39 protein-coding genes and 1 pseudogene (2 of these 40 running past the window's edge) are annotated in these 57671 nt (G+C 75.3%); 15 read left to right on the top strand and 25 right to left on the bottom strand.

Annotated elements, in window-relative coordinates; all coding sequences use genetic code 11:
• The 7 genes from ACZ34W_RS18500 to ACZ34W_RS18470 all read right to left on the bottom strand — a co-directional run.
• Positions 1-314, bottom strand: the beginning of a protein-coding gene (locus ACZ34W_RS18500) for an FUSC family protein (protein WP_329491342.1). Its footprint begins 943 nt before the window's first position; only the first 314 of its 1257 coding nucleotides appear in the window; its start codon is at positions 312-314; its stop codon lies off the left edge, out of view.
• A 98-nt stretch (positions 315-412) separates the two neighbouring features.
• The gene (locus ACZ34W_RS18495) at positions 413-1156 is read right to left on the bottom strand and encodes a polyprenol monophosphomannose synthase (RefSeq protein WP_329491343.1); all 744 of its coding nucleotides are present in this window, start codon (positions 1154-1156) and stop codon (positions 413-415) included.
• A gap of 253 nt (positions 1157-1409) precedes the next feature.
• On the bottom strand, positions 1410-1679 hold the full coding sequence (locus ACZ34W_RS18490; RefSeq protein WP_329491344.1) for a GlsB/YeaQ/YmgE family stress response membrane protein: 270 nt from the start codon (positions 1677-1679) through the stop codon (positions 1410-1412).
• Positions 1680-1777: 98 nt separating this feature from the next.
• Positions 1778-2956, bottom strand: coding sequence for an ABC transporter ATP-binding protein (locus tag ACZ34W_RS18485; protein ID WP_465605395.1), 1179 nt, complete (start codon positions 2954-2956; stop codon positions 1778-1780).
• A gap of 49 nt (positions 2957-3005) precedes the next feature.
• Positions 3006-3839: a carbohydrate ABC transporter permease gene (locus ACZ34W_RS18480; RefSeq protein WP_329491346.1), complete on the bottom strand. Its 834-nt coding sequence runs from the start codon at positions 3837-3839 to the stop codon at positions 3006-3008.
• A complete protein-coding gene (locus tag ACZ34W_RS18475; protein ID WP_329491347.1) occupies positions 3836-4759 on the bottom strand; it encodes a carbohydrate ABC transporter permease in 924 nt (307 codons plus the stop codon). The genes ACZ34W_RS18480 and ACZ34W_RS18475 overlap by 4 nt, the downstream gene beginning before the upstream one ends.
• Positions 4756-6024: an ABC transporter substrate-binding protein gene (locus tag ACZ34W_RS18470; RefSeq protein WP_359807174.1), complete on the bottom strand. Its 1269-nt coding sequence runs from the start codon at positions 6022-6024 to the stop codon at positions 4756-4758. The genes ACZ34W_RS18475 and ACZ34W_RS18470 overlap by 4 nt, the downstream gene beginning before the upstream one ends.
• A 240-nt stretch (positions 6025-6264) precedes the next feature.
• On the opposite strand from ACZ34W_RS18470, the gene ACZ34W_RS18465 reads away from it, so the two are divergent.
• Together ACZ34W_RS18465 and ACZ34W_RS18460 are read left to right on the top strand one after the other, a co-directional pair.
• The gene (locus ACZ34W_RS18465) at positions 6265-9402 is read left to right on the top strand and encodes a class I adenylate-forming enzyme family protein (protein WP_465605514.1); all 3138 of its coding nucleotides are present in this window, start codon (positions 6265-6267) and stop codon (positions 9400-9402) included.
• A gap of 276 nt (positions 9403-9678) precedes the next feature.
• The gene (locus ACZ34W_RS18460; protein ID WP_329491349.1) at positions 9679-10371 is read left to right on the top strand and encodes a DUF3152 domain-containing protein; all 693 of its coding nucleotides are present in this window, start codon (positions 9679-9681) and stop codon (positions 10369-10371) included.
• 67 nt (positions 10372-10438) lie between these two features.
• Here ACZ34W_RS18460 and ACZ34W_RS18455 read toward each other — a convergent pair whose 3' ends face one another.
• The 3 genes from ACZ34W_RS18455 to ACZ34W_RS18445 form a co-directional block, all read right to left on the bottom strand.
• Positions 10439-13654 carry an amino acid adenylation domain-containing protein gene (locus tag ACZ34W_RS18455; protein WP_465605392.1) on the bottom strand — a complete coding sequence of 1072 codons (3216 nt, stop codon included), beginning with the start codon at positions 13652-13654 and terminating at the stop codon, positions 10439-10441.
• Positions 13651-19317, bottom strand: coding sequence for an amino acid adenylation domain-containing protein (locus ACZ34W_RS18450; RefSeq protein WP_465605390.1), 5667 nt, complete (start codon positions 19315-19317; stop codon positions 13651-13653). Before ACZ34W_RS18450 ends, ACZ34W_RS18455 begins: the two co-directional genes overlap by 4 nt.
• Before the next feature lie 102 nt (positions 19318-19419).
• On the bottom strand, positions 19420-22641 hold the full coding sequence (locus tag ACZ34W_RS18445; protein WP_465605388.1) for a non-ribosomal peptide synthetase: 3222 nt from the start codon (positions 22639-22641) through the stop codon (positions 19420-19422).
• A gap of 667 nt (positions 22642-23308) precedes the next feature.
• On the opposite strand from ACZ34W_RS18445, the gene ACZ34W_RS18440 reads away from it, so the two are divergent.
• The 5 genes and pseudogenes from ACZ34W_RS18440 to ACZ34W_RS18420 all read left to right on the top strand — a co-directional run bounded on the left by ACZ34W_RS18440 (position 23309) and on the right by ACZ34W_RS18420 (position 30405).
• On the top strand, positions 23309-26431 hold the full coding sequence (locus tag ACZ34W_RS18440) for a phosphocholine-specific phospholipase C (RefSeq protein WP_465605387.1): 3123 nt from the start codon (positions 23309-23311) through the stop codon (positions 26429-26431).
• A gap of 242 nt (positions 26432-26673) precedes the next feature.
• Positions 26674-26940: pseudogene (locus tag ACZ34W_RS18435) on the top strand (DUF899 family protein); the annotation flags it as partial.
• Positions 26941-27191: 251 nt separating this feature from the next.
• Entirely contained in the window at positions 27192-27587 is a 396-nt protein-coding gene (locus ACZ34W_RS18430) for a hypothetical protein (protein WP_465605385.1), read from the top strand.
• Positions 27588-27662: 75 nt separating this feature from the next.
• On the top strand, positions 27663-29810 hold the full coding sequence (locus tag ACZ34W_RS18425; protein WP_465605383.1) for an MMPL family transporter: 2148 nt from the start codon (positions 27663-27665) through the stop codon (positions 29808-29810).
• A 46-nt stretch (positions 29811-29856) separates the two neighbouring features.
• Positions 29857-30405: a MarR family winged helix-turn-helix transcriptional regulator gene (locus tag ACZ34W_RS18420; RefSeq protein ID WP_465605381.1), complete on the top strand. Its 549-nt coding sequence runs from the start codon at positions 29857-29859 to the stop codon at positions 30403-30405.
• 103 nt (positions 30406-30508) lie between these two features.
• Here the strand turns inward: ACZ34W_RS18420 and ACZ34W_RS18415 are convergent, their stop codons facing one another.
• Complete coding sequence (locus ACZ34W_RS18415; protein WP_465605379.1) at positions 30509-31270, bottom strand: TetR/AcrR family transcriptional regulator; 762 nt, start codon at positions 31268-31270, stop codon at positions 30509-30511.
• A gap of 125 nt (positions 31271-31395) precedes the next feature.
• Between ACZ34W_RS18415 and ACZ34W_RS18410 the strand changes: the two genes are divergently transcribed.
• Complete coding sequence (locus ACZ34W_RS18410) at positions 31396-32583, top strand: FAD-dependent monooxygenase (protein WP_465605377.1); 1188 nt, start codon at positions 31396-31398, stop codon at positions 32581-32583.
• On the opposite strand, the gene ACZ34W_RS18405 is transcribed toward ACZ34W_RS18410, so the two are convergent.
• From ACZ34W_RS18405 to ACZ34W_RS18395, 3 genes are all read right to left on the bottom strand, one after another.
• Positions 32556-33323 (bottom strand): response regulator transcription factor, encoded by a 768-nt coding sequence (locus ACZ34W_RS18405; RefSeq protein ID WP_329491360.1) that lies wholly within the window; start codon positions 33321-33323, stop codon positions 32556-32558. The genes ACZ34W_RS18410 and ACZ34W_RS18405 overlap by 28 nt on opposite strands.
• 609 nt (positions 33324-33932) lie before the next feature.
• A complete protein-coding gene (locus ACZ34W_RS18400; protein ID WP_465605375.1) occupies positions 33933-35186 on the bottom strand; it encodes an MFS transporter in 1254 nt (417 codons plus the stop codon).
• A complete protein-coding gene (locus ACZ34W_RS18395) occupies positions 35183-35791 on the bottom strand; it encodes an SDR family oxidoreductase (protein ID WP_465605373.1) in 609 nt (202 codons plus the stop codon). The genes ACZ34W_RS18400 and ACZ34W_RS18395 overlap by 4 nt, the downstream gene beginning before the upstream one ends.
• Positions 35792-35970: 179 nt before the next feature.
• On the opposite strand from ACZ34W_RS18395, the gene ACZ34W_RS18390 reads away from it, so the two are divergent.
• Positions 35971-39414, top strand: a complete 3444-nt coding sequence (locus ACZ34W_RS18390; RefSeq protein ID WP_465605371.1) for an AfsR/SARP family transcriptional regulator — start codon at positions 35971-35973, stop codon at positions 39412-39414.
• A 68-nt stretch (positions 39415-39482) separates the two neighbouring features.
• Here the strand turns inward: ACZ34W_RS18390 and ACZ34W_RS18385 are convergent, their stop codons facing one another.
• Together ACZ34W_RS18385 and ACZ34W_RS18380 are read right to left on the bottom strand one after the other, a co-directional pair.
• A complete protein-coding gene (locus ACZ34W_RS18385) occupies positions 39483-40703 on the bottom strand; it encodes an LLM class flavin-dependent oxidoreductase (protein WP_465605369.1) in 1221 nt (406 codons plus the stop codon).
• Positions 40700-42058, bottom strand: coding sequence for an NtaA/DmoA family FMN-dependent monooxygenase (locus tag ACZ34W_RS18380; RefSeq protein ID WP_465605367.1), 1359 nt, complete (start codon positions 42056-42058; stop codon positions 40700-40702). Before ACZ34W_RS18380 ends, ACZ34W_RS18385 begins: the two co-directional genes overlap by 4 nt.
• A 262-nt stretch (positions 42059-42320) precedes the next feature.
• Here ACZ34W_RS18380 and ACZ34W_RS18375 point away from each other — a divergent pair, with 262 nt between their 5' ends.
• Positions 42321-43112: a maleate cis-trans isomerase family protein gene (locus ACZ34W_RS18375; protein WP_465605365.1), complete on the top strand. Its 792-nt coding sequence runs from the start codon at positions 42321-42323 to the stop codon at positions 43110-43112.
• Positions 43113-43193: 81 nt separating this feature from the next.
• On the opposite strand, the gene ACZ34W_RS18370 is transcribed toward ACZ34W_RS18375, so the two are convergent.
• Positions 43194-45095, bottom strand: coding sequence for a hypothetical protein (locus tag ACZ34W_RS18370; protein WP_329491368.1), 1902 nt, complete (start codon positions 45093-45095; stop codon positions 43194-43196).
• A 54-nt stretch (positions 45096-45149) separates the two neighbouring features.
• Positions 45150-46679: an SDR family oxidoreductase gene (locus tag ACZ34W_RS18365; RefSeq protein ID WP_329491369.1), complete on the bottom strand. Its 1530-nt coding sequence runs from the start codon at positions 46677-46679 to the stop codon at positions 45150-45152.
• 282 nt (positions 46680-46961) lie between these two features.
• On the opposite strand from ACZ34W_RS18365, the gene ACZ34W_RS18360 reads away from it, so the two are divergent.
• Both ACZ34W_RS18360 and ACZ34W_RS18355 read left to right on the top strand, forming a co-directional pair.
• Positions 46962-47684, top strand: coding sequence for a CBS domain-containing protein (locus ACZ34W_RS18360; protein WP_329491370.1), 723 nt, complete (start codon positions 46962-46964; stop codon positions 47682-47684).
• 157 nt (positions 47685-47841) lie between these two features.
• On the top strand, positions 47842-48492 hold the full coding sequence (locus tag ACZ34W_RS18355; protein ID WP_329491371.1) for a beta-glucanase: 651 nt from the start codon (positions 47842-47844) through the stop codon (positions 48490-48492).
• 55 nt (positions 48493-48547) lie between these two features.
• Here ACZ34W_RS18355 and ACZ34W_RS18350 read toward each other — a convergent pair whose 3' ends face one another.
• The gene (locus ACZ34W_RS18350; RefSeq protein WP_465605362.1) at positions 48548-48919 is read right to left on the bottom strand and encodes a hypothetical protein; all 372 of its coding nucleotides are present in this window, start codon (positions 48917-48919) and stop codon (positions 48548-48550) included.
• A 151-nt stretch (positions 48920-49070) separates the two neighbouring features.
• Here ACZ34W_RS18350 and ACZ34W_RS18345 point away from each other — a divergent pair, with 151 nt between their 5' ends.
• Positions 49071-49436 carry an SHOCT domain-containing protein gene (locus tag ACZ34W_RS18345; RefSeq protein WP_465605360.1) on the top strand — a complete coding sequence of 122 codons (366 nt, stop codon included), beginning with the start codon at positions 49071-49073 and terminating at the stop codon, positions 49434-49436.
• A gap of 59 nt (positions 49437-49495) precedes the next feature.
• Here the strand turns inward: ACZ34W_RS18345 and ACZ34W_RS18340 are convergent, their stop codons facing one another.
• On the bottom strand, positions 49496-49906 hold the full coding sequence (locus tag ACZ34W_RS18340; RefSeq protein WP_352290759.1) for an organic hydroperoxide resistance protein: 411 nt from the start codon (positions 49904-49906) through the stop codon (positions 49496-49498).
• A gap of 259 nt (positions 49907-50165) precedes the next feature.
• Here ACZ34W_RS18340 and ACZ34W_RS18335 point away from each other — a divergent pair, with 259 nt between their 5' ends.
• Together ACZ34W_RS18335 and ACZ34W_RS18330 are read left to right on the top strand one after the other, a co-directional pair.
• Entirely contained in the window at positions 50166-50648 is a 483-nt protein-coding gene (locus ACZ34W_RS18335; protein WP_465605512.1) for a MarR family winged helix-turn-helix transcriptional regulator, read from the top strand.
• Positions 50649-50709: 61 nt separating this feature from the next.
• Positions 50710-52941, top strand: a complete 2232-nt coding sequence (locus ACZ34W_RS18330; protein ID WP_465605358.1) for a TnsA endonuclease N-terminal domain-containing protein — start codon at positions 50710-50712, stop codon at positions 52939-52941.
• A gap of 240 nt (positions 52942-53181) precedes the next feature.
• Here ACZ34W_RS18330 and ACZ34W_RS18325 read toward each other — a convergent pair whose 3' ends face one another.
• The 5 genes from ACZ34W_RS18325 to ACZ34W_RS18305 form a co-directional block, all read right to left on the bottom strand.
• Positions 53182-53565, bottom strand: coding sequence for a VOC family protein (locus ACZ34W_RS18325; RefSeq protein WP_329491376.1), 384 nt, complete (start codon positions 53563-53565; stop codon positions 53182-53184).
• A gap of 127 nt (positions 53566-53692) precedes the next feature.
• Positions 53693-54652 carry an STM4011 family radical SAM protein gene (locus tag ACZ34W_RS18320; RefSeq protein ID WP_465605356.1) on the bottom strand — a complete coding sequence of 320 codons (960 nt, stop codon included), beginning with the start codon at positions 54650-54652 and terminating at the stop codon, positions 53693-53695.
• On the bottom strand, positions 54649-55983 hold the full coding sequence (locus tag ACZ34W_RS18315) for an STM4012 family radical SAM protein (RefSeq protein ID WP_465605354.1): 1335 nt from the start codon (positions 55981-55983) through the stop codon (positions 54649-54651). Before ACZ34W_RS18315 ends, ACZ34W_RS18320 begins: the two co-directional genes overlap by 4 nt.
• Complete coding sequence (locus tag ACZ34W_RS18310) at positions 55980-56897, bottom strand: STM4013/SEN3800 family hydrolase (protein ID WP_465605510.1); 918 nt, start codon at positions 56895-56897, stop codon at positions 55980-55982. The genes ACZ34W_RS18315 and ACZ34W_RS18310 overlap by 4 nt, the downstream gene beginning before the upstream one ends.
• 74 nt (positions 56898-56971) lie before the next feature.
• Positions 56972-57671, bottom strand: the 3' portion of a protein-coding gene (locus ACZ34W_RS18305) for an STM4014 family protein (RefSeq protein ID WP_465605352.1). The gene runs 548 nt beyond the window's last position; the window shows 700 of its 1248 coding nt (coding positions 549-1248); the start codon falls outside the window, past its right edge; the stop codon is at positions 56972-56974.

Genomic DNA, 57671 nt, shown 5'->3' with positions numbered 1-57671 from the left:
AGCGAGGCCAGGATGATCATGCCCAGGCTCCACCAGGAGAGCCCGACCACCGAGCTGAAACCGATCGCGATCAGCACCCCGACGACCACCGAGTTGACCCGGCGGATGCTGGTGGTCAGCGTCGAGTAGACGGTGACCTGGACGACCAGCAGCGCCGTCAGGGGGGCGGTCAGCGGCGCCGGCTCGCTGCTCAGCCGGGTGGCCACCACGTACGAGAGCGTGGCGGCCACCGTGGCCCGGACCGTCTGGACGACGAAGGGCTGTCGGGCACTGCGGCGCAGCGTGGTGGCGAAGGTCTCCGGGAGTAGGGCCATGCCGCCCTTCTTTCCCCGTCCTGGCAGCTCACACTGCTGATCCACCGCACCGGCACTCGAAAGAGCCGCTCGTCCGGCCGACGGCGCCGGCCCCGGTGCTAGGGCCGGCGGCGCTGTTCGCGCAGCAGCTTCCAGGGTGCGAGCGCCGATTCGACCTGTACGCCGAGGCTCATCTTGGAGGTGCCCTGGACGCGTTCCTCGAACCGGATCGGCACCTCGCGGATCCGCATGCCCCGCTGGACGGCGCGGTAGTTCAGCTCCACCTGGAACGAGTACCCGTTGCTGTGCACCGAGGGCAGGTCGATCGCCCGCAGGGCCTGCGCGCGCCAGGCCTTGAACCCGGCGGTGGCGTCCTTGACGCCGAGGCCGAGGATGGTGTTGACGTAGAGGTTCGCCCAGGCCGACAGTGCCTTGCGGTGCCAGGGCCACTCCTCGGCGGTCGAGCCGCCGGGCACGTAGCGCGAGCCGAGCACCACGGCGGTGCTCTCGTCGGCCAGCAGTGTCTCCACCATGACCGGGAGGACCGAGGCGGGGTGCGACAGGTCGGCGTCCATCTGCACCACCACGTCGGCGCCCTCCTCCAGGGCCCGGGTCATGCCCGCGACGTAGGCCCGGCCGAGGCCGTCCTTCTCGGTGCGGTGCAGCACTGAGACCGTGCCGGGCGCCCGGGCCGCGAGCCCGTCCGCGACCTCGCCGGTGCCGTCCGGGGAGTTGTCGTCGACCACCAGCAGGTGCAGACCGGGCAGCTTCAGGTCAGCGAGCAGTCCCGCGAGGACCGGCAGGTTCTCCCGCTCGTTGTACGTGGGTACGACGACAACGACCTTGGGGGAGGCCTCGACCATGTTCTGTCCCTCGCGCGATCCCCGGCCGGTGCCGCGCCGCCGGCGCCCGCAGCCGACCGGACAGGTGTCCACTTCGGTCGGGCGAGTCTAGCCGCGGTCGTACATGCCCGGTCGCACCGCCCACCGGTGCTCCGGGCCGCGGCCGTCCGGCCGCCGGCCGGCACCCCGGTCCGGGACGTGTCGTCCTCGGCCGGGGTGCCGGGTGTGCCCTTCGGCTGCGGTGCCGGGTGCCTGCCGGCGGGCACCCGGGTGCCTACCGGCTGGGGTGCGATCTGCTCCAGGCGGGGGCGACCAGGGCGATCAGGCCGACGGCGAAGGCGAGCTGGAGGATGTGGCGGATCCAGTCGATGCCCGAGGTGTGCCGCACGCCGACCCAGCCGGCCACCGCGTTGCCCAGCCAGGCGCCCGCGGCGCCGAGCAGCATCGTCAGCCACCAGGGGATCGCCTGCGGGCCACGCAGGATCAGCTTGGCCAGGACACCCAGCACGAAACCGATGAGCAGAATCCACAGGAGCTGGAACATCGCATTCCACCTTTCGATGCGCGTTTCCCCATGATCGCCCGGATCACCCGCTTCGGCACGTCGGCGCGGGGCGCCCGGCGGCGGGCCCGGCCGGGCGCTCAGCGGTCGGCGTGGCTGAGGGCGGCCCCGGAGACCGGGTCGAAGACGTGCAGCCGGTCGGTGTCGATCCACAGCTCCAGCGGGCTGCCCTCGGCGGCCCGGGTGTCGGTGCCGATCCGGGCCACCACCTCGCGCCCGCGCGCGGTGGCGCCGGTGTCCCGCCGCTGCGCGGCCAGCTCCTCCAGCGCACCCGGGACGGCCGCCTCGCCCTCGACCGTGAAGTGCGCGAAGACGTCGGAGCCGACCGACTCCAGCACCTCGACCGCGACGGTGGCCGTCCGACCGCCGTGCGGGTGCTCCAGGAGGGCCGCGTCCTCGAAGTGCTCGGGCCGCAGCCCGACGACCACCTCTCGCGGCGCGTCCGCCGCGGTCAGCCGCTGCCGGAGCCGGTCGCTCACCGGCAGGTCGGCCAGCGCGGTGCGCAGCACGCCCTGCTCCAGGGTGGCGTCCAGGAAGTTCATCCCCGGTGAGCCGATGAACCCGGCGACGAACAGGTTGACCGGCTCGTCGTAGAGCTTCTGCGGCGCGCCGACCTGCTGGACGACGCCGCCGCGCAGCACCACCACGCGGTCGCCGAGCGTCATCGCCTCGACCTGGTCGTGCGTCACGTAGACGGTGGTGGTGCCCAGCCGGCGCTGGAGGCGGGAGATCTGGGTGCGCATCTGCACCCGGAGCTTGGCGTCCAGGTTGGAGAGCGGCTCGTCCATCAGGAAGGCCTTGGGGTCGCGGACGATCGCCCGGCCCATCGCGACCCGCTGGCGCTGGCCGCCGGAGAGGTTGGCGGGCCGGCGGTCCAGGTGCTCGGTCAGGTCGAGGATCCGGGCGGCCTCCTCGACCTTGGCGGCGATCACCGCCTTGTCGGTCTTCGCCAGCCGCAGGGCGAAGCCCATGTTCTCGCGGACGCTCATGTGCGGGTAGAGCGCGTAGCTCTGGAACACCATGGCGATGTCCCGGTCCTTGGGGGCGCGGTCGTTGACCACCTGGCCGTCGATCCGCAGGGTGCCCTCGGTGATGTCCTCCAGGCCCGCGATCATGTTGAGGGTGGTGGACTTCCCGCAGCCCGAGGGGCCGACCAGGATCACGAACTCGCCGTCCGCGACGGTCAGGTCGATGCCGTGGACGGCGACCGCGCCGTCCGGGTAGCGCTTGGTGATGCCGTCGAGGACGATCTCGGCCATGCCCTGCCTGCCTTCCTGGGACGTCTTCCTGCGGGGTGCTTCTCGGGGGTCAGCCCTTGACGGCGCCGGCGGTGAGGCCGGCCACGATGCGGCGCTGGAACAGCAGCACGAAGACCACGATCGGGATCGTGATCACCACGGCCGCCGCGGCGATCGAGCCGGTCGGCTGCTGGAACTGCGAGCTGCCGGTGAAGAACGCGATCGCCGCCGGGACGGTCCGCGCGGCGTTGGTGGAGGTCAGCGAGATGGCGAAGAGGAAGTCGTTCCAGCAGAAGATGAAGACCAGGATCCCGGTGGTGAACACCCCCGGCGCCGCCAGCGGCGCGATCACCAGCCGGAACGCCTGCGCGGGCGTCGCGCCGTCCACCTTCGCCGCCTTCTCCAGGTCCCACGGGATCTCCCGGAAGAACGCCGACAGGGTGTAGATCGCCAGCGGCAGCGAGAACGTCATGTACGGGATGATCAGGCCCGGCCAGGTGTCGAAGAGGCCCAGGACCCGCTCGATGTTGAACAGCGGCGAGACCAGCGAGATCGGCGGGAACATCGCGATCAGCAGCGACATCCCGATCAGCAGCCGCTTGCCCGGGAAGCGCAGGCGGGCCACCGCGTAGGCGGCCATGGTGCCGAGGACGACCGCGATGGTGGTGGCGATGACGGCGATGCCGATCGAGTTGACCAGCGCGCGGGTGAAGTCCGAGGTCTGGAAGATGCCGCGGTAGTTCTCCAGCGTCCACTTGCGCGGGACGAAGTCGCCGTCGTTCAGCGTGCTCGGGTCCTTGAAGGAGAGCGCGGCGATCCACCAGACCGGGAACAGCGCGTAGAGCACCACCAGCAGGTTGACGACGCCCCAGCCGGCCGCCGCGCGTGTGCGTCGGGAGGTCATCGGCCCTCCGTCCCGCCACCGGGCGCCGAGGCGCCGAACACCTTGATGAAGACCAGCGCGATCGCCGCCACGCAGAGGAAGATCAGCACCGAGATCGCCGAGCCGATGCCCAGGTTGAGCGCGGTGAAGAGGTTGTCGTAGCCGAGGATCGACACCGAGCCGGTGTCGTTGGACCCGCCGGTCAGGACGTAGATGTTGTCGAAGACCCGGAACGCGTCGAGGGTGCGGAAGAGCAGGGCGACCAGGATGGCCGGCTTCATCAGCGGCAGGATCACCAGCCGCAGCCGCTGGCCGAAGGTCGCGCCGTCCACCATCGCGGCCCGGACGGTCTCCCCGGGGACGAGCGCCAGACCGGCCAGCAGCAGGAGCGCCATGAAGGGCGTGGTCTTCCACACCTCGGCCAGGATGATCAGTCCGATCGCCTGCCAGTGGTCGGTGAGCGGGGCGCTGCCCTCGGGCAGCAGCGCGGCCAGGTAGCCGGTGTCCGGCGTCCAGGCGTACTGCCAGGAGTAGGCGGCGACCACGGTGACGATCCCGTACGGCACCAGGACGGCGGTGCGCACCGTGCCCCGGCCGAACACCGCCCGGTGCATCACCAGCGCCAGGGCGAGCCCCAGCACCAGCTCGATGGCCACCGAGACGGCGGTGATCAGCACCGTCACCCAGAGCGCCTGCCACCAGAACGGGGAGGAGAGCACGGCGGCGTAGTTGCCGAACCAGACGAACTCCGCCTGCTGGGGGAAGCGCAGGTCGTAGCGCTGGAGGGAGAGGTAGACGGCGTAGCCGACCGGGTAGGCCGTCACGGCGGTCATCACCAGCACGGCCGGGGCGCAGAGCAGCCAGCCGAGCCGGCGCTCCTGGCGCGAGCCCTCGGACAGGCCCTTCGGGGCTGTCGCGGGGAGGGTGGGCGGCCTGGTCACGGGATCAGCCCCTTCGAGCCGAGCGCGTCCCTGAGCTGGCCGTTCAGCGCGGAGACGGTGCTCTCCGGCTGCACGGCGGACGGTGGGGAGAGCGCGTGCGAGATCGCGATCGAGACGTTCTGGTAGGCGGGCGTCTGCGGCCGGACGGAGGCGGAGTCCAGCGCCGCCAGCACGTCGGCGGCGAACGGGTAGCTGTCGGTCAGCTCGGCGGCGGTGTAGAGGCTGCGCAGCGACGGCGGCAGGCCGCCCTTGAGCGCGTTGGTCAGCTGGTTGTCGCGGTTGCGCAGGCAGAGGGTGGCCTCCTGGGCCAGCTCGGGGTGCCGGCTGTAGGCACCGACCGCGAGGTCGATCCCGCCGATGGTCACGCTCGCCGGGCGGTCCGGGAGGACGGCCGGGTAGGGCGCCCAGCGGAAGTGCGGGAACAGCTCGGGCTGGTCGGCCTTCATCGCCGGGTAGACGAACGGGTAGTTGAGTTCGAAGGCGGCGGAACCGGACTCCATCGCCAGCCGGTTCTGGTCCTCCATCTGGTTGGAGAGCGAGGGGTCGGCGGCGGGGGAGTGGGCGAGGTCCCGGATGACGCCGGCGGCGGTGACGGCCGGCGGCCCGAGCGAGGGGGCGGTCGCGTCGGGGGTGAGCACCGAACCGCCGGCGCTGGTCACCAGGGTGTTGAACCAGACCGTCAGGCCCTCGTACTGGGCGCCCTGGACCTCGACGAAGTGCGGTTTGCCGGCCTTGGCCAGCGCGTCGGCCATGCCGAGCATCTCGGCCCAGGTGCGCGGCGGGGTGGGGACCAGGTCGTCGCGGTACCAGAGCAGTTGGGTGTTTGAGTTGTACGGGACGGCGTACAGCCGGTCCTTCCAGGTCGCGGTCTTCAGCGCGGCGGCCAGGGTGTCCGCGCCGGCCTGCTCCTTGAGCGCGCCGGTCCACTCGCGGATCCAGCCGGCCTCGGCGAACTCGGGCGCCCAGGTGACGTCGAGGCCCATGATGTCCACCCCGGCGTCGTGCGCGGCGAGCCGGCGCACCAGCTGCTGGCGCTGGCCGTCGGCGGTGCGCGGCAGCTTGTTGTAGCGGATCGAGTAGCGCCCGCCGGAGTCGCGGCCGCAGGAGTCGGCGGCCTGCTGGAGGGCGCCGGAGTCGTCGGGGAAGTTGTACCAGTCGAGGGTGACCGGTCCGCCGCCCCCGTCGGCGCCGCTGCCGCAGGCGGCGAGGGCCAGGGTCAGCAAGTGGACCAGGACGAGTGCGGCCCGGTGACGTGGTCTCGGCACGGCTCTCCCTCCGGTGGCGGCCTGCGGGTGGTCACGCTAGGGCGCGCGGCGGGGGGCGGGGCGGGAGCTGACGGCGCGACACACCCGATACCCGCCGGGTGGGCTAGAGCTGGTCCGACCGCCGCCGCCGCCGCGTGCGGGGAAACGGTCGGACCGGGCCCGGCGCCGTTCCGCTTCGATCGGGGCCGGCCGGCCGGTGGCTCTGGCGGGCCGGCCCGCACAGCCGCTACGGTCTGGACCATTCACCCGTTCGGCCGATCGGCCGCAGTCCCCGTCCAGGCCCTTCCGGGAGTCGTCATCAACACCCGATCCACCGTCAGCACCCCGCTCACCCTGCCCGATCTGCTGGACGACCGGGCGGCCCGGCACCCCGGACGGACCGCCCTGCTCGTCCCCGGAGGCGCGCCGCTGGACTACCGCCGGTGGCGCGAGCGCGCCGTCCGCGCCGCCCACGGACTCGCCCGTGCCGGGGTCCGGCCCGGGGACCGGGTGCTGCTGCTGTTCCCCAACCACGGCTGGGACGCGTACGCGGTGGCCTTCCTCGCGGTCCACTACGCGGGCGCGGCCGGGGTGGTGGTCCGCGAGGACCTCGGCCCGGAGGACACCGCGCGGCTCGCGACGGCGAGCGCGGTGCACCTGGCGGTGGCCGGCCCGGCGGAGGACCCCCGGGCGGCCGCGGCCGGCGTGCCCTGCCTGCCGCTCGCCGCGCTGGAGGCGGTGACCGGCGCCCCCGACGAGCCGCCGCACCGGGCCCGCCCCGAGGACCTGGCCCAGGTGATCGGCACCTCCGGCACCACCGGGGCGCCCAAGGGCGTGCACGCCGCGCACGCCAGCCTCACCGCGGGGCAGCGGCTGGATCCCAGGCCCCGGCCGTACGCCCACTCGGCGCACGCCGTGCACGCCTTCCCGATCGGCACCAACGCGGCCCAGGTCGTCCTGGTCAACGCCCTGGTCGCGGCGCCCGCGACGATCTGCCTGCCGCGCTTCGACGCCGAGGAGTTCGGCCGGACCGTCGAGGAACACCGGGTCGGCACCGTCTTCCTGGTCCCCTCGATGGCCGTGGAACTGCTGAACTCCGGCGTGGCCCACCGCCGGGACCTCGGCAGCGTGCTGCTGGTCAGCTCCTCGGCGGCCGCGTTGCCCGCGCCGGTCGCGACGGCGCTCACCGCCGCGCTCCCCACCGCCACCGTCGTCAACACCTACACTTCCGCCGAGTCCTCGCCGGCCCAGATATCGGCCGTCGTGGACGCCCGCCGGCCGGGCTCGGTCGGCCGCCCGGCCAACCCGGCCGACCTGCGGCTGCTCGGCGCGGACGGGCACCCGGTGGAGTCCGGCGCCGTCGGCGAGGTCTGGCTGCGCCAGCCCGGCCCGCCGCGCGGCTACGTGGCCGGACCGGGCGAGTCGGCCGCCGTCTTCCGGGACGGCTGGGTGCGGATGGGCGACCTCGGCCGGCTCGACGCGGACGGCTACCTCTACCTGGTGGACCGGGAGAGCGACCTCATCAAGTCCGGTGCGCTGAAGGTCTCCACGCTGCGCATCGAGGACGTGCTGCACGCCCACCCGCGGGTCGCGGACGCGGCCGCGCTGGGCGTCCCGCACCCGGTGATGGGCGCCGTACCGGTCGCCGCCGTGGTGCCCGCCGCGGACGGCCTCGACCTCGACGAGCTGCGGCTGTTCCTGAGCGCCCGGCTCGGTCGCGCCGAACTGCCCGTCCGGATCCTGGTCACCGACCGCCTGCCGCGCAACCCCAGCGGCAAGGTGGTGAAGCACGAACTGCGGGCCCGGTTCACCGAATCGGCCGACCCCGCCCCCGGCACCCCGCCCGCCACCGACCGCGAGGTCGCCCTGGCCGGGCTCTGGCGGCGGGTGCTGGGCCGCCCGGTGCGGGCCGTCGAGGACGAGTTCTTCGCCCTCGGCGGGGACTCCTTCCGGGCCGTCCAGCTGGCCACCGCGATCTCCGCCGAGTTCGGCGTCACGGCGAGCACCGCCCTGGTCTTCGAACGGCCCTCGCTGCGCGCCCAGGCGGCCTGGCTCAAGGAGGCGCCGACCACGGTCCGGGAGCCGGGCCCACCGGCCGAGGAGGAGGTCTCGGACTTCCTCCGGGAGCTGCGCGCCCAGCCGCACGACCTCCCGCTCACCTCCCAGCAGGAGAACTTCCTGCGCTGGACGGCCGAGGCCGAGGGCCGCAACGTCGGATCGGTGGCCGTGATGTTCCGGGTCACCGAGCCGCTGCGCACCGACCTGCTGGCCGAGGCGCTGCACGAGGTGGCGCGCCGTCACCCGGCGCTGCGGACCCGGTTCGTCCCGGTACCGGGTGCCGGGCAGCCGGGGATCCGGCGCGCGGTGGTCGACGCGGACCCGGGCGTGGAGGTCGTCCCGGTCGAGGCCCCGGACGAGAGCGACGACGAGGTCTCCGCCCGGCTGGTCGCCGTCCGGGACCGGCTGACCGACATCGCCGAGGGGCCGATGACCCGCCTCGCCGTGGTCACCCGGGGCCCGGACGACCACGCCGTGCTGCTCGCGGTGCACCACATGGTCGCCGACGGCTGGTCGATCGGGGTGCTGTTGCGCGAGCTGGGCGTGCTCTACTCGGCGCTGCGGCGCGGCCGGTCGGCGCCCGCCCCCCGGCCGGGACCCGAGTACCGGGAGCTCGTCGCCCGGTCCAACGCCCACTGGCCGGCCTCCCGCGCCCACTTCGCCCGCACCCTGGCCGGCGCGCCGCCGGCGGTGGAGCCGTTCCCGGGGCGGCGGTCCACCGAGGTCGTGCTGAGCGCGGCCCACCGGCTGGCCGTCGCGCCGGAGCGGGCCGCGGCCCTGCGGGCCCGCGCGGCCGAGGCGGGCGCGACGCCCTTCCAGGCGCTCGCGGCGGTCTGGCTGGGCCTGCTGGCGGAGCGCAGCGGCCAGGGCGACGTGGTGCTGATGACCCCGGTGCCGGGCCGGACCGAACCGGCGGCCGAGCGGGCCGTGGGCTGCTTCGTCCAGTCGCTGCTGCTGCGGATCGACGCGACGGGCGCACCCGGGTTCGCCGAACTGCTGGCCCGGGTCCGGACCGCCTCGACGGCCGCCCTGGACCACCAGCTCTACCCGTTCGCGGAGTTCAGCCCCCGGGTGCCGTTCGCCGCCTGGCTCCGCTACGAGAGCTGGAGCGCGCCGGCCCAGCTGCCCGGGCTGGCCTGCACCGCCTGGGAGGTGCCGCGCAGCGCGACCGTGCCGTACCCGATGCCGGGCGGGGACCGGCACGTGCCGGAGCTGGCGGCGGTCGAGCAGCCGGACGGCGGGCTGGTCTGCTGGCTGCGCTACAACGAGCACGCCTTCGCTCCGGAGACCGTCGCGGAGCTGGCGCAGGCCCTGGAGGCCCGCTTGCCGGAGGCCGGGTGAGGAGGAGGCGGAAGGGGTGCGTGCACGGGGTCGGCAGCGGGCGGAAGCGGCCGTTTTGAACCGGTCGTCCGTCGGCGTCCGTTCTTTCCTGCACAATCGTGCATACGTTCGTCCCTTCGTACAGGAGTCTCGCCCCACCATGTCGCCGCAGACCTCGGACCGCCTCCGACCCGCCGCCACCGTCCTTCCGACGCCCCGGGTGCCACGGCCGGCGCTCCGGTGCGGCCGCCCCACGGCGGGGAGCGGCCGATGAGGGGCCTCGGGGGGCTCCGGCGCGTGTCCGCCGGAGCGAAGCTCTGGGCGGGCGGGCTCGCCGTGGTGCTGATCGGCGCCCTGACCGCCGGCCTGCTGTGGTGGAAGCCCTGGGCCCCGCCCGCCGCCAAGGCGCTGGACCCGATGGCGTTCACCACGGCCACCGGGGGCTCCCCGCTCTTCGGCAGCGGCGAGCACGTCTACCGTTACAAGGTCCGGGCCGAGAAGGGGCTCAAGGAGAGCCCCGAGCAGTTCGCCGCCGCGGTCGACGCCGTCCTCGGTGACGTCCGGCGCGGCTGGGCCGCCGACGGCACGCGCTCCTTCCAGCGGATGCCCGCCGACCCGGTGGACTTCACCGTCTACCTGGCGAGCCCGAAGACCACCGACCGGATATGCGGCCAGTACGGGCTGGACACCGGCGGGTCGGTGAACTGCGGGGTGGGCCACCAGGTGGTCATCAACGCCAAGCGCTGGAACGAGCTGACCGAGTTCTACACCGGCCAGCCGGAGCAGTACCACGCGCTCGCGGTCAACCACGAGGTCGGCCACATCCTCGGCCTCGGCCACGTCGACTGCCCCGGCCCGGGTCAGCCGGCGCCGGTGATGATGCAGCAGATCAAGGGCCTGCACGGGTGCGTCCCGAACGGCTGGCCCTACTCCGAGACCGGCACCCTGCTCACCGGTCCCCTCCTCCCGCCCGCCACCCCGGCCCCGTAGCCACCCGTGACGCCTGTCGCCCCACCGAACCTCCGGCGGGGCGACAGGCGTTACGCGTTCCGGACGTTCAGTCGGTGAGCCGGGCGGCGGCCTCCTCCTCGCTGAGGGCCTCGATCTCGGCGATCAGCAGGTCCTCGATCCGGGCGGCGAGGGCGGCGGCGGTGGAGAGTTCGAAGGCGTCGCGGATCGGGACGTCCAGGCCGACGGCGGCGCGGATCCGGGCGACCACGCGGGTGACCAGGAGGGAGTCGCCGCCGAGGGCGAAGAAGTCGTCGAGGACGCCGACCCGGGGGAGGCCCAGGACCTCCCCCCAGAGGTCGGTGACGAGCTGTTCGGCGTCGGTGCGCGGGGCCAGGTACTCGGCGGTGGCGGTCGGGTCGGGGGTGGGGAGGGCAGCGGTGTCGAGCTTGCCGTTGAGGGTCAGCGGCAGCCGGTCGAGGAGGACGACGGTGTCCGGGACGAGGTAGGCGGGCAGCGACCGGGCCAGGTGCTCGCGCAGGGCGGCCGCTGCGGGTTCGGCGCCGGGGGCCGGGACGGCGTAGCCGACCAGGCGGCCGGCGAGGACGACGGCGGCCGCTCGGGCCACCTCCGGGTGGCCGCTGAGGGCGGCCTCGATCTCGGCCGGTTCGATCCGGTACCCGCGCAGCTTGATCTGCTCGTCGGTGCGGCCCAGGTACTCCAACTGCCCGTCGGCGCGCCAGCGGGCCCGGTCGCCGGTGCGGTACATCCGCGCGCCGGGGCTCGTGCCGGTGAAGGGGTCGGGGCGGAAGGCGGCGTCGGTGAGGTCGGGGCGGCCCAGGTAGCCGCGGGCCAGGCCGGCGCCGCCGATGTGCAGCTCGCCCGCGGAGCCGCGCGGGAGCAGGGCGCCGTTCTCGTCGAGGACGTAGAGCCGGACGCCGGGGAGCGGGCGGCCGAGGGGCGGGCGCCGGGTGGTGTCCGGGGCGGTGAGGTCGGCGGCGGTGACGATCACGGTGGCCTCGGTCGGGCCGTAGGTGTTGACGAGCCGGACGGCGTCGCCGTGCCGCTCCCGCCAGCGGGCGACGGAGTCCGCGCGGGCCTCGGAGCCGCCGAGCACCACCAGCCGCAGGGCGGCCGGCCAGGGCGTCCGCCCGTCGAGGGAGACCAGTTCCTCCCAGTACGCCGTGGGCAGGTCGAGCACCGTGACCGACCGGCCGTGCGGGCCGCGGAGCAGCTCGGGCAGGGTGCGCCCGCCGCCCGGGAGCAGGACCACGCAGGCGCCGGCGGCGAGGGCGGGCCAGAGCTCCTCGGCGTGGGTGTCGAAGCCGATCGAGGCGAACTGGACGATCCGGTCACCGGGCGCCAGCCGGTAGCCGTCCGGGCCGGCCATCCAGTCGACCCGGGCGGCGAGGGCCGGGTGGTCGACGGCCACCGCCTTGGGGGTACCGGTGGAGCCGGAGGTGTAGAGGACGTACGCCAGCCCGGCCCGGTCCGCACCCGGGGAGGGCGCGGCGGCCGGGACGATCCGCGGGCCCGCGCCGCTCTCGGCGCCCTCGCCCTCGCCGTCGCCCTCGCTGTCCTCGTCGGTGAGCAGCAGGACGGCGCCCGACTCGCGGAGCATCAGCCGCCGCCGCTCCTCGGGGTGGGCCGGGTCGATCGGCAGGTAGCCGGCCCCGGCCTTCCAGACCGCCAGCAGCGCGACCACCAGGTCGAGCGAGGGCGCCAGCCGGACCGCCACCAGCTGACCGGCGACGGGTCCGAGCCGGGCGGCCAGGTCGTCGGCCCGCCGGTCGAGTTCGGCGTAGGAGAGGGTGCGGCCGTCGCACTCCAGGGCCGGGGCGTCCGGCGCGGCGGCGACGCGTTCCGCGAAGCGGGGGAGCCACGGGCGCACCGGCCCGGTGTGGCCGGGCGCCGGTCCGGTGCCGAGCGCGAGGAGTTCGGCCTCCTCCGCCGGCCCGATCAGCCAGTCGCCGTGCAGCGGCAGCGCCGCGTCCTCGACGGCGGCGGCGAGCAGGGCCCGGCAGCGGGCGCCGAGCGCGGCGACCGTCGTGTCGTCGAGGACCTCCCGGTCGAAGGCGAAGGAGAGCGTCAGACCGCCGTCCGGCGTCCGCCAGCTGTCGAGCAGCAGATCGGTCTTGGCGCGTTCGAAGCCGGAGTCCATCGAGGCGGTGCGCACCCCGGCCGGCAGGTCGGCGCCGCCGTCGCCGCCGGCCAGGTCGTACTGGCTCTGGTGGACGAACACCGCCTGGTAGAGCGGCGCGGCGCCGGCCTCGGCGGGCAGGTCCAGGTGGGTGGCGAGCCGCTCCACCGGTACCTCCTGGTGGCTCAGCGCGCCCAGGGTGGCCGTCCGCACCCGGTGCAGGACCGTCCGGAAGTCCGGCTCGCCGGTGAGGTCGGCGCGGATGATCCCGGTCCGGGCGAAGTAGCCGACCAGTGCCTCCTGGGCGGCCTCGGTCCGACCTGCCAGGGGGGTGCCCACCAGGAAGTCCCGGGTGCCGGTCCAGCGGGCCAGCACGCACTGGTAGGCGGCCAGCAGCACCATGAACGGGGTGCAGCGCTCGCGCCGGGCCAGTGCGTCCAGGGCCGCCGTGAGTCCGGGGCCGAGCTCGACCGGGGCGAAGCCGGCCGGATGCCGCGGGTGGTCCGGCCGCGGGTGGTCCAGCGGCAGCCGCAGCCGACCGGTGCCGGCCAGCTTCTCGGCCCAGTAGCGGAACGCGGCCTCGGCGCCGCCGGCCGCCGCGCGCTCCCGCTCGGCGCGGGCGATGTCGCCGTACCGGAGGGGGAGCGGTGCCAGGCCGGCCGGCGCCTCGCCGGTCTCCTCCCGGTAGAGGGCGAGCAGTTCGCGCCAGAGGATCCGGAACGACCAGCCGTCCGAGACGATGTGGTGCACCACCACGGCCAGCGCGTGCTCGTCCGGCCCGGCGGAGACCAGGACGGCCCGCAGCGGCGGCCGCTCGGCCAGGTCGAAGGGCGCGTTGACGGCCGGCCGGCAGGCCTCGGTGAAGTCGCGCTCGCTCGCGCCGGGGGCCAGCTCGACCAGGGCGAGCGGGACCGGCGCGGGCGGCTCGACCAACTGGACGGGCGCCTCGCCGTCCAGGGCGAACCGGGTGCGCAGGGTCTCGTGGCGGGCCGTCAGCCGGTCCAGCGCGGCGCGCAGCGCGCCCTGGTCGAGCGGACCGCTCCAGCGCCGGCAGAGGTACATGGTGAAGCCCGTGTCGGCGGGATTGAGTTGCTGGAGGAACCAGAGGCGCCGCTGCTCCTCGGTGAGCGGGTGGGCGGCCTCGGTCGGGCGGGCGGCGCCGGTCGTCTGGTCGGTGCTGGTCATCGGACGGCGGCCTCGGTTCCGGTACGGCGCGCGGGCGGGGTGTCGGCGGGCGCGGTGGTGAGGATGGCGGTGGGAGTGGGAGTCGGGGTGGGCTGGGCGGTCGTGGTGGCGCGGCCCGTCAGGGCGGCCAGGCCCACCAGGTCGTCGGGCTCGGCGTCGGGGACGTCGCGGTCGAAGTGGCGCAGCGCGGGAACGGCCAGGCAGGCCAGCACCAGCAGCACCATGGCCAGGCCGAACAGCAGGTAGAGCAGGCCGATGCCGCGCCCCTCGCCGGTGCCGATCAGCCGTCCGACGGTGCCGGCGAGCGCGCCGTCCTCGTCGACCCACGGCTGGACCAGGCGCGGCCCGAGCGGCGCCACCACGGCGAAGCCGACCGGCAGGGTGGACCAGGCGACCATGGTGTTCACCGCGATCACCCGGCCGTGGAACCGCAGCGGGACCTTGGTCTGCACGATCGTCGCGTAGACGCCGTTGACCAGGGCCAGTGCGTAGGCCATGCCGAAGGCGCCGAGCGCCACCGGCAGCACCGAGGGCCGCAGACCGGTCACCAGGCAGGCGCCGGCCAGCCCGAGGGTGGCGAACAGGACGCCGCGCAGCCGCAACCGCCGGGGCCCGCCCCAGACCAGCAGGGTCAGACCGCCCAGCACGGCGCCCAGGCCGGCGGCGACGGCGACCCACCCGGCCGCCGCGAGCGGGGCGAAGGAGAGCACCAGCGGGGTGGTGAGCAGGAACAGCGGGGAGAGGAAGATGTTGAGGACGGCGAAGAACAGCAGCATCGCGCGGAAGTGCCGGCTGCCCAGCGCGCGCCGGAACCCGGCCCGGATCTCGGCGGCGACGCTCTCCCGCCGCCGGGCCGCCATCACGTCCGGGAAGCGCACGGCCAGCGTGACGGCGGTGGCCACCACGTAACTCGCCACGTCGAGGGCGAGGATGCCGCCGAGGCCGAGCGCGGCGAGCAGTCCGACGGCGAACAGCGGCACCAGGAACTGGGCCAGCCCGAAGGCCATCTGGACGATGCCGTTGGCCCGGCCGAGGAACCGCTTCGGCACGAGCTGCGGGACGGCCGAGTTCCAGGCCAGCCGCTGGAAGGTGAGCGCCGTCGAGAGCACCGCGATCAGGACGTACGCGTGCCAGACCCGCAGGCCGTCGGCGAGGAACAGCAGCAGCATCACCGCCTGGGTCAGGCCGGCCGCGACGTCGCCGTACAGCATGATCCGGCGCCGGTCGCCGCGGTCCACGACGGCGCCGGCGATCGGCGCTGCCAGGATGCCGGGCACCAGCCCGCAGGCCGCCAGCAGGCCGAACTGGGCGAGGGAACCGGTGGTCAGGTAGATCCAGACCGGCAGGGCGAACTCGGTGAGCGCCGAGCCGATCATGGAGATCTGCTGCCCGGCGGCGACGCCGAGGAACCGCCGCATGGTCGGCCGTGCCGCTGCCGGGCTCTTCGCACCGGCCGGGGTGCGCGCGCCGGGCGCGGCGGGGCGGGCGTGAGCGCTGTGCTCGGCGCCGTCCCGGGAGAGGCCGGCCAGCCACCAGGTGGCGCCGTCGGCCCGTTCGTGCCGCCGCTCCCGCCCCGCCGCGACCGAGCGGTGCACGGTGGTCAGGATCTCGGCGAGTTCGGCGGCCCGGTACTTGAGATAGAAGTGGCCGGCCTCGTCGAGCACCACCACACCGGTGGTGTCGCTGAGCCGGTGCCACTCCCGGTACCGCTCCTCGTAGAACTCGGTGGCCGGGTCCCGGTCGCCGCAGACCGCGATCACCGGTGCGGAGATCCGGCCGTCCTCGCTCTCGAAGAGCCGGGTGAAGTACCGCTCGGCCTCCTTCGTACCGGTCCGGCGGTTGCGCACCATCAGGCGCAGCTGCTCGGCGCCGACCTCGTCGGTGTCCAGACCGGCCGCCGCCAGGGCGTTGACCATGCCCTGGTCGCTGCGGAGCCGGTCGGCGATCCGCGCCCACCGCTCGCCGACGGCGGCGCCGCGCCCGCGCGGCCGGGCGAACGGGAAGATCCCGCCGAGGTGCACGGCCTCGATCTCCCGCCCGGCCGCCTCGACCAGGCGGGCGACCTCCACGGCGAGCCGGACCCCGACCCCGCAGTGGCCGTAGAGGACGATCCGCCCCTCGACGGTGTCGACGATCTCCTGGGCGCAGCGGGCGGCCACCTCGTCGATGTCCATCGCCTCCTCGCCCAGCTCGTGGCCGGGGACGGCCAGCGAGTGCAGCGCCCAGTCGGCGGGCAGCGCGTCGGCGAGCGGCTTGTAGATGAGCGCGCTGCCGCCGCCGTACGGGGTGCAGACGATGCTGGCGGTGGTCCGGCGGCCGGCCGGGGTGAGCCGGTGCAGCAGGCGGCGGGGGCCGCGGTCGGCGTCCTGGTCGCTGAGCAGGGCGGCGAGGCGCCGGACGGTGGGGTACTTGAAGAGGTCCATCACCCCGACCGGAGTGGGGAGTTCGGGGTAGGCCCGGCGCAGCCGGGCGACCACCTGGGTGGCGAGCAGCGAGTGCCCGCCGAGTTCGAAGAAGTCGTCCAGGGCGCCGACCCGGGGGACCCCCAGCAGTTCGGCCCAGAGCCCGGCGAGGAACCGCTCGGCCTCGTCCTGCGGTTCGACGAACTCGCCGGCGGCGGCGGGCTCCTCGGGCTCGGGCAGCGAGCGGCGGTCGACCTTGCCGTGGGCCAGCAGGGGGAGCCGGTCGAGGACGACGAAGCGGGCCGGCACCATGTAGTCGGGCAGCACCTCGGCGAGGGCCTCGCGCAGCTCGGCGGGCGCCGGCGCCGGGCCCCCGCCCGGGTGTTCGAGGTAGCCGACCAGCGCCTGCCGCAGTCCCTCGCCGCGCGCCAGCACCACGGCCTGGGTGATGCCGGGCAGGGCGGTGAGGGCGGCCTCGATCTCGCCCGGCTCCACCCGGTAGCCGCGCACCTTGATCTGGTCGTCGCCGCGTCCCAGGTAGTCGAGGGCGCCGTCGGGCCGCCAGCGCGCGAGGTCGCCGGTGCGGTAGAGCCGGTCATCGGGCGCGCCGAACGGGTCCTCGACGAAGCGCTCGGCGGTCAGGTCGGGGCGGCCCAGGTAGCCGCGGGCGAGCCGGTCGCCGCCCAGGTACAGCTCGCCGGTGACGCCCGGCGGCACGGGCTGCAGCGCCTCGTCGAGCACGTGGCAGCGGGCCCCGGCGAGCGGGGTGCCGATGGGGGTGCTCCCCGGACCGGCCGCGCCGGCGGTGACCTCGTGGACGGTGACGCCCACGGTCGCCTCGGTGGGGCCGTAGTGGTTGAACACCGCGCAGCGGTCCAGGGCGGCCAGTTCGGCGGCCCACGGCCAGGCCGAGGCCTCGCCGCCGAGCACCAGCGCCCGGCGGGGCAGCAGCCGCTCCAGCGGGGCGTCGGAGCCGAGCGCGGCCAGGTGCGAGGGGGTCATCTTGAGGTAGTCGAGCTCCAGGGCCTCGATCTGCTCGGCGAGTTCGGCGCCGGCGATCCGGCGGGGGAGCAGGTGGACCCGGCCGCCGCTGCTCAGCGCCAGGTAGAGCATCGTGATGCTGAAGTCGAAGGACAGCGACTGCAGCAGCCCGTAGCTCGCGCCGGGCTCGATCCGCAGCCGCTCGCGCACCCCGGCCAGGTAGTTGAGGATCTGCCGGTGCTGGACGGCGACGCCCTTGGGGGCGCCGGTCGAGCCCGAGGTGTAGATCACGTAGGCCAGGTGGTCCGGGCCGGCGGCCTCGTCCAGCGGTTCCGGATCGGGCGCGAGGGGCTCCGGGCCGGGCGGGTCCGCGTCGAGCAGCAGCTCGGCGCCGGTGTAGCCGGGGAAGCGCCCCCGCAGCGCGGTGTCGGTGACCAGCACCCGGACCTCGGCGTCGGCCACCAGGTGGGCGAGCCGGGCGGACGGCTGCTCCGGGTCCAGCGGCAGGTAGGCACCGCCGGACTTGAGCACGCCGACCAGGGCCGCCGCCAGTTCGGGGGACTGCTCCAGGCAGACCGCGACCCGGTCGTCGGGCCGCACACCGAGCGCCCGCAGCCGCCGGGCGAGGCCGGCGGCCCGCTGCTCCAGCTCGCGGTAGTCGAGCGTGCGGTCCCCGAGGACCACGGCCGGGCGCTCCGGGTGGTCCCGGGCGGTGGCGGCGAGCAGCGCCGTCAGGGTGTCCGGCGCACCGGCGGTGGGGGGCAGCGGCGGGCCGGCGGCCCAGGTCTCCAGCACGTCCCGCCGTTCGCCGGGGGTGAGCAGCGGCAGCCGGGAGACCGGGCGGGCCGGGTCGGCCACCGCGGCGGCGAGGAGCAGTTCGAACCGCTCGACCAGGCGCCGGACGGTCGCGGCGTCGAAGAGGTCGGTGCGGTAGGTGAGCAGCCCGTACAGGCCGCCGTCGGACTTCTCCCGCAGGTAGAGCGCCAGGTCGGTGCGGGTGGTGGTGGCCTCGTGGCCGAAGCCCTCCCGGGCCGGAGCGCCACCGGGGCGGGCGCTGGTGCCGGTGCTGGTGCGGGTGCTGCTCGCGGTGCGGTCGCCGTAGTTCTGGAAGGCGAAGCTCACCTGGAAGACGGCCGACCGGCTGACGTCGCGCTCGATCTCCAGGTCGGCCACCATCTGCTCGAAGGGCACCTCCTGGTGGGTGTACGCGTCGAGGGTGGTCTCGCGGACCCGGGCGAGCAGCTCGGTGAAGGTCGGGTCGCCCTCCAGCCGGGCCCGGATCGGCAGGATGTTGACGAACAGCCCGACGACGTCCTCCAGTTCGCGGTGGAGGCGGCCCGCGACGGCCGAGCCGACGGCGAAGTCCCGCAAGCCGGTGTGCCGGCCCAGCAGGGTCTGCAGCGCGGCCATCAGCACCATGTACGCGGACGCGTTGGCGGAGCGGGCCAGGGCGTTGACGCCGCTGCCGAGGTCCGCACCCCAGTGGAACTCCAGGGCGGCGCCGTCGAAGGTCAGCACCGGGGGCCGCGGTCGGTCGGTGGGCAGGTCGAGGACGGGGACGTCGCGCAGCTCGGTCCGCCAGTAGGCGCGGGAGGCGGCCAGCGCGCCGCCGGTCAGCCGCTCGCGCTGCCAGTGCGCGTAGTCGCCGAACCGGACGGCGGGGGCCGCCAGGCCGTCCGGGGTGCCGTCGGCGTGCCGGGCGTAGAGCGCGTCCAGCTCGCGGTGGAGGATGTCCAGCGACCAGCCGTCGCTGACGATGTGGTGCATCACCAGCGCGAGCACGTGCTCGTCGGGTGCGATGCGGACCAGCAGGGCGCGCAGCAGCGGTCCGGCGGCCAGGTCGAAGGGCTCGGCCGCCAGGGCGCCGAGTTCGGCGGTGGCACGCCCGGCCGGGTCCGGGTCGGCGGTGGCGTCGACGAACCGGGCCGCGCACGGGGCGGGTTCGGCGACGCGGACCTCGGCGGTGCCCTCGGGGGTGCCGGGGAAGGTCATCCGCAGCGCCTCGTGCCGCGCGACCAGGTCGGTCAGGGCGGCGTCCAGCGCGTCGCGGTCGAGCGGCCCGCGCAGCCGGCGGGCCGGGGCCAGCGTGTAGGCCGTGGAGCCGGGGGCGAACTGGTCCATGAACCAGAGCCGTTCCTGGCCGCTGGAGAGCGGCGGGGCGGTGCCGGGCGGTCTGGCCGGCACGGTTCTGGCGGGGGCGGAGGCGGTCCGCAGCCGCTGGGCGAGCAGGGCGCGCTTGGTCGCGGACAGCCCGGCCGTGGGGTCCTGGATGTCGGTCATCGGTGATCCATTTCGGCGCACGTCGGAGGTGGCGGTGCCCTCGGGGCGGGAGCGGCCGCGGGGTGAGCGGGCGGGCGCGGTGCAGCGCGCCCGCCCGGGAGGTCAGCGCAGGTCGCGGACGGCCGCGGCGATGCCGAGCGGCGTCGGGGTGGCGAAGAAGACGTCGAAGTCGAGCTCGACGCCGAGCAGGTCGCGGATCCTGGCGGTGATCTGGATGATCGTCAGGGAGTGCCCGCCGAGTTCGAACAGGTCGTCCTCGGGGCCCAGGTCGGGCAGTCCGAGCACCTCGGCCCAGATCCCGAGCACGGCGTCGAGCACCTCGTCGTGCTCCTGCTGCCCGGCTGCTCCGGTCGCCCCGGTCGAGCCCCGGCTCGCGGCGTCGGTCGGGCGTGGGGGGACGGGCAGCGCACGGCGGTCCAGTTTGCCGTTCGGCGTCAGGGGCAGCCGGTCGAGCACCGCGAAGCGCTGCGGTACGGCGGCGGCCGGCAGCGTCAGCTGGAGGAACGCGCGCAGCTCGGCGGCGTCCGGCACGGCTGCCCCGGGCGCCGGGACGAGGTAACCGGCGACGAACGGCGACCCGTCGCCGGCCGCTTCGTCCCGCCGGACGGCGGCGGCCGCCTCGGCGATCGCGGGGTGGGCCAGCAGCGCCGACTCGATCTCGCCGAGCTCGATCCGGTGGCCGCGGATCTTGACCTGGTCGTCGAGCCTGCCGAGGAACTCCAGTTCGCCGTCGGCGGTCCAGGCCACGAGGTCGCCGGTGCGGTAGAGCCGCTCGCCGGGCGCGCCGAACGGGTCCTCGACGAAGCGTTCGGCGGTCAGCCCCGGCCGGTCCAGGTAGCCCTCGGCGACCCCGTCACCGCCGAGGTACAGCTCGCCCGGCACACCGATCGGGAGCGGCCGGCGCCGCCCGTCCAGCACGTACGCGCGGGTGTTGGCGATCGGTCGGCCGATCCGGACGGCCTCCGGTGCGGCCGGGACCTCGGCGCAGGTGGACCAGACGGTGGTCTCGGTCGGTCCGTAGACGTTGAGGAGCCGGTCGGTGCCCGCCCGCAGCTCGCGGGCCAGCGGCAGCGGCAGGGCCTCCCCGCCGACCAGGGCGGTCAGGCCGGGCGGCAGCGGTCCGGCGCCCAGCAGGACCCGCCAGCCCGAGGGGGTGGCCTGGGCGTGGGTGACGCCCTCGCGCTCGACCAGCGACCGCAGGCCCGGGCCGTCGACGGCGAGGCCGTCCGGCGCGAGCACCAGCCGCCCGCCGGTGACCAGCGGCAGCAGCAGTTCGAGCGCGGAGATGTCGAAGGAGAGCGAGGTGAGGCCGAGCCAGACGTCCCGGGGGCCCGAGCCGAGCCGGTCGGCGAAGCCGGAGAGCAGGTTGACCAGCGCGCGGTGGCCGATCTCGACGCCCTTGGGGCGGCCGGTCGAGCCGGAGGTGTAGAGCACGTAGGCGAGCCGGCCGGGCGCGGTCCGGGTGGCGGCCGGGTCGTCTGCCGGCGCGTCGTCCGCCGGCGCGTCGTCCGCCGTGTCGCCCGCCGCGTGGGTGAGCCGCAGCAGCGTCGGGGCCGCGGCGGCCACCTCGGGGGCTGGCTCGCGGTCGGCCAGCAGCAGCGTGGCGCCGGAGTCCGCCAGGACGAGGGCGAGCCGTTCGGCCGGGTAGCCGGGGTCGAGCGGCAGGTAGGCGGCGCCGACGGTGTGCACGGCGAGCAGCGCGGCCGGCAGGTCGGCGGTGCGGCCGAGGTGCAGAGCGACCAGGTCGTCCCGGTCGACGCCGGCCGTGGTCAGCGCGTTCGCCAGCCGGTCGGTGCGCCGCAGCAGCTCCCGGTACGTCAGGCGCTCGGCGCCGGCCACCACCGCGAGGGCCTCGGGCGTGGCGCCGGCGCGCTCGCGGACCAGGTCGAGCACCGTCCGGTCGGCGGGGTAGGCGTGCTCGGTGGCGTTCCAGGTGCTCGTGACGAGCCGCTGCTCGGTCTCGTCGAGCAGCGGCAGGTCCGCCAGGTCCGCTCCCGGGTCGGCCGTGGCGGCGGCGAGCAGGGCGGCGAGGTGTCCGGCGATGCGCCGGGCGGCGGCGGGGGACAGGACGGCCGGGTCGTACTGGAGGGAGAAGCCGACGGCCCCGGCGTCCTCGACCGCCTGGAGGTGCAGCGTGTTGCGGGAGGCGTGCGGGAACACGGTCCAGTCGACCCGGGTGGTGCTACCCGGGAACACCGGGTCGGCGGTGGTGCGGCGGCGGTAGCCGAACGAGACGGGCGCCAGACCGGTCCGCGGCGTGAGCCCGGGCACGGCCGCGCCGAACGGGACGGCGCGGTGGGCCGAGACCAGGCGGACCTCGGCCCGGACGGCCCGGGCGTACTCCGCGAACGTCACCTCCTCCCCGGCGCCGGCCGGGGCGTGCACCGGCAGCTCGTTGACGAAGAGGCCGATGTCGTCGCGCCGTTCCGGACGGCGGGTGGCGAAGGGGACGGCGACCGGGACGGCCTCGCCGCCGTAGCGCCGCAGCAGGCCGTGCAGGCCGGCGAGCAGGAACTCGAAGACGGTGACCCCGCAGTCGCGCGCGGCGTCGACCAGGGCGGTCCGGCCGGCGCCGTCGAGCCGCCAGGTGACGGCCTCGCCCCGGCCGGCGTCGGTGGTGGCCCGGGGGCCGTGGGGCAGCACCGGGTCGGTGGCGGCGGCCCACCGGGGGCCGTGGAAGGCGGCCGCCCGGCGGACGGCCTCGGGCTCGGGTTCGATCCCGAGGGCGTCGCGCCGGTTGTCGGGGGCGGCGGGGTCGAGGGACGTGGGGTCGGAGGTCGCGGGGTCGGAGGTCGCGGGGTCGGCGGCGGGGGAGTCGGCGGCGGCCGGTCCGCCGGCTCGCGCGGCGGCGTAGGCGGTGGCGAGGTCGGCGGCCAGGACGTCCTTGGAGTGCCCGTCGAACACCGCGTGGTGGGCCACCACCAGCAGGTCGGCCGCCCCACCGGCCCGCCGGAGCAGGGTGAACCGGGCGAGCGGTCCGGCGGCGAGGTCGAACGGGAGGGCCAGTTCCTCGGCCAGTCGCTTGGCCAGGCCTTCGCCGCTGTCGGCCGTCGCGTCGACGACGGTGAGCGCGGGCGGCCGCCCCGCCGGGACCTCGCGGACCAGGCCGTCCTCCTCGACCAGCGCCGCCGCGAGCGCGGGGTGGCGGGTGACGGTGGCGGCGACGGCCCGTGCCAGGGCGTCGGCGTCGATCCGGTCGAAACGGAACCGCAGGGCGAGGTGGAAGGCCTCGGGGACGGCGGTCCGCCTGGTCGTCAGCCAGATCCCGTGCTGGGCGGGGGAGGCGGGGCGCCCGGCCCGGGCCGGAGGGTTCGCCGCTCTCACGGGCTCCTCCTCCGGTGCGGCGGACGGGCCCGGTGTGATGGAGGAGACTGGTGCCGCGGGCGAGCCCGGAGTGGCGGCGGAGTCGACGGGGGAGGCGGACATGGCGGGCTCGATTCGGGAGTCGGAGGCGGGGCTGCGGTGACCCGTCCGACCGGGTTCCGCCGCGACGGTGCGGCCCGGTGGAGGGCGCGGCCGTCGGATGCGGTCCGGGCCGCCCCGCGGACCGGTCGACAGGCCGCTGGAGCAAGGCCGACCCGACTCCCAGGTTCCCCCCTGATGCGTCAAGCGGTCCGATCTTCTCCCCCGTGGAAAGATCATTGGCCTGGACCTGTCGTGAGATTTCCACAGACCACATGCCTCGTCAAGGGTTGTTCACGACCCGGGCGGGGCGGTCCGACGGTTCGTCAACTATCCTCCGCCACAAGCCGTCCCGGTGGCGGTCCTGAGGGCCGCCCCGACGGCGGGTTCGGACCGGGGGCGACGGCGGTCGGGGGCGGCGGCGGGAGGGATGGCAGGTGCAGTCAAGTTGTCTGTACAGCTCGGGGTTCTCTGTCCGTCATCGAAACGCCATCGAACCGGTCCACTTCCGTTGATCTCGGACGCCTATACATAACGGGTCTGGGCCGAAACGGAGGCCCAGCATCCGTGATCAAGGAGCCGTCCCCCGATGATTCCGATGCCCGAACTGTCGCGCCGCACCCTGCTCGGCGGCGCGGCGGCGGCCGCCGTGCTGTCCGCCCTCCCGCTCAGCGTGCGTGAGGCGCTCGCCGCGCCGGCCCGCCCCGGCAAGCTGGCGGACATCCAGCACGTCGTGGTGTTCATGCAGGAGAACCGCGCGTTCGACCACTACTTCGGTACGCTCCCCGGCGTGCGCGGCTTCGGCGACCGGACGGCGGTGCGCGGGGTCAACGGGCGCTCGGTGTTCCACCAGCCCGACCCGGGGCGCAAGGAGGGCCACCTGCTGCCGTTCCCGATGAACGCGGCCCACACCAACGCCTACCAGCAGGGCGCCCCGGCGTTCGGCTTCGTCGACTCGATGAACGCCTGGAACGACGGCCGCGCCGACGGTTCGGTCACCCGCCGCTCCGGCGGCTGGCTCGGCCAGGGCTACTACGAGCCCGCCGACATGCCCTTCTACAACGCGCTCGCCTCGGTCTTCACGACCTGTGACGCCTACTACGCGTCGGTGCAGTGCAACACCAACACCAACCGCGAGCACCTGATGACCGGGACCAGCGGCGGCACGGTGCGGGGCACCCCGGTGACCGACAACACCGAGATCCCCGGCGGCTACGAGTGGACCACCTACGCCGAGCGGCTGCAGAAGGCCGGCATCAGCTGGAAGACCTACCAGGCGCTGGACAACTTCGACGACAACGCGCTCGCCTGGTTCACCCCCTTCGTCAAGGCCAAGCCGGGCGAGCCGCTCTACGAGCGCGGCCTGCGCGCGGTCGGTGACCCGGCGAAGAAGGACGACCCCTTCGCGATGGGCGACGCCCTCGTCGAGGCGTTCACCGCCGACGTCCAGGCCGACCGGCTGCCGCAGGTCTCCTGGCTGGTCGCGCCCGCCGCGCTCTCCGAGCACGCCAACTACGCCCCGCCGAACGGCGAGCACCTGACGGCCCGGCTGCTCGCCGCGCTCGCCGCTAAGCCGGAGGTGTGGGAGAAGACCGTCTTCATCCTCAACTACGACGAGCACGGCGGCTTCTTCGACCACCAGCTGCCGCCCGTCCCGCCGCTGGCCGCCGGGCGCGGCAAGTCGACCGTCCCGGTCGACGGCGAGGTCGTGGTCCGGGTCTCCAAGGGCGGCTCGACTTACCACCGGGTGGTCGGTCAGGACGGCAAGTACCGGGTGAAGGCCGCCGACGGCTCGCTCTCCTGGTCCGACACCCTGCCCGCGGGCGAGACCCTGGTCTCCGGCCCGTACCCGATGGGCCTGGGCGTGCGCGTCCCGATGATCGTCGTCTCGCCGTGGACGCGCGGCGGCGTGGTCGACTCCACGGTCTACGACCACACCTCGGTGCTGCGCCTGCTGGAGCAGCGCTTCGGCATCGAGGAGCCCAACATCAGCCCATGGCGCAGAGCCGTGACCGGCGACCTCACCAACGTCTTCGACTTCTCCGGGCGCAACCCGGTCTGGCCGCAGCTGCCCGACACCAGCGGCAACCGGCAGAAGGTCGTCGACACCGGCAAGCTGCCCGCGCCCACGGTGCCCGATCCGCAGGCCTTCCCGCAGCAGCAGCGCGGCACCCGCACCGCCCGGATCAGCCCGTACGACCTGCTGGTCAAGCCGAAGCTCAAGGGCGACGAGCTGACCGTCGACTTCATCAACCAGGGCCGCCAGGCCGCCGTCTTCGCCGTCTACCCGGCGCCCGGCACCGCGCCGCGCCACTACACCGTGGGCGCCAAGAGCCGCCTCTCCGACGTCTGGACGGTCGGCCCCGAGGGCTACGACCTGCGGGTGCACGGCCCGAACGGCGCGCTCTGGCACCTGCGCGGGGACGCCGCCTCGGCGTACGAGATCTCGCTCTCCGAAGAGCAGAACGGCAAGGTGCTGGAGGTCGACGTGATCAACCGCACCCGCACCGCCCAGACCTTCCTGGTCGGCGACCTCGCCTACGGCGACGGGCTGCGCGAGGTGCGGGTCGCGGCGGGCGACGACCGGACCGTCAACGTCAAGGTCGGCCCGGAGGGCTGGTACGACGTCGCGGTGGGCGTCCGCGGCGAGCTCGGCTTCCGCCGCCGGATCGCCGGGCGCTTCCCGTGGGACGGCGACCACCTGGTGACCGACCCGGCGATGGGCCTCGCCGACCCGCTGGCCCTGGACGTCACGCTCAAGGCCGCGTCCACCACGATCGACGAGGCGATCCTGCTGCCCGGCCGTCCGGCCCGGGTCGCCGCCCGGTTCACCGCGACCGCCGCGCTGACCGCGATCGAGGTCCAGCCGGTCGTGCCGGCCGGCTGGGCGGTCACCGCCGTCACCCCGCCGCCCGCCTCGCTCGCCGCCGGTGCCGCCGCGACCGCCGAGTGGGACGTCACCCCGCCCGCCGTGCTGCCGGACGGCGCCACCCACCGGATCCTGGTCACCGCCCGCGCGGCGGCCGGCAGCCGCTTCGCGATCGCCGACGGCGAGATCGCGGCGCGCACCGCCCCCGTGATGGCCGGTCACCTGCTCGGCGAGGACTTCGAGTCGCTGGCCGGCTCCCTCCAGCCGCTGGCCGGCGTGCTCGGCTGGACGCCGCAGGCGCCGCAGGGCTGGTCGGTGGTGAACGCGCCGGCCATGCCGCAGGGCACCACCCGACTCCAGGGCTGGACGTTCCACACCAAGCGCGCCTGGTCCTCCCCGGCCGGGCAGGACCGCGGCAACTTCAGCCGCGGCCTGGGCATCCTCGCGGTCGCCGACCCGGACGACTGGGACGACACCGGTTCGCCGTCCCGCAAGGGGGTCTTCGACTCCACCCTGGTCTCGCCCGCCGTCCAGCTGCCGGCCGGCGCGAGCACCCTCCACCTCGCCTTCGACTCGCACTACCGGCAGGAGGCCCCGCAGAAGGCGGCCGTCACCGCCGTCTTCGACAACGGCACCGAGACCCGGCTGGTCTACTACAGCAGCGACCCGACCGGTAACGACAACGCCGGCATGGACGTCCAGAACGCCTTCGTCACCAAGCAGTTCTCCGTTCCGGCGGGTGCCCGCTCGGTGACCCTGAAGTTCCGGATGTACGACGCCGGCAACAACTGGTTCTGGGCCGTCGACCACGTCCGCCTCGACACCAAGCCGATCACGGGCTGACCCGGTAGATCCTGCCCGCGGCCCGCGTACCCCGAGGGGGTGCGCGGGCCGTTCGGTCGGGCCGGGGGCTTGTCGTCGGGCATGGGGTCGGGTCGGCGCGTCGGTGTGGCGGGTCGGGTCGCCGAGTCGGGGTGGCGGATTTCGGCCGGGCGCGCGCGTCCGGCCGGGTGTTGTCGGACCTCTCTGGTGTCGTAGGAGGGCGAACGCCGCCGCCCGGTCACCACGACACCACGGAGGACACCATGACGACCACGTCGGACGATTCGCCCCCCTCGCTGCCCGGACGCCCGCCCGTGGTCGACCTGGCGACCTGGCAGGCCGCCCGGGACGAGCTGCTGGTCCGGGAGAAGGCCCACGCCCGTGAGGCCGACGCCATCGCCGCGGCCCGGCGACGGCTGCCGATGGTGGAGCTCGACGGGACGGTCGAGGTCGTCGGCCCCGACGGCCCCGTCCCGTTCCTGGACCTGTTCCAGGGCCGCGACGAACTCGTGGCCTACCAGCACATGTGGACCCGCCCGGGGGCGACCCCGGAGGAAACCCTCGGCCGACACGGCCACCACTGAGGGCGGTGGGACTTCCGGCCCGGAGGCGCCGCGAACCGCCCAGCCTTCCTCCCGGACCAACGGGCCGTCCACGAACCTCGCTCACCGACCTCGCCCACCGACCTCGCTCACCGACCTCGCTCACCGACCTCGCTCACCGACCTCGCTCACCGACCTCGCTCACCGACCTCGCTCACCGACTCAGGGAGATCCGCGCCATGAACTCTCGTCTGCTCCGGCTGACCGGCGCCGCCACCGCCGTCTACGGCCTCGCCGTGACCCGCCGGCCCGCCCTGCTGGCCGCCCCCTCCGGACTGACCGCCGCCGACGGCTCGCTGCCGCGCTCCACCGCGGCCTGTCTGCGCCCGCTCGCCTTCCGGGACGCCGCCTGCGGCCTGGCGATGGCCTTCGCACCCGACGACTCCGCGCTGCGCGCGGCCACCCTGGTGCGCATCGCCTCCGACCTGGGCGATGCCGCCCTGCTGGCCACCGCGTTGCCGGAGCGCCGGCACCGGGTGATGGCGGTGGCCGTCTCCGTCGGCTGGGGTGCGCTCTCGGTGGCCGGGCTGCTCGGGGGGAGTCGGAAGCAGCCGTCGGGCCGCCATGCCTCTTGATGGTCAAGTCTCTCAATCATCGAGAGATATGATGCGGAGGTCCGTCACCTGCCCCCGCCCGAAGGGCGCTCCGCGATGCGCACCGGTTCAGCCGCTCCCCGCCCCGCCTCCCGGCGTCGAACCAGACTGCTGGTTCCGCTCGTCCTGCTGGCCGTCTGGCTCGGCCTGGGCGGCGCCTTCGGCTCCTACGCCGGGAAGCTCTCCGAGGTGGCCACCAACGACCGGGCCGCCTTCCTGCCCCGCAGCGCCGAGTCCACCGAGGTGGCCCGGCTCGGGGAGGACTTCCGGACGGCGGCCACGCTCCCGGTGATCGTCGTCTGGGAGAGTCGCACCGGAGCGGTCGGCGAGGCCCAGCGCGCCGCCGCCGGCCGGGCGCTGCAGGAGGCCTCGGCCGTCCCCGGTGCCACCGGCCGGGTGTCGCCCGCCGTGCCGTCCGAGGACGGCCGGGCGCTCCAGGGCGTCGTCCAGCTCCGCTCCGACCTCGGCCGGCAGACCGGGGACAGCGTCCGCGCCGTCCGCGAACTCGCCGACCAGGTCCCGGACACCACCGTCGGCCTGGCCGGTCCGGCGGCGGTCGCGGCCGACCTCGGCGGTGCCTTCGCCGGCATCGACGGACTGCTGCTCGGCGTGGCCCTCGGCGTGGTGCTGCTGATCCTCCTCGCCGTCTACCGCAGCCTGCTGCTGCCGCTGCTGGTGATCCTCGGCGCGGTGTTCGCCCTCGGAGTCTCCTGCGCGCTGGTCTACCTGCTCGCCGACCACGGCCTGGTCCGGGTGGACGGCCAGGTGCAGGGTCTGCTGTCGATCCTGGTGATCGGCGCGGCCACCGACTACGGACTGCTGCTCTCCGCCCGCTTCCGCGAGGAACTGCACCTCCACGGTGACCGGTTCGCGGCGATGCGCACCGCCTGGCGGCAGTCCGTCGAGCCGATCGCGGCCTCCGGGACGACGGTCGCCCTCGGCCTGCTCGTCCTGCTGCTCTCCGACCTCACCAACAACCGGGCGCTCGGCCCGGTCGGCGCTATCGGCATCGGCTGCGCGGTGCTCTCCGCGCTGACCTTCCTGCCGGCCGCGCTCGTCCTGCTCGGCCGCGCCGCCTACTGGCCGGCCCGGCCGGCCGCCGACGGGCGCGCCCCGGTGAACGCCGTCTGGCAGCGGGTGGCCGCCCTGGTCGGGAGCCGGCCGCGGGTCACCTGGGCCGCCGGCCTGGCCGTGCTCGCCGCGCTGGCCGCCTTCGCGCCGACCCTGGACTCGGGCGGCGTGCCGCAGAGCGAACTCTTCATCAAGGCCCAGCCCTCGGCGGCCGGGCAGGCGCTGCTCTCGAAGCACTTCCCCGGCGGCGCCGGCAACCCGGCCGTGGTGATCGCCGCCGCCGGGCGGGCCGAGGCGGTCGCCGCCGCGGCAGCCGTCCCAGGGGTGGCCGGCGTCCGTCCGTACACCGGCGGTGCGCCCGGCGGTGCCCCGGCGGAGGTGGACGGGCGGGTCCGGCTGGACGTCACGCTCGCCGACCCGGCCGACAGCGACGCGGCCATCGCCACCGTCCGGAGCCTGCGGCAGGCCGTGCACGCGGTGCCGGGCGGGGACGCGCTGGTCGGCGGCTACACCGCGCAGCAGTACGACACCCGGATCACGGCGGAGCGCGACCGGGCGCTGATCATGCCGGTCGTGCTGCTCTGCATCCTCGCCGTGCTCGTGGTGCTGCTGCGCTCGCTGCTCGCTCCGCTGCTGCTCGCCGGTACCGTCGCGCTGTCCTACCTGGCCACGCTCGGCGTCAGCGCGGTGGTCTTCGACCACGTCTTCGGCTTCTCCGCCATCGACCCCTCCGTGCCGCTGTACGGGTACGTGTTCCTGGTCGCGCTGGGGGTGGACTACAACATCTTCCTGATGACCAGGGTCCGTGAGGAGACGATGCGGGTCGGCACCCGGGAGGGGGTGCTGCGCGGGCTGACGGCCACCGGCGGGGTGATCACCTCGGCCGGGGTGGTGCTGGCCGCGACCTTCGCCGCGCTGGGTGTGATCCCGCTGGCCTTCATGGCCCAGATCGCGTTCATCGTCGCCTTCGGCGTGCTGCTGGACACCCTGCTGGTGCGCTCGCTGCTGGTGCCCGCGCTGGTCCGGGACCTGGGCGAGCGGGTCTGGTGGCCGGCCCGGCCGGGTCGTACGGCGGTCGGTACGGCGGCGCCCGAGCCGGTCGGCGAGGCCGCCCGAGGGTGCCCGGCCGGTTAGGCTGAACGGGTAACAGCGGGTGGAACACCGTAGGCGACCGGAGCGGATGACCTTGTCGGAGCAGGACCCGAGCACGCCCCCGCCCGCCCCGGCACCGTCCGAAAGCCCGGCGCCTGCGGACCCGTCCGCGACCGTACCCTCCGACACCCCGGCGCTCGGGCGGCTCCTCCAGGCCCTCGCCTCCGAGATGAACCTGCTCGGGCACGGCTTCGCCGCCGCCAGCGGTCTGCACGCCACCGACGTCCAGGCGCTGCTCGCCGTGATGCGGGCCGAGCCCGGCCGGGGCGGGACCACCCCCGGCCGGCTCGGCGAGGAGCTGGCCCTCACCTCGGGGGCGGTCACCGCCGTACTGGACCGGCTGGAGCGGGCCGGACACATCCGCCGGACCAGGGACGCCGCCGACCGTCGGCAGGTCCTGGTGCACTACCTGCCCGGTGCCGGGCGGATGGCCGCCGAGTGGTTCGCGCCGGTGGCCCGGCGCACCGAGGCGGTGCGCGGCGAGTTCACCCCGGTGGAGCTGGCGGCGGTGGCCCGTTTCCTCGGCCGGATGACCACCGAGCTGGAGGACCTGCGCCACTCGCGCCGACCCGCGTAACCCGCGCCGACCCGCGTAACTCGCGCTGACCCGCGCTGACCCGCGCCACCGTTGACGTGGGCTGACGGTCGGACGCCCGTCAGCCCGTCAGCCCGTCAGCCCGTCAGCCCGTCAGCCCGTTCCGCCGGGCGATCAGGGCCGCCAGGCCGTCCAGGATGCGCTCCAGGCCGAACTCCAGCGCCCGGTCACGCCCGTCCCGCACGGCCATCGCCGCCGCGAGCGCCGGGAAGCGGTCGGCGTGCTCATGGACCAGCCCGCCGACGACGGCCAGCAGCCGGGACTCCGGCTCCCCGCCCGGTCCGGCCGCGCGCGCCTGTGCGGTGATGCTGCGGACGTGGCCGGCCAGCAGGACGGCGGTGTCCATCCGCTCCGGCCCGGTCAGTCCGGTGCCGTCGAGGGCGGCCACCACCCGCTCCAGCCAGCCGAGTTCCTTCGGGCCGAGCACCCGGGGGCCGACGGTGGCGTCGATCAGCCAGGGGTGCGCGCCGAAGGTGGTGGCCAACTGGCCCGTCCAGGAGTGGAGTTCGGTGCGCCAGGCGGGCGAGGCGCCCGTCAGGTCCCGGTTCGCCGCCGGGGCCCCCGGTCCGGCCCCGGCCGGTTCGTCGATCGCCGTCTCGACCATCAGGGCCACCAGTTCGGCCTTGCCCGGCACATAGCGGTAGAGCGCCATCTTGGTGTAGTCGAGCAGGCCGGCCACCCGCTGCATGGAGACGGCGCCCAGTCCCTCCGCGTCCGCGATCCCGATCCCGGCCCGGGCGATCCGGTCCAGGCTGAGCGCCGGTTTGGGCCCGCGGGTCGGCTTCGGGGGCGGCCCCCAGAGCAGCCGTGCCGTCGCCTCGGCCCCGTCGCCGGATGTGCTGCTCAAGCTCCCGCTCCCGTCCCGTTCCGGGTCGGCCCTTGCCGAACCGACCTAACTGTGTCTACCGTACACAGCAGCAATCAGTGTCCAGTGGACACAGTTTCTCGGCTCTCCCGGACGGAGTGGTTCACATGGGTACCAAAGTCCTCATCTCGGGCGCGAGCATCGCCGGCCCGGCACTGGCGTACTGGCTCGGGCAGTACGGCTTCGAGCCCACCGTCGTCGAGCTGGCTCCCGCCCTGCGCGGCGGCGGCCAGGCCGTCGACTTCCGCGGCGACGCGCACCTGACGGTGCTGCAACGGATGGGCCTGCTCGACGAGTTGCGCCGGATCGACACCGGTGGCAGCCCGCTGGACTTCGTCGACCGGCACGGTCGGCGCCGGCTCCACCTGCCGGCGGACTTCGCCGGTGGCGAGGTCGAGGTGCCGCGCGGCGAACTGGCCCGGCTGCTCCACCGGCACAGCCTGCCGTCCACCGAGTACGTCTTCGGCGACACGGTGACCGCGCTGGAGGAGACGCCCGACGGCGTCCGGGTGGAGTTCCGCCACGGGTCGCCGCGCGAGTTCGGCCTGGTGGTCGGCGCGGACGGTCTGCACTCCACCGTCCGCCGGCTGGCCTTCGGCCCCGAGCAGCGCTTCGTCCGCCACCTCGGCTACTACGCCGCCACCTGGCAACTGCCCAACTACCTCGGTCTGCCGCCCGGTTCGGTCGGCCTCAACGTGCCCGGGCGGCTCGCCGCGGTCGGCGCGGACCACCGGGACCGGACCCGGGCCGGCGCCTTCTTCCTGTTCGCCTCACCCGAGCTGCCCTACGACCGGCACGACCAGGAGCAGCAGAAGGCGCTGCTCGCGGACGCCTTCGCGGGTCTCGGCTGGGAGGTGCCCCGACTGCTGGAGAGTCTGCGCGAGACCCCGGAGCTGTACTTCGACTCGATCAGCCGGGCGGACGTCCCCGCCTGGTCCGCCGGCCGGATCGCCCTGGTCGGGGACGCCGCCTGCGGCGCGACCATCGGCGGCATGGGCACCGGTACCGCGATGGTCGCCGCGTACGTCCTGGCCGGCGAACTCGCCCGCGCCCGGGGCGACCACCGCACCGCCTTCGCCCGGTACGAGGACGCGGTGCGCGGCTACGCCGAGGGCTGCCAGCGGGGCGGCGACCGGACCGGGCCCTTCCTGGCGCCGGGCACGGCGGCCGGACTCCGGCTGCGCGACGGACTGTTGGGCCGGCGCTGGGTCCTGAACCGGATGCTGGAGCTGGGCCGGAAGGTCAGCAGCACGATCGCCCTGCCCGACTACCAGACCGAGTTCGCCACCCGCTGATCCTCGGCGGCCCCCTCGTGCGGGGCGGCCGGGGCGCCGGACGGGTCGCCGGGCGCCGGTCCCTTCGACCGTGCGGCGTGTCCCATCCGGTAGCCGATCCCGCGGACGGTGATGATCCACCGGCTGGAGCCGAGCTTCGCGCGCAGGGTGCTCACATGGGTGTCGATGGTGCGGCTGGCCTGCCCCCAGTCACTGCCCCACACCTTCGCCATCAACTCCTTGCGCGACACCACGGTCTCGGAGTTGGCGGCGAGGATGTAGAGCAGCTCGAACTCCTTCGACGTCACCTCGATCAGCCGGTCGCGCAGGCGCACTTCGCGGGTCCGCGGATCGATGTGCAGCGGGAGCAGCGAGATGGCCTCGGGCGCCGCCGGCCCGGAGCGGCGGGAGGACCGGCGGAGCACCGCGTCGATGCGGGCCCCCATCTCCCGGAAGCCCCAGGTCTGGGCGACGCAGTCGTCGGCTCCCGCCTTCAGGGCGAGCACCCGCTCCAACTCGTCGTCGCGACGGGTGAAGGCGATCAGTGGGACGTCGCTCTCGGTCCGCAGGCTCCGGCACACCTCGATGCCGTCGACGTCCGGCAGTTCCAGCGAGAGCAGCACCAGATCGGCCTCGCGGTACGTGCGGAGGGCCTGTGCGCCGGTGCCCACGCTGCGGGCGACGAAGCCCTGCCGGCGCAGGTCGCGCACCATCGATTCGGCGGAGCTGATCTCCCGTTCCACCACGAGTACGGTCCTCATCTTCCCTGCTCCTCCTCCGGACGCCACGCCCCTCCGTGCCCACCCTCGTCCGCTCCCCGGGTCGCGGCCCGGGGCGTCGTTCGCACAACAAAAGTACCGCTTGGCACGGCAACCAGGCGGAACCCGGCCGACCGGCCGGATATCCGCTCCGACCTGCGGAGACACGCTGTGGAAATGCTCCCGGCACAGATCCGGCGAGGCTGCCCGCCCAGCTGGCGGCCGGCGGCCGCGGGCGTACCCGAGGTCCTTCGGCCGCTGGTCAGCGGGCTGTGGACGGGCGGGCGGCGGCTCCGGCCCGGGCGGGCACGGACGGCAGCCCCGGCGCTCGTGTCAACAGCTCATGAAATCTGCCGCGACACCCGGAACTTGGGCCGAACGGCGCGGCACGGCGGGGGAGCGGGAGGCGGGTACGGCGGGTACGGCGGGTACGCGGAGACGCGGAGAGGCGAGCGAGGAGGCCGGGGGAACGCCGGAAGCCACCGAAGGCCCGGGGGTCAGGTTGCCTTCGGTGGCCGTTCCGGGGAGGGCGGGATCACTGGACCCCGCCCGGTCGTGCTCCAGGAGCTCAAGGAGCTCAAGGAGCTCCAGGAGGCCTGCGAGCCCGGGAGCCTAGGAGCCCTGGGGCGTGGGCCGCTTGGCGGGGAAGCCGTGGCTGCGGGCCACCAGGACCACCACGAGCACCGGCAGCAGGAGCAGCAGCACCGTCCAGGGGAAGGAGTCACTGCCGCTCACGTCGAGCAGGACACCGCCGATGATGCCGCCGGCGGCCATCGCGACGTTCCACAGCGTCACGAGCATGGTCTGGGCCGCGTCGGCCTGGTCACCGCCCGCGTCGGCCACCGCCGTCTGCAGCAGGGTCGGAATGCCGCCCCAGCCCAGACCCCACAGGGCGGCCGCGATGTACACCAGGGCCGTGGTGTCGGCGAGCACCGCGAGCAGCAGCGCGGCCACCGCGACGAGCAGGGTGCTGGCGACGGTGAGCGCGCGCAGCTTGGCGTGGATCTGCGAGCCGACGATCCAGATGCTCGCGAGCGAGGCGCCGCCGAAGACCAGCAGCACCAGGTCGGTGCTGTCGCCCAGGCCGTGGTCGTCGAGGAAGGTGGCGATGTAGGCGTACAGCACGGTGTGCGCCAGGACGAAGACCAGCGTCACGAAGAGCACGGGGGTCACCCCGGGCACCTTCAGCGCCCGCAGCATCTTCGGCCGCTCGCCGGCCCGCTGGCCGGGGTAGTCGGGCACGGTGGCGGAGATCCACACCAGCAGCAGGACGGTGAGACCGGTCATCACGAAGAACGGCACGCGCCAGTCGGTCTGGGTGCCGAGGAAGGTGCCGGCCGGGACGCCGAGCGAGAGCGCGACCGGGATGCCGGCCATCGCGATGGCGATCGCCTTGCCCTGGAGTGCCACGGGGGCCATCCGCCGTGCGTAGCCGGCGAGCAGCGCCCAGGCTAGACCGGCGGCGACACCCGCGACGAACCGCGCGACCATCGTCAGCCCGTAGATCGACGACACCGCCGTGACGGTGTTGGCCACGGCGAAGCCCGCCATGGCCGTCAGGAGCAGCCGCTTGCGCCGCCAGCCGGCGGTGGCCGAGGCGAGCGGGATCGCGGTCAGGGCGGTGCCGATCGCGTAGATCGTGACGGTCTGGCCGGTCGCGGACTCGCTCACCGCGAGGTCCGAGCTCATCGAGGGGAGCAGGCCGGCGGGGAGGGTCTCGGTGAGGCTGGTGATGAAGACGGCGGTGGCGAGGGCGATCAGGGCGAGCAGCGGAAGCTTCTGCGGTTCCTCGCCCCCCGCCGCCGCGGGGGGCGAGGAGCGGGTCTCCGCGCCGGGGGCGTCGGTGATGTCGGGTGAGGTGCTCATGGGGCGTGCTCCGGATGTTCCAGGGGACGGGGCGGACGGGTGGTGCGAAGAGGAGGTCGCGGGGCGGGCCAGGAGTGGCCCAGCCCGCCGTCGACGGGGAGCCGGGCGCCGGTGGTGAAGGTCGCGTCGGTGGCCAGGAAGAGCGCGGCGCGGGCGACCTCCTCGGCGGAGCCGAGCCGGCCGAGCGGTGGCAGCGCCGGGCCGCCCGCGGGCGCCGCCTCGATGCAGCCCGGGGCCACCGCGTTGACCCGGATGCCGCGCGAGACCAGTTCGGCGGCGAGCGCCCGCACGGCGTCGGAGGGTGGCGCCGGGGCGGTGAGCACCACCGCGCCGCCGTCCCGGAGGTACGGCAGCAGCGGGCGGACCCCCGCCACGGCGTCGGCGAACAGGAGGTCGGTGTCGTCGAGACCGGTACCGCCGTCCTCGGCGCGCTCGACGACGGTGGCGGTGGAGCCCAGCTCGGCCCTGGCCCGGGCGCGTTCCCCGGCGGTGCGGGCGGCCAGCAGGACCAGCGCCCCGCCCTCCACCAGGCGTTTGGCGATGGCCAGGCCGATGTCGGTGTCCTGGCCGAGGAGGACGGCCCGGCGGCCCGCGTACCTGGTCATGTCGGTCACTCCTTCCCGCCGCTCGGCGACTCGGTGGTTCCGACCCTGCCCGAGGGCCCTTCCGGGCCGCTGCGGATCCGCTGAGGGTGCGCTGAGGGTGCGCCGACGGCCGGCTGACGGCCCGTCGAAGATCCCCCCGGGCCGGTCCGGCGCCACCGGGGCGCGGTACGGTGACCGACATGCGGTTTGGGGTACTGGGACCACTCGTGGTGTGGGGCGACGACGGCGAGGAGATCACCGTCCCCGAGGTCAAGGTCCGGGGACTCCTCGCCGACCTGCTGGCGCACGGCGGCGGTCCGGTCTCCGCCGACCGCCTCATCCAGGACCTGTGGGGCGATGAACCGCCCGGGAAGCCCGAGGGCGCGCTCCAGGGCAAGGTCTCCCAGCTGCGCCGGGTGCTCGGCCGGGAGCGGGTGCTGCGCCAGGGCGCGGGCTACCGCCTCCGGCTGGACCGCGGCGCCGGCGAGCTGGACGCCGACCGCTTCGCCGCCCTGGTGGCCGACGCCGGTGGCGTCCGCGACCCGCGCGCCCGGGCGGAACTGCTGACCGAGGCCCTCGACCTGTGGCGGGGGCCGGCGTACGCGGACTTCGCCGACGAGGAGTTCGTCCGGTCGGCGGCGTGCCGCCTCGCCGAGCAGCGGCTCGCCGTCCTGGAGGACCAGGCCGAGGCGCGGCTCCTCGCCGGTGACCACGCGCTGCTCGCCGGCGAGCTCGCCGCCCTCGTCGCCGGGCACCCGCTGCGCGAGCGGCTGCGCGCCGTCCAGATGCGCGCCCTCTACCTCGCGGGCCGTCAGAGCGAGGCGCTCGCGAGCTACGAGGACCTCCGCGCCCGACTCGCCGAGGAGCTGGGCGTCGACCCGGCCCCCGCGCTGACCACCCTCCACCGGGCCGTCCTGCGCCAGGACCCCGGCCTGGACCCCGGCCCGGACCCCGGCCTGGACCCCGGCCCGGACCCCGGCCTGGACCCCGGCCCGGACCCCGGCCCGGACCCCGGCCCGGGCACCGCGCGGGCCGGTTCGGCACCGGCCGCCGCCGCCTCGCTCGCCGCGCCCGTGGACCCCGCCACCCCGACGCCCGCCCCGCCCGTGGCCCCCGCCTCCGCCCCGCCCGCCGGCGAACACGCCAACCTGCCGGTCCCGCTGACCCGCCTGATCGGACGGGACGCGGCCGTCACCCAGGTGTCCCGGCTCCTGGACGACACCCGCCTGGTGACCCTGGCCGGCGCCGGCGGCGTCGGCAAGACCCGGCTGGCCGTCGCGGCCGCCGCCGCGGTGGCCGCGCGGGAGCCGGCCGGGAACCGCCCCGACGGGATCTGGCTGGTGGAGTTCGCGGGGGTCCGCGGCGGCACCGCCGCCGACCTGGCCCAGGTCGTCGCCACCACGCTCGGCGTCCGGGACGACGCCCCCGCGCCGCCGGGCACGGGCGGCGGGGCGGGGCCCGCCTCGCCCGTCCACCGGCTCGCCACGGCGCTGCGGGACCGCCGCACCCTGCTGGTCCTGGACAACTGCGAGCACGTCGTCGACGCGGCGGCGGAACTCGCCGAGCTGCTCCTGCGCACCGCACCGGACCTGCGGGTGCTGGCCACCAGCCAGGAGCCGCTGGGCCTGACGGGCGAGGCGGTGTTCCTGGTCGAGCCGCTGCCGACCGACGACGCCGTGCGGCTGTTCAGCGAGCGCGCCGCCGCCCACGACCCCGGCTTCCCCCGCGACCCGGGCGGCGGCGACCTCGCCGACCGCGAGGCCGTCGCCGAGATCTGCCGGCGGCTGGACGGCATCCCGCTCGCCCTGGAACTCGCCGCCACCCGCGTGCGCACCCTGGGGGTCCGGGAGCTGGCGACCCGGCTGGGCGACCGGTTCCGGCTCCTGAGCTCCCGCCGCCGCGGCGCCCCGGCCCGCCAGCAGACCCTGCGCGCGGTGATCGACTGGAGCTGGGAGCTGCTCAGCGCACCCGAACGGATCGTGCTGCGCCGCCTGGCGGTGCACAGCGACGGCTGCGACCTGGACGCCGCGGAGGCCACCTGCGCGGGCGACGGCGTGACCCGCTACGAGGTCCTCGACCTGGTGACACGGCTCGTCGACCGCTCCCTGGTGGTCGTCGTCGACCAGCCCACCGGGCGGCGCTACCGCCTCCTGGAGTCCGTCGCCGCGTACGCCACCGAACGCCTGGACGAGATGGCGGACCTCGCCGCCGTGCGCGGCCGCCACCTGCGCCACTACCTCGCGCTCGCCGAGCGCGCCGAGCCCCGGCTGCGCGGCGCGGACCAGCGGCCCTGGCTCGCCCGGTTGGACGCCGAGGCGGGCAATCTGCGCGCGGCCCTCGACGAGGCGCTGCGCCGGACCGCGGAAGGGGACGGCGACGAGGCGGTCCGGCTGGCCACCGCCCTGGCCTGGTGGTGGCTGCTGCGCGGCCGGCTCACCGAGGGCCGCCGCAGCCTGGCCGCCGCGCTCGCCGCCGCTCCCCGGCCCAGCTCCGAACTCGCGCTCCTGCACGGCGCGTTCGCACTCCTCACCGGCGACCGCGCGGAGGCGCACGCGCTCGCCTGCACGGTCGCGTCGGCCGGTGCGGTGCCCGACCCGGTGCGCCGCGCCCGGGCCCTGTGGCTCTGCGCGTACGGCCTGTTCAGCGCGGGCGAGGCCGCCGAGGGCGAGGAGCTGAACGCGCGCGCCCTCGCGGTCTTCGCCGAGGAGGGCGATCAGTGGGGCACGGCCGCCGCACTCGGGCTGCGGGCCACCCTCGCCCTGGTCCGTGGCGACCTCGCCGGTCTCGGCCGCGACGGTCTGCGCAGTGCCGCGCTCTTCCGCGAACTGGGCGACGGCTGGGGCGAGTTGCAGACGGTCTCACCGCTCGCCGCGCTCGCCGAGATCAAGGGGGAGTATCCGGAGGCGGCCCGCCGCCAGCGTGAAGGGCTGCACATCGCGCGGGAGTTGGGGCTGGAGGCCGAGGTGTCGGCCCGGCTGTCCGGGCTGGGCCGGCTCGCCCTGCTGGCCCACGACTGGGAACGGGGCCGGGAGCTGCACGAACAGGCCCGCCGGATCGCCGCCGAACAGGGCTACAAGTACGGGGAGATCCACTCCGAGATGGGCCTCGCGCTCGGCGCCCGCCGTTCGGGGGACCTGGCCGCCGCCGAGGCCCATCTGGTGCACATCCGCGACGGTTACGCGGAGGTGTCCTCGGAGGCGGGCGACCACCTGCTCCTCGCGGAGCTCGGCTTCGTCGCCGAACTCCGGGGCGACGCCGACCTGGCGGCCGACCGGCACCTGAGCGGTTGGGCGGTCGCCCGCTCCCTCGACGAACCGCGCGCGCTCGCCCTCTCCCTGGAGGGCCTGGCCGGCGCGGCCGCGGTCGCCGGCCGGGGAGCGGCCGGGCGGCGCGGCGCCGAGTGCGCGGCCCTGCTGCTCGGCGCCGCGGACGCGGCACGCCGGGGTGTGGGGGCCCCGTTGCCGCCCGCCGAGCGCGGTGACACGGACCGGATCGCCGCGGCCGCCGTGGAGGTCCTGGGGGCGGCCGCCTTCGCGGCGGCGTTCGCACAGGGCGGCCGGCTCACCGCGGTGGAGGCGGTGCGCCGCGGCTGCGAGGCCCTCGGCCGACAGCCGGCGGGCGACCCCGCCTCGGCGCACCGCTGAGCAGGCCCGCCGCGGCGCACTCCTGAGCAGGCCCGCCGCGGCGCACCCCTGAGCGCACCGGGCCGAGGTCAGACCCGCGCGTACCGGTTCACCGGCCGCTCCAACCCCAGGTGCCCGCGCAGCGTCGTCGCCGTGTAGGCCTTGCGGAAGGCACCCCGGCGCTGCAACTCCGGTACCAGGGCGCGGGTGATCGCTTCGAGGTCGTGCGGCAACGCCGCCGGGCGGAGCCGGAAGCCGTCCAGCCCGGCCGAGCGCCAGTCGAGCAGCAGATCGGCCAGAGCGGCCGCGGTGCCGGTGAACACCACCGCGTCCGAGGCGAGTTCGGCGCCTGCCAGCTCGTCCAGCCGGGCCTTGCGGTCGGCGGCGGCCGCCGGACTGTCGTCCAGCAGCACGATCAGGTCCGCGAACCGCCGCAGCGGCCTGGCCCGCAGGTCACGGCCGGTGGCGGCGACGGCCTCGTCGACCTGCGCGAGGATCCGTTCGACGCCGGGGCGGTCGTGCGGGGTGACGAAGACGACGTCCGAGGCGCGGGCCGCGAACTCGTACGGCGTCGAGGCGTGGGCCAGGCTCGCGACCAGCGGCTGGCCCTGCGGCGGGCGCGGGGTGATCGCCGGCCCCCGGACGCTGAAGTGCTCGCCCTCGAAGTCGATGTGGTGCAGCTTGTCGCGGTCGATGAAGCGGCCGGTCGGCACGGACCGGATCTCCGCGTCGTCCTCCCAGCTGTCCCACAGCCGTCGTGCCACCTCGACCACGTCGGCGGCCTCCGCGAAGAGCGGGCGTAGCCGCTTGGCGATCAGCTCGGGGTCGCGGATGTCGTCGTCGGTGAGCTGCGGGGTGGTGCGGCGGCCGAAGTGGGCGGCGTCCGAGGCGCGGGAGGCGATCTGCGGCCGCCAGCCCGCCCGGCCGCGGGCGGCGTGGTCCAGGGTCGCGATGGCGGTCGCGAGGTGGAACGGTTCGGTGTGGGTGACGTTCGTGGTCGGTACCAGGCCGATGCGGTCGGTCAGCGGCGCGAGCAGGGCGGCCAGCAGAACGGCGTCGACGCTGCCCCGGACCCGGTCGGTGCGGTCGTCGGGGCGGTGGAAGGGCTCGGACTGCAGACCGAGGCCGTCCTCCAGGGTGACGAAGTCGAGCAGCCCCCGCTCGGCCTCGGCCACGAGGCCCGCCCAGTAGCCGGGGGTGAACAGCTCCGACGGCCTGGCGTCCGGGGCCCGCCAGGCGGCCGGGTGCCAGCCCGCGCCGTCGAGCGCGACGGCCAGGTGCAGCGGGGAGTCGGACGGGGTGGCGGTCACGAGGTCTCCTTCGGGGAGCCGAGGCCGAGATGGTCGCGGAGCGTCGTTCCGGTGTACTCCTCGCGGAACACGCCCTTCTCCTGGAGGAGCGGAACCACCCGGTCCACGAAGTCGCCCAGGCCGTCGGGCGTCAGGTGCGGTACGAGGACGAAGCCGTCGGCCGCCTCGCTCTGCACGAAGCGGTCGATCGTGTCGGCGACGGTCTGCGGGCTGCCGACGAAGTTCTGGCCGCCGTGGACCTCGATCATCAGTTGACGGATGCTCAGCCCGCGCTCCACGGCGATCTTGCGCCACCGCCGCGCCGTCTCCTCACGGCCCTTGCGGAACACCGAGTGCCCCCTCAGCAGGAGGGCGTCCGGCTCCGGCTCGATGTCGGGCAGTGGTCCGTCCGGGTCGTACGCCGAGAGGTCGCGGCCCCAGACGCCCTCCAGGTGGGCGATCGCGGTCTGCGGGCTCACCTGCGCGCGGGTGATCTCGTCCGCGTACGCGGTGGCCTCCTCGTCGGTGTCGGCCACCACGGCGGTCGCGGTGGGCAGGATCTTCAGGTCGTCCGGGCGCCGGCCGTACGCGGCGAGCCGGGACTTCACGTCCCGGTAGAACGCCCGGGCCTCGTCGGGCCGGTTGTACTTGCTGAAGATGACTTCGGCGTCGGAGGCGGCGAACTCCCGGCCCACGTCCGACTCCCCGGCCTGGATGATCACCGGATGGCCCTGCGGGCCGCGCGGGGTGGTGAACCGGCCCGCGATGTCGAAGTGCGTGCCGCGGTGGGCGAAGGTGCCGGCGCCGGGGCGCACGAACCGGCCGGCCGCCGCGTCGGCGGGTACGTCGCCGTCCGCCCAGCTGTCCCACAACTCGCGCGTGGTCTGCAGGAATTCGGCCGCCCTGGTGTAGCGGTCGGCCTCGGCGAGGAAGCCGCCGCGGCGGAAGTTCTCGCCGGTGAAGGCGTCGTAGCTGGTGACCACGTTCCAGGCCGCCCGGCCGCCGCTGAGCAGGTCCAGGCTCGCCAGCTTGCGGGCCACCTCGTAGGGCTCGTTGAAGGTGGTGTTGACGGTCGCGGCGAGCCCGAGCCGGTCGGTGACGGCGGCGAGCGCGGCGAGCACCGTCAGGTTGTCCGGACGGCCCACCACGTCCAAGTCGTAGATCTGGCCCTTGTGTTCGCGCAGCCGCAGCCCTTCGGCCAGGAAGAAGAAGTCGAACTTGCCGCGTTCCGCGGTCCGTGCGAGCCGGATGAAGGAGTCGATCGCGATCTGGCTCTCGGAACGGGGGTCCGACCAGACGGTCACGTTGTGGATGGCCGGCAGTTGCACGGCGAGGTGCACCTGCTTCCTTCCGGCGTGTTCTGCGGCGGCAGGCACGGGGCGTGCTCCTTCGGGGAAGGGCCGGCCCCAGGGAGGCCGGCCGCGTGGCCACGCGTGTGCGGTCCGGTCCACGGGGCGGCTGTGATCACCAGGGTTCACCGAACGGATGTGGCGGACAAGGGGATTCGGGTCAGGGATGTGTGGGGGAGTGTCAAGGAATGTCAATAACGGGAACGGCGTGCAAAGCGCTTGTGAGTGGTCTGTCGCTTAACGTCGGCGGATCTGTCCCCTGTCTCGGCGTTCGGCCTACTGTGCGGCCATGGATCTCTTCTCGCTGCCCAGACTCGGAGTCGTCGTCCCCCCGGAGAACCCCACGGCGGAGCCGGAGTTCAACCGCTTGATCGGTGCCGCCGTGCACGTGTACACCTCCCGCTTCCCCACCACGCCGGGGGTGGAGCTCCGGGAGATGCTGGAGACCTACAACCGGGTCCTTCCCGACACCCTCGACGGTTTCGGCGGCATGCGGCTGGACGCGGCCGTGGTCGCCTGCAGTGCCTCGCACTACCTGCTGGACCCGGCGGGCGACCGCGCCCTGTGCGAGGAGATGTCGAACCGCTCAGGGTTCCCGGTCAGTTCCTCGACGCAGGCGATCCTGGCCGCCTGCGAGGCGCTCGGGGTGAACCGGCTGACCCTGGTCTCGCCCTACCAGCCGTGGCTCACCGCGACCTCCCGCGCCTTCTGGGAGCGGGCCGGGCTCACGGTGGACGGCGTCGTCCTCGTGCCCGCCGGGACGGCCCCGGACGGGTCCGACCACTTCGACCCCTACGAGGTGACCACGGGCCGGATCCGCGAGCGAATACGGGCCCACCAGCAGGAGAACGGGATCCCCGACGACTCCGCGCTGCTGTTCACCGGGACCGGGATGGGGACGCTCGGCGCGCTCGCCGAGCTCGCGCGGGAGGACACCAGCGGGCGCCCGCTGCTCTCCTCGAACCTGGCGTCCGCCTGGTGGGCGCGCCGCGTGACGGGACGGCGGACCGGGCCCGGGACCGCCGGGGACGCGCACCCGCTGCTGCGACGCCTGGACGTCCGGGCCCGCTGGGCGGCCTGAGGCACCGTCGGGCGTCGGTGCGCCCGCGGCCGGCGGGCGCACCGGGGGCGGCTGCCGAGGGGGAGGCTCCCGCGGCCGCCCTCACCGCAGTGGAGCGATCCGGGTGCCGCCGTCCAGCACCGCCTCCAGCGTGACGGCGGCCCGGCCGGGCCGCTCGACCGCCAGGGTGTGGTCCGGCGTGGCCCGGTCGGCCGACCAGTCCGGTCCCTTGGCCGTGATCCGGCCGACCCGCCTGCTGCCCGCGGCCAGCAGGAACTCGGTGCCCTGCGGTGAGCGCCACCACGTCCACCCCACCGTGTCCTGTTCGAACCGGCTGCACGCCCGGCCCGGCCCGCCGCCCGTGCGCTGCGGGCCCCGGGCGTTCGGCAGCAGCACGGCGGTCGCGGCGCTGCCCTCGCCGTTCCAGCGATCGGCGCGCAGGCAGACCCACGACGCCGCGCCCGCGTTCTGCGGCAGCTGCTGCACCGCGAAGGCCCAGAGGTTGAGCTGCTTGACACCGGGGGTGCCGTCCGGAACGGCGCAGCCCGCGCGGGCCCAGGCCAGCAGCGCGTCCTGGCCGACCGCCTCGCGGGGCTGCCGGGCCGGCTGGGTGCGGTCCGGCGGCGGGGTGTAGCTGAGGTGGGCGGGCACCAGCCCCCCGAGGTCGGCCAGCAGGAAGGAGTGCTTCTCGGCGATCGTGGAGGAGGAGCGCAACTGGAGCACGGTGGCGCCCAGGCAGTCCGCGAGCGCCCCCGAGGAGCGCGAACCGGGGGTGCTCGCGCCGGGTGCCGCGGCGGTCACGCCGTCCACGCGGTCCAGCGCCCTGGCGGGTACGTCCGGCTGGTCGATCCGGCGGGTGTCGGCCGCGTCGATCCACGGGGCGAGCAGGTAGCGGGCGGTGGCCCCCTGACGGTGCAGCACCACCGCGCCGGCGGTGGTGACGGAGGAGTCGTCGGCCCGGGCGAGGTCCAGCCCGCCACCGGGTCCGTCGGTCCAGCGGGCGAGCCGCCCGCCGTCGTAGAGCACCACCACGGCCGCGCCGTCGACGGTGCCGGCGAACAGCAGCTGGGGCGGGCCCTGCGGCGGGGCGGCCGGGGTGCCCGGCTCGGGCCGGGTCCGCGGGCCGGGGCTCGACCAGGCGGCGAGCGCCCGGCCGAGCAGGGCGGTGTCGTCACGGCGGTCGCCGCGGGCGGGCCAGGCGGAGAAGTCGATCCGGGCGGTGTGCTGCCACTGGTCCGCCGCCACCCGGAGCAGCCGGGCCGGGTCGGGCGCTGTTCCGCCCGGCGGGACGGCGAGCGGACGGGCGGGCGCGCCGGCCGGGGCCGGGGCACCGGGGCCGGCCAGCGCGGCGGCGGTACCGGTGAGCGCGAGCGCGGCCACCGCGAGCGAGGCACCGAAGGCCCGGCGGCGGCGCAGCAGGTCGGTCGGCTGGACGCGCACCGCGCAGGGGTCGAAGGCCGACAGGCCGTGATCCGGTCCGGCGCAGAGCCGTGCGGCCTCGTCGACGGCCTGCCCGGGGTCGGTCGCACCGGCCTGAAGCAGCACCTCCGCGGCCTGCTCGGGCGTCAGCTCCTCCACGGCGAGCAGCGCGAACGCGGACCGGGCGGGTGCCCCCAGGGCGGCCAGTTCGCGGTCCAGTGCCGCGTCCCGCTCACCGCCGCCGGGGGTGAACAGCCGCAGCCCCCAGACCCGGGGCGTCCGCAGCCGGTCGGCGGGCCGCGGGTGCAGCGCGCCGCGCAGCACCCGCAGGCGCAGGGCGGCGTACAGCGGGTCCTCGTCCGTACCGGCCGGCTCCCGCAGCCTGCTCCAACGGGACGGCAGGGCCCGCTGGACCGCGGCGTGCGCGGCGAGCACCCGGCTGTGGCGGTCCCGGTCGGCCGGCAGGGCCAGGTACGCGAGCCGGACCAGCCGGCGGTAGTGGCGGACCAGGGTCGCCTCGGCCCGGGCCACCGGACGCGCGCCCGCGCCCCGGGGCGGTGCGCCGCCGTCTATCCGTCCTGCCAAGGCGTTCTCCCCGGAGCCGTCTGTCGTGTGGTGGCGGACGGTCCAACGAGTCGATCATGTGATGGTTGCGCCGTCCGGGGCGGTGTTCCGGGATCCGGCGGCGCGTTCGGTGATCCGGCGCGCCATCCCGCCGAAGACGATGGCGTGGAACGGTGCCACCGACCACCAGTACGCGTGCCCGGCCAGCCCGTGCGGGTGGAACAGTGCCCGCTGCCGGTAGCGGCTGCCACCGAGGCCGTCCGGGGTGACGGACAGCTCCAGCCAGGCCAGCCCGGGCAGCCGCATCTCGGCGCGCAGCCGCAGCAGCCGCCCGGCCTCGATCTCCTCCACCCGCCAGAAGTCCAGCGAGTCGCCGACCCGTAGCCGGGCCGGGTCGCGCCGGCCCCGGCGCAGGCCGACGCCGCCGGCCAGCCGGTCGAGCCGGCCGCGCAGTGCCCAGGCGAGCGGGAAGGAGTACCAGCCGTTCTCGCCGCCGATGCCCTCCACCACCCGCCAGAGCGCGTCCGGCGGGGCGTCCACGTCGCGCTCCCGGACGTCCTGGTAGAGGCTGCCGCCGGCCCAGTCCGGGTCGGTGGGCAGCGGGTCGCTCGGCGCGCCGGGCAGGGTGGCGGAGGACCACCGGGTGGCCACTTCGGCGTCCCTGATCCGCCGCAGTGCCAGCCGGACCGCCTCGTCGAAGCCGGTCGGGCCCCCGGGCGGGTCGGGCACGTACTCGGCCAGGTCGTGCTCGCCGCGGACCACCTCGTGCCGCAGCGACTCCACCAGCGGGCGGGCGAGCGAGTTGGGGACGGGCGTCACCAGGCCGACCCAGTGGCTGGAGAGCCGGGGGGTGAGCACCGGCACCGGGACGATCAGCCGGCGCGGCAGCTCGGCGACGGCGGCGTAGCGCATCATCATCTCGCGGTAGGTGAGGACGTCCGGGCCGCCGATGTCGAAGGCCCGGTCCACCTCCGGCGGCAGCCGGGCCGCCGCGGTGAGGTAGTACAGGACGTCCCGGACGGCGATCGGCTGGATCCTGGTGTCGACCCAGTTCGGGGTCACCATCACGGGCAGCCGCTCGGTGAGGTAGCGCAGCATCTCGAACGAGGCCGAACCGGATCCGATGATCACCGCGGCCCGGAGTTCGGCGGTCGGCACCCCGCTCGCCCGCAGCCGGCGGCCGACCTCGGCGCGCGAGCGCAGGTGCGGGGACAGCTCGGCGGCCGGCACCCCGGCGGGGTTGATACCGCCGAGGTAGACGATCCGGCGGACCCCCTCCCGGGCCGCCGCCTCGCCGAAGGCCCGGGCGGCGGCCCGGTCGGTCGCCTCGAAGTCACGGCCGGTGCCCAGCGAGTGGACCAGGTAGTAGGCGACGTCGATGCCGGCGAAGGCCCCGGTCAGCGACTCCGGCCGGGTGACGTCCCCGGCGGTGGCCTCGACCGAGGCCCGCCAGGGGTGGTCGCGCAGCCGGCCCGGGTCGCGGACCAGGCAGCGGACGGAGTGCCCGGCGGCCAGCAGCTCGGGGACGAGCCGGCCGCCGATGTAGCCGGTGGCGCCCGTGACCAGGCAGCGCAGCGGGGCGTCGGGGGTGCTCGGTCCGGCCATGGTGCCTCCCAGAAAGCCGCGTCAGGGGTGCGGGGTTCGGTGCGGCGGCGCCGGCGGGCGGGCCGCACGCGCCCTCCGTCAGCTTCGCCGCCCGCAGTCCGGGCCGCCACAGCACCGGCCCGGCACCCGCCCGCGCGGGCCGCCGTCCGGAGCGGGCCGGGCTCGACGGCCGGGCGAGCGGACCGCACCGCCGTACGCTGTGAGGGGAGCGTCGGACGGCAGTGCCGTTGGTCCCGGGATGTCAGCCCCTTCGGCCCCTGGCCGGGGGCGCGGCCGGGAGGGATGCTCCAGATATCCGGCCGGACGGCGGTCGTCCGGCCGACATCGCTCGTGGACGAGGTGACCGGCGTGCTGCATGCCACCGTCGAATCAGTGATGACCAGTCCCGTGGTGCGGGTCGCGCCCGAGACCGGGTTCCGGGAGATCGTCGCCGTGCTGACCGAGTACGACATCACGGGGGTCCCGGTGGTGGACCCCGACGGGCGGCCCCTCGGCATCGTCTCCGAGGCGGACCTGCTGCTCACCCTGGCCGCCCAGGAGGACCCGGGCAGCCTGGTGCCGCCGCCCGAGCTGACCCGGACGGGGCCGGGCGGGGCCGTCACCGCCGCGGACCTGATGACCGGCCCCGCCGTCTGCATCACCCCCGGCACCAGTGTGGTGGCGGCCGCGCGGCTGATGAGCCGGCACGGGGTGAAGCGCCTGCCCGTGCTGGACGAGGACGGCCGGGTGTTCGGCATGGTGAGCCGGGGCGACCTGCTGCGCGTCTTCCTGCGCGAGGACCGGGTGATCCGCCGCGAGATCGTCGAGGAGGTGCTCGGCCGGATCGAGGGCGTGAGCCCGGCGGAGGTGGGCGTGGAGGTCGACCAGGGCCGGGTGGTGCTCAGCGGCAGCGTGCCGGCGCCGCACCTGGTGCCGATCGTGCTGAGCCTCTGCCGTTCGGTGGACGGCGTGGTGTCGGTGACGGACCGCCTCGGCAGCAGCGACGAGGCCGCCGTTGTCGGCTGACTCCGGTCCGGGCCGGCCACTGTCCCGTCGAGTCCCGCCGTCTTGACCACGGACCCGGAGCGTCCGCTTCGCATACTGCGGAGAGTATCGGGTAAGTCACTCCTTGTGTGCGGCGGCAGCGGGCCGCCGAACGCGCCGGGTGACCCGGGAGGCGGCCGTGGCAGTCGTGTTCGACGCGGATTTCACTTCGACCAGGCAGTGGGTGGCGGGCCGCAGCAGCGCCTATCCCCGGATGGGGCCGACCAACCGGGGCGATCACAAGCTGGACTTCCTGAGCCGCTCCTACTGCCCCGGTGGCGTGTTCGCCGCCGTCCGGCGGCACGGCGGCGACCTGTGGACGTGCAGCCTGCTCACCACCGAGGGCAGCCCGGAGGCGTTCCAGGTCCGCACCGGCGACGTGCTCACGGCACGGGTCACGCTCCCCGTCGAGACGGGCGCCTGGCCGGCCATCTGGACCTGGCGGGACGGCGGCAACGAGGTGGACGTCTTCGAGTACCACCCCGACCATCCGGACCTGCTGGAGGTCTCGAACCACGTTCGCGGCGGCTCCCGGTACTGGCACGGCGCCGACGCCGGGATAGCCCCCGGCGCCACCTTCGACCTGCGGGCGGTGCTGGGCGCGCGCTCGGTGGACTGGTTCGTCGGCGACACGCTCGTGCACGCGGACCGGCGCGGGGTCGGGCCGGACTTCCACGCCTACCTGATCGTCAACCTCTCGGTGGCGGACGGCACGTACCACGACCGGCCGTCGGCCACGGGCCCGGACCGGCTGAGCTGGACCTGCCACAGCCTGCGGATAGAGCGCTGACGAAGGCCGCGCGGCCGCCCCCGGGTCGGAGTCGCCGGCCCGGGGGTAGCGCTGTTCACCGGTCCGGCGGGAACGTCGCCGTGATCAGGCCGCGCGGGCCGGTGCGCTGGAACCAGACCACCCGGCGGTACGGGCCGATGTGGGCGGGGTGCGTCACGTACAGGTCGTCGCGCGGGGCGCCTTCGTTGCCGGGGGCGAGGGCGGCGTCGACGGCCTGGTCGGCGATGGTGGCCAGCAGCGCGTGCGCCGTGGCGGCGGCCGCTTCCGGGGCGATGGCGAGCGCGGTGAGCTCCGCCCAGAGCCGGCTGGAGACGTAGAAGATCGGCGAGTGGCGCAGGGCCGGATGCAGGCGGCGGTCCTCGTAGCGGCGGAGCACCCCGGCCGCGACGAGCTGCTCGCGGTCGTCGGCCGGCGGGTGGTGGTCCATGGGCCGCAACGCTACCCCGACGGGCACGATCGGCGCGTCGCGAGCGTTTCTCAGACAATCCTCAGGTCCGCCGGAGCACCTGCGGGCGCAGGATGGTGATGAGGCGCCGATCACCTCGATGGGCCCTGCGGGGCCGGAGGAGGAGGCCGTGATGGGGCACTGGAACGGTCCGCGCCACGGGCACGGCCACGGTCACGTCCTGGGCGGCTGGGGCTACGGCCTGCTGGCCCTCCTGCTGCTGCTGGTCCTGGCGGTCCTCGTCCTGGCGGCCGTCGCGCTGGTCCGCCACCTGTCGCGGACCTCGCGGGGCGCGCGGCCGGTGCCGCCGGGCCCGTGGGCCGCGACCGCGTCCGGGCCGCCGCGCCGGGCGGTCTCGCCGACGGCCGAGCAGCTGCTCGCCGAGCGGTTCGCGCGCGGCGAGATCGACACGGAGGAGTACCGGCACCGCCTGGACGTCCTGCGGGACGCCGGCGGACCGGGTGAGGCCGCCGCGGGGGAGCCGCCCGGCGGCGGATGACGCCGCAGGGCCCCGCCGACGGCGCGGCGGGGCCCTGACGTGCCGGGGGGCGGGGGCTGCTACTCGACGACGAGCTCCACCGGGATGTTGCCCCGGGTGGCGCGGGAGTAGGGGCAGACCTCGTGCGCCTGCTTGACCAGGAGCTCGCCGCCCTCGCCGGCCAGCGCGTCCGGCAGCTCGACCCGCAGGACGACCGCGAGGCCGAAGCCGGCGCCGTCCTTGCCGATCGAGACCTCGGCCGTTACCGAGACCTCGCTGGTGTCGACGCGGGCCTGTCGGCCGACCAGGCCCAGCGCGCTGGCGAAGCAGGCCGCGTAGCCGGCCGCGAACAGCTGCTCGGGGTTGGTGCCCTGGCCGCTGCCGCCGAGGGCGGGCGGCATCGCCAGCGCGAGGTCCAGCTGTCCGTCGGAGCTGACGGCGCGGCCCTCCCGGCCGTTCGCGGTGGCCACAGCGGTGTAGATCGCGTCCATGGGTCTGGTCCCTTTCGTCCTGCGTCCGTACTGCTTCTGTCCCCGGCGGCCGGTGGGGCCGCCTTCCGGGCACAAGTAGAGCACGCAATTCAATTGCGCACAACTCAATGGTGCGCACGGCCGCTATCATGGAGGCATGGCAACACCCCCCGAGACCGCCGCCGCCGACGCGCCGTCCGTCGACGCCCTGCCCGTCCACGCCGCTTCTGTCGATGCCGCTTCCGTCGATGCCGCCCGCCCCGGAGCGCCCGGCGCGGACCTGCTCCACGGCGAGCAGCCGCTCCGCGACGAGGACCTGCTCCGGCTCGACCAGCAGATCTGCTTCTCGCTGAACGCCGCCTCGCGCGCGTTCGGCGGCGTCTACCGCGTCCTGCTCAAGGAGCTGGGGCTCACCTACCCCCAGTACCTGGTCATGCTGGTGCTCTGGGAGCACCGCGAGTTGCCCGTGAAGCGGATCGGCGAGCACCTGCGCCTGGACTCCGGGACCCTCTCGCCGCTGCTCAAGCGGCTGGAGGCGGCCGGCCTGGTCCGCCGGGAGCGCAGCCCCGAGGACGAGCGCTCCGTCACCGTCAGCCTCACCGACGCCGGGCGCGAGCTGCGCGACCGCGCCGGGCAGGTGCCGCGCAGGCTGCTCGCCGCCACCGGCCTGCCGGTCGAGGACCTCGCCGACCTGCGAGCCCTGCTCAACCGGGTGACCGGCGCGCTCGACTCCGCGCTCCTGGCCGACGGCGCCGAAGGCTGACCGGCCGGGCCCGCCGGTGCGGCGGCGTCCAGTCGGTGGCGGCAGGCATACTGGATCCCTCGTGAACGAACCCGGGGGGGGGAACGTGGAGGGTCCGCCACCCGCGTCGCGGCAGGGCCGCGCGTGGAGCGACGAGGAGACCGGGCGGCTTGTCGACGGCGTTCGGGAGGGTTTCGACCTGTCCGAACTGGCCGGGCGGCACGGCCGGACGACCGGGGCCATCGGCGCCCGGCTGGCCCGCCTCGTGCCCGAGGCCGAGCTGCCCGAGGCCGAGCTGGTCGAGGACCGTCCGGCTTCCGGCGGCGGACCGGCCTCCGGTGTCGCGCTGGTCGGGAGCGCCGAGCTGGAGTGGCTCCGAGCGCGCCTGGCCGTCGACCCGGACTATCCGTGGCGGAGCGTGTTCGACGCGCGCCGCCGTCCCCCACGCGGGCTGCGCCGGCGACGGGCCGCCGGTCACGCTCCGGCGGCCACCCCCGGGGAGCCTGCCCCGGCCGGGCCCACGCGCGGCGAGCCCGCCGCCGGGCCGCAGTGGTCGGCCCGGCTCGATGACGTGCGGGCCGAGTGGGAGCGGACGATCGGGCACCAGCTGCGGGCCGAGCGCCGGGCGGAGTTCGTCGCGCGTCCGGTCGTGGCGGACCTGGCGGTCGTGGCCGCCCCGCTGCGGCAGGCGGCCGCCCGACGGCTGTGGGAGGGCGAGGCGCGTCTGCTGCTGGACGACTGGCTCCTGGAGTGCCTCTGCCCCGGGGCGTCGAGGCTGACGACCGACTGGGCGCCGATCGCCGAGCGCGACCCCGACACGGTGCTGCTGCTCCGCGAGCTGGCCGCCGCCGCGGCGGCGGAGATACCCGCTGGGCGGAGCCGCGAGATCGTCTGCCGCCGCCTCGGGCTGCACGACGGACCGGCCGAGTCGTTGGCGGCGGTGGGGGAGGCGTTCGGGATCTCGCGCGAGCGGGTCCGCCAGCTCCAGGTGAAGGCGGTGCGCGGCATGGCGAGCACCGCCGCGCCGGCGACCCGGAGCCTGCGGACCCTGCTCGCCGGGCTGAGCCGGGTCGATGATCCACCGTGCCCCGACGGCTCGCCCGCCGGGGACGGGCCGGATCCGCTGGACGGCTCCCGGACCGCCGGTGCAGCGGTGGCGGACCCCCCGGCGTCGGCCCGACTGCTCGACCTCGCGGAGGTGCTGCTGCCGGCGGTCCCGGTGCGGCAGGCCGCGCTGGTGATCGCCCAACTGGCCGGTGCTCGGAAGCTGCGCGCGGAGAACCTGGCGGCCGAGGCCGTGACCGTGCGCGCCCTTCGCCACGACGCCGCGCGTCGCGAACTGTCACGGCAGGGGCGGATCGAACGCGCCGCCCGACGCTGGGCCGCACTGGAGGCCGAAGTCAGCTGGTTCGGGGCGCCCCAGCCCGCCCCGCCGCGCGGGGAGCTGGCGGCCCTGCGGGACACGGCCGGGGAGGACGGGCGCTCCGGGTCCTGGCACTGCCCCAAGCTGGGCCGCGAGGTCGCCTACGAGTCGGAGACCGAGTGGCGGGTCGTCCAACTGCTCAGCTTCGCCCCGCAGATCGCGTACTACCAGGAACAGCCCCTGGCCATCGGCTACGACTTCGACGGTCGCCGGCGCACCTACTACCCGGACCTCCTCGTGGCCACCACCGACGGGCGCTGCGTCCTGATCGAGGTCAAACCGGTCTACGAGATGGCGACCGCCGTCAACGTCGCCAAGTACCGTGCGGTGGAGGCACTCTGCCGGGCCCGCGGGTGGGGTCTGGTGGCCACCGACGGCTGGAGGACCCGCAGACTCCTGGAGGACCGCCCGGTCGACGGCCGGTTGGAGGCCGCGCTGGACGAAGCGCTGGCGAGGGGCGGCGAACTGACCTGGCATCAGGTCAGGGCTGCCGCAGGGGCCCTGCCACTGAGGTCGCTGGACCTCGCCGCGCTGGTGCTCCGGCGCGGCTGGGTCTGGCGCACCCACCCCTACCGGCTGCGGAGCGGCGCGCCGGCGAGCGTTCCCGCCCTGCTGTCGGATCCGGCTCCGGCATCGGATTTCACTCCGGTGTCCGCCCCCGCCCCGGACGCCTCCGCGCCTCCGCCTCCGTCGCCGGGGACGGAGCCGATCCCCCTCTTTCCGGAGGTGTCCCCACGGCCGAGGGTCGTGCCCTCCCCGGCGGAGGTCGAGGCGGCCCGAACGGCGGCAGGCGGGTGGACCCGGGCCCAGCTCGCCGCCTGGGGAGTGGCCTGGCCGGCCCCGAAGGGGTGGAAGCAGCGCCTGGCGCAGGAGTGGGCGGCCGGTAGGTAGCACCGGCGTACCCGCCCGGGCGGGTACGCCGGACCTCGTGGCCCCGGTGCCGGCAGTCGGCGGTACCGGCGCCCTGGAACGGGCCCGACCGCCTCGCCGGAGCCGGTCCACCGGCGAGGCGGCTGCGGCACGCCGACACCCGCGCCACCGTGGCGGTGGTGCCCGGCACGGTGGTACGAGCCGACGGTGCGGGCCGACGGTGCGGGCCGGGGGGCGGATGCTACCCGGCGGCCCGTGCGCTCACGCGGTCCGCTCGTTCAGGCAGATGATGTTCCCTTCGCTGTCCTTGAACCAGGCCGCGCGCATGCCCTCGGCCTCCACGACGCCGTCGACGGTCTTCAGACCCGGCATGTCGTACTCCTCGAACGTGACCCCGCGGCCGCGCAGCGTCGCCATCTCGCCGTCGAGGTCGGGGACCTTGAAGCTGGCCAGCGTGTGCGCGGCCTGCCCGGCGCTCGGCGTCTCGTACATGCCGAACTCCGTGCCGCCGCACTCGAAGCTGACGTCCTGCTCGTTCTCATCGGTGAGCTTCAGGCCGAGGGTGTCGGTGTAGAAGCGCTTCGCCCGGGCGAGATCCGCCGCCGGGATGATGGCCACCATCGGTGCGTCTCCAAGCATTGCCATCGCCTCCTCCCTCCAGGCTAGATTCGCCGGGGCCGATCTGCCCAGGGCCGGCGGCGCCGGAAGCCCGGTGTGCCCGGAGGGTGGCGGCCCGCTACCGCGCGGGCGGCGGGCGGCCGGGTACGCCGCGTCACCAGGCGTGCGGCACCCGTTCCAGGACGCCTCCGGCGAAGAGGTCGTAGAGCGGCAGGGTCTCCAGGTGCACATAGCCGATGTGGCAGTCGCAGACCGGCAACGGGCAGGGCCGGGAGCGCAGTTGGCGCCGGTACGAGCCGTCGTAGAGGTTGCCCAGAACGCCCCGGACGAAGTGGCAGCGGCGGACGGTGCCGTCGCCGTCCACCGAGAGCACGGACTCCCCGGTGCGGCAGGGGCGGCCGGCGCTGGGGTGGGGGTGCCGGCTGTAGCCGAAGTGCGGGTCGAGCGCCGTCCAGTCGGCGGCCTCGGCGTCGCTGTAGGTGAGCCCCTCGGCGGCGTTGATCCAGAGGTAGACCGCCGGGTCCAGCGCGGCGCGGAGCCGGCGGGCCTCCGCGAGGTGCCCGGGTTGGCCGACCACGCCGACGCTGTACCGCACACCGAGCGCGTCGAGCTCGCGGCACTTGGCGAGGAACCGCCGGTGGTCGACCTGTCCGGGGTGGTACGTCACCCAGAGGGCCAGCGTGTCGGGGTCGGCCTCAGCGAGCCAGCCGGTTCGGCAGCTGAGGTTGGTCTGGATCGCCACCCGGCGCACGTGCGGCAGCCGGCTCAGCTCGACCAGCGCCCGCCGGTACCAGGACCGCACCAGGCCCTCGCCCCAGGGCGTGAAGAGCACGGACAGCGTGTCGCCGCTACCGGCCCGTCCGGCGGCCCAGCCGGTGAACCGCTCCAGCGCCGCCCGGTCGGCCCGCAACTGCTCCGGCGTGTCACGCCGCTTGGCGAACGGGCAGTACGGGCAGTCGTAGTCGCAGGAGGACAGCGGGCCCCGGTAGAGCAGGGTCAGGTCGACCCCGCCGTCGTCCGGCGCGGGCCGGGAGGCCGCCGAGGGTACGAGGTCGGGGCCGGGCCGGGCGTCGCCGGTGGCCGGCCGGGGCGCGGGCATGCCGAGGAAGGTCATTTCGCCTCGTACTCGGCCATCAGCCGGTGGACCTCGGGCGAGAACAGCATCGGACCGGCCGCGTCCGAGTGCGCCAGCCCCTCCGGCGAGAGCATCAGGCGCAGCTCGTCCTGCGCCAGCCAGCCCCGGGCCTCGAACGCGGCCAGCTCGGCCGGGAAGTCCTCGATGGGCGCGCTGCCGAAGCGGGCGCGGTAGTCCGCCAGCGGCATGCCCTCGGCCTGGAGCAGCGACTGGACGAGGTGCCGCCGGCGGGCCTCCTCCGGCGTCATGTACCGACCGACCTCGGCGTGCCGGAAGTCGGTGGTGGCCACGTAGTCGTCGATGATGCCGCGCACCTCGGTGGCGTTCACCGCGTAGTCGAAGGAGTAGTGCAGCCGCGAGGTGTAGGAGCGGGCCCCGCAGCCGAGGCCGACCATGCCGTCGGTCTGGCAGGCGTACTCGCCGCTCCCGGCCTGCGGGGAGGCGGCGCGGCGGAACATCCGCATCGACACCTGCTGGTAGCCCCGGGCGAGCAGGTGGTCGCGGCCGGCCCGGTAGAGCGCGAGCCGGCGGGCGTCCCAGGCGGCCGGGCTCTCCTGCTCGCCGCGCCGGGCCAGGCCGGTCAGCGGCCGGACGTACAGCGGGTAGAGGTACAACTCCTCGGGCTCCCAGGCCAGCGCGGCGTCCAGCGACCGCAGCCAGCCGGTCTCGGTCTGGCCGTCGATGCCGTAGATGAGGTCGATGTTGAGGACGGGGAACCCGGCGGCGCGGATCCGCCCCAGGGCGGCCTCGACCTCCGCGCGCTTCTGCGGGCGGACGGCGGAGCGGGCCTCCTCGTCGAGGAACGACTGCACGCCCAGGCTCAGCCGGGTGGCGCCGCGGGCGGCCAGCACCTCCAGGCGGTCGGCCGTGGCGGTGGCGGGGGAGGCCTCGACGGAGAGCGGGACCGCCCGCAGGTCGACGCCCGTCCGCCGCTCGGCGATGTCGCAGAGCCGCTCCAGCTCGCCGGCGGTGAGGTAGGTGGGCGTGCCGCCGCCGAACGCCGCCAGCGCGAACCGGGCGCCGTCGTCCAGGGCCTCGCGGACGGTGGCGGCCTGGCGGTCGAGCGCGTCCAGGTAGGCGGTGGTCAGCCCTTCGGGGCTGCCGATCCGGGTGAACAGGTTGCAGAAGCCGCAGCGGACCTCGCAGAAGGGGATGTGCAGGTAGAGCGAGAGCGCGTGCTGCGGCTCGCCGGCCCACAGCTCGCGCAGCGCGGGACGCTCCGGCAGCCGCCGGTAGGCGGTCTTGTGCGGGTAGGCGTAGACGTACGACCGGTAGGGCGAATCGGTCGTCGGGGCCGCGGCCGTGGTCATGCGGTCTCCTCGGCAGTGGCAGTGGCAGTGGCAGTGGCAGTGGCAGTGGCGGTGGCAGCGGCGGTGGCAGTGGCTGTCGGGCGGGTGGCTGCGGTCGGGGCGGGTGCCGGGCGGGCCGGGAGGGTGAAGTGCGCGTACGGCACCGTCCAGACCACCTCGTGGCCGATCCGGTGGCCGGTGTATCCGTCCTCGCCGTACGCCGTGCCGTGGTCGGAGCAGACGATCGCGAAGCACGGCCGGCGGGCGCTCATCGCCGCGAAGAGCCGGCCGATGTAAGCGTCCACGTACTCCAGGGCGGCGGCGTGGCTCTCCCGGGAGTCCCCGTCCTCGCGGGTGCCGCCCGGCAGGTGGAACCAGTTGGGCTGGTGCAGCGCCGAGACGTTGAGGAACAGGAACAGCGGCTGCCCGGCCGGCTGTTCGGCGGCGACCTGCTCGGCCCTGGCGACCTGCGCCTCGAAGGAGGTGGGGGAGGGGACGCCCATCTCCGGCGACCAGTGGCTCTCCTGGAACAGCCCGGGCAGCACCGAGCCGAGCGGGCCCTGCTTGTTGAAGAAGCCGACGCCGCCGATGCAGACCGTCCGGTACCCGTGCCCGGCGAGCGCGCCCGGCAGGTCGGGTGCGTCGAACACCCAGGTGCGCGGAGCGGTGCTCTCCGACCCGGCGAAGCGGGCGGCGAACAGCCGCGGGTGCGGACCGCCCGGAGCGGCGGGGGTGGGCAGGAAACCGGCCAGGATCGCCTGGTGCGCGGCGTAGGTGAAGCTGCCCGGGGAGTGTCGGCGCTCCCAGCGGCCACCAGGGAGGACGGCGGCGAGGTGCGGGATCCGCCCGGCCGCGGCCAGCTCCTCGGCGACGTCGAACCGCAGGGTGTCCAGGGTGACGAGGAGCAGGTCGTGGGTGCCCACGACGGCGTTCATGTCGGGCGCGGCGGCGGCCGCCGGCGGTGTCGCCGGCGCGGTCGGCGCGGGCGCCCGGTGGTCGTGCTGGTGGTTCATCGCGTGGGTTCCATCGGTTCCGTCGTCGGTGCGTCGTTCCTGGGCCCGGGCCGGTGGCCCGGGTGTCGTAGCGCGGAGATCTGGGCGGCGTAGGTGTCCAGGCCCTCGGCCGGGCCGCCGGGCAGGCCGGTCAGGTTCGGCAGGAGGTCGCCGAAGGCGTTCACCTCGCCGACCACGGCCCGGCGCCACCCGGCGGTGGGCAGGACGTCGACGCCGACCATCGGTGAACCGGGGAAGCAGGCCGCCGCCCGCTCGGCCGTCTCCAGCAGGCCCCGCCAGGCGTGGCCGGCGGCCTGCTGCGCCACGGCGAGGCTGCCGCGGGCGCCGCCGAGGTGGAGGTTGGTCATCGGCTGTGCGCTGGTGCGCACCACCACGTGGGTGGCCCGCCCGGCGATCACCACCACCCTGAGGTCGGCCGAGCGGCCCGCCTGGGCGGCCTTCGGGATCCACTGCTCGACGTGCAGCCCGTCCGGTGCCAGGCGGTCGACCAGCTCGGCCGCCTCCCGCTCGTCCCGGTAGCGGCGGACCCGCAGCGAATTGTGCAGCTGCCCGCCGGCCAGCTCGACCGAGGTGGTGGCGAGCACCTGCCCGCGCGGGCCGAACTCCAGCGCCACCACGCCGGACGCGGAGGAGCCGTGCGCGGGTTTGACGAAGACCCGCCGCAGCCCGGCGGCCCGCAGCCGCTCCCGGAGGTCC

The organism is Kitasatospora sp. NPDC022856 (assembly GCF_055561235.1).
This window is presented reverse-complemented; position numbering and strand designations above follow the sequence as displayed.

Bases quoted from the DNA above. Each gene is read 5' to 3' on its own strand.
- ACZ34W_RS18495 (WP_329491343.1), bottom strand. From the start codon at position 1,156: ATGGTCGAGGCCTCCCCCAAGGTCGTTGTCGTCGTACCCACGTACAAC.
- ACZ34W_RS18490 (WP_329491344.1), bottom strand. From the start codon at position 1,679: ATGTTCCAGCTCCTGTGGATTCTGCTCATCGGTTTCGTGCTGGGTGTC.
- ACZ34W_RS18485 (WP_465605395.1), bottom strand. From the start codon at position 2,956: ATGGCCGAGATCGTCCTCGACGGCATCACCAAGCGCTACCCGGACGGC.
- ACZ34W_RS18480 (WP_329491346.1), bottom strand. From the start codon at position 3,839: ATGACCTCCCGACGCACACGCGCGGCGGCCGGCTGGGGCGTCGTCAAC.
- ACZ34W_RS18455 (WP_465605392.1), bottom strand. From the start codon at position 13,654: ATGACCAGCACCGACCAGACGACCGGCGCCGCCCGCCCGACCGAGGCC.
- ACZ34W_RS18450 (WP_465605390.1), bottom strand. From the start codon at position 19,317: ATGACCGACATCCAGGACCCCACGGCCGGGCTGTCCGCGACCAAGCGC.
- ACZ34W_RS18440 (WP_465605387.1), top strand. From the start codon at position 23,309: ATGATTCCGATGCCCGAACTGTCGCGCCGCACCCTGCTCGGCGGCGCG.
- ACZ34W_RS18430 (WP_465605385.1), top strand. From the start codon at position 27,192: ATGAACTCTCGTCTGCTCCGGCTGACCGGCGCCGCCACCGCCGTCTAC.
- ACZ34W_RS18425 (WP_465605383.1), top strand. From the start codon at position 27,663: ATGCGCACCGGTTCAGCCGCTCCCCGCCCCGCCTCCCGGCGTCGAACC.
- ACZ34W_RS18420 (WP_465605381.1), top strand. From the start codon at position 29,857: ATGACCTTGTCGGAGCAGGACCCGAGCACGCCCCCGCCCGCCCCGGCA.
- ACZ34W_RS18410 (WP_465605377.1), top strand. From the start codon at position 31,396: ATGGGTACCAAAGTCCTCATCTCGGGCGCGAGCATCGCCGGCCCGGCA.
- ACZ34W_RS18405 (WP_329491360.1), bottom strand. From the start codon at position 33,323: ATGAGGACCGTACTCGTGGTGGAACGGGAGATCAGCTCCGCCGAATCG.
- ACZ34W_RS18400 (WP_465605375.1), bottom strand. From the start codon at position 35,186: ATGAGCACCTCACCCGACATCACCGACGCCCCCGGCGCGGAGACCCGC.
- ACZ34W_RS18395 (WP_465605373.1), bottom strand. From the start codon at position 35,791: ATGACCAGGTACGCGGGCCGCCGGGCCGTCCTCCTCGGCCAGGACACC.
- ACZ34W_RS18390 (WP_465605371.1), top strand. From the start codon at position 35,971: ATGCGGTTTGGGGTACTGGGACCACTCGTGGTGTGGGGCGACGACGGC.
- ACZ34W_RS18375 (WP_465605365.1), top strand. From the start codon at position 42,321: ATGGATCTCTTCTCGCTGCCCAGACTCGGAGTCGTCGTCCCCCCGGAG.
- ACZ34W_RS18365 (WP_329491369.1), bottom strand. From the start codon at position 46,679: ATGGCCGGACCGAGCACCCCCGACGCCCCGCTGCGCTGCCTGGTCACG.
- ACZ34W_RS18360 (WP_329491370.1), top strand. From the start codon at position 46,962: ATGCTCCAGATATCCGGCCGGACGGCGGTCGTCCGGCCGACATCGCTC.
- ACZ34W_RS18350 (WP_465605362.1), bottom strand. From the start codon at position 48,919: ATGGACCACCACCCGCCGGCCGACGACCGCGAGCAGCTCGTCGCGGCC.
- ACZ34W_RS18345 (WP_465605360.1), top strand. From the start codon at position 49,071: ATGGGGCACTGGAACGGTCCGCGCCACGGGCACGGCCACGGTCACGTC.
- ACZ34W_RS18340 (WP_352290759.1), bottom strand. From the start codon at position 49,906: ATGGACGCGATCTACACCGCTGTGGCCACCGCGAACGGCCGGGAGGGC.
- ACZ34W_RS18325 (WP_329491376.1), bottom strand. From the start codon at position 53,565: ATGGCAATGCTTGGAGACGCACCGATGGTGGCCATCATCCCGGCGGCG.
- ACZ34W_RS18320 (WP_465605356.1), bottom strand. From the start codon at position 54,652: ATGACCTTCCTCGGCATGCCCGCGCCCCGGCCGGCCACCGGCGACGCC.
- ACZ34W_RS18315 (WP_465605354.1), bottom strand. From the start codon at position 55,983: ATGACCACGGCCGCGGCCCCGACGACCGATTCGCCCTACCGGTCGTAC.
- ACZ34W_RS18310 (WP_465605510.1), bottom strand. From the start codon at position 56,897: ATGAACGCCGTCGTGGGCACCCACGACCTGCTCCTCGTCACCCTGGAC.